The 57,671-nt window shown below is 35.9% G+C and carries 48 protein-coding genes (2 of these 48 running past the window's edge); 4 read left to right on the forward strand and 44 right to left on the reverse strand.

Features of this window, described 5'->3' with window-relative positions:
* The 30 genes from HYQ40_04795 to HYQ40_04940 all read right to left on the reverse strand — a co-directional run.
* Positions 1–1,544, reverse strand: the 5' portion of a protein-coding gene (locus HYQ40_04795; protein MBZ6527086.1) for a DUF4097 family beta strand repeat protein. It extends 76 nt beyond the left edge of the window; only the first 1,544 of its 1,620 coding nucleotides appear in the window; the start codon lies at positions 1,542–1,544; the stop codon falls past the left edge of the window.
* Between the two features lie 128 nt (positions 1,545–1,672).
* Positions 1,673–1,924, reverse strand: coding sequence for a PspC domain-containing protein (locus HYQ40_04800; protein MBZ6527087.1), 252 nt, complete (start codon positions 1,922–1,924; stop codon positions 1,673–1,675).
* A gap of 160 nt (positions 1,925–2,084) precedes the next feature.
* Positions 2,085–2,792, reverse strand: a complete 708-nt coding sequence (locus tag HYQ40_04805) for an aquaporin family protein (protein MBZ6527088.1) — start codon at positions 2,790–2,792, stop codon at positions 2,085–2,087.
* 32 nt (positions 2,793–2,824) lie between these two features.
* Positions 2,825–4,660 (reverse strand): type 1 glycerol-3-phosphate oxidase, encoded by a 1,836-nt coding sequence (glpO, locus tag HYQ40_04810; GenBank protein MBZ6527089.1) that lies wholly within the window; start codon positions 4,658–4,660, stop codon positions 2,825–2,827.
* Positions 4,661–4,668: 8 nt separating this feature from the next.
* Positions 4,669–6,204: a glycerol kinase GlpK gene (gene glpK / locus HYQ40_04815; protein MBZ6527090.1), complete on the reverse strand. Its 1,536-nt coding sequence runs from the start codon at positions 6,202–6,204 to the stop codon at positions 4,669–4,671.
* Between the two features lie 202 nt (positions 6,205–6,406).
* A complete protein-coding gene (locus tag HYQ40_04820; protein MBZ6527091.1) occupies positions 6,407–7,864 on the reverse strand; it encodes a helix-turn-helix domain-containing protein in 1,458 nt (485 codons plus the stop codon).
* Positions 7,854–9,209 (reverse strand): NAD(P)/FAD-dependent oxidoreductase, encoded by a 1,356-nt coding sequence (locus HYQ40_04825; GenBank protein MBZ6527092.1) that lies wholly within the window; start codon positions 9,207–9,209, stop codon positions 7,854–7,856. Before HYQ40_04825 ends, HYQ40_04820 begins: the two co-directional genes overlap by 11 nt.
* Positions 9,210–9,715: 506 nt before the next feature.
* A complete protein-coding gene (gene uvrA / locus HYQ40_04830) occupies positions 9,716–12,544 on the reverse strand; it encodes an excinuclease ABC subunit UvrA (protein ID MBZ6527093.1) in 2,829 nt (942 codons plus the stop codon).
* 147 nt (positions 12,545–12,691) lie between these two features.
* Complete coding sequence (locus tag HYQ40_04835) at positions 12,692–13,756, reverse strand: extracellular solute-binding protein (GenBank protein ID MBZ6527094.1); 1,065 nt, start codon at positions 13,754–13,756, stop codon at positions 12,692–12,694.
* Between the two features lie 231 nt (positions 13,757–13,987).
* Positions 13,988–14,644, reverse strand: a complete 657-nt coding sequence (gene phoU / locus HYQ40_04840; GenBank protein MBZ6527095.1) for a phosphate signaling complex protein PhoU — start codon at positions 14,642–14,644, stop codon at positions 13,988–13,990.
* A gap of 42 nt (positions 14,645–14,686) precedes the next feature.
* Positions 14,687–15,448: a phosphate ABC transporter ATP-binding protein gene (gene pstB, locus HYQ40_04845; GenBank protein MBZ6527096.1), complete on the reverse strand. Its 762-nt coding sequence runs from the start codon at positions 15,446–15,448 to the stop codon at positions 14,687–14,689.
* A 6-nt stretch (positions 15,449–15,454) separates the two neighbouring features.
* On the reverse strand, positions 15,455–16,276 hold the full coding sequence (pstA, locus tag HYQ40_04850) for a phosphate ABC transporter permease PstA (protein ID MBZ6527097.1): 822 nt from the start codon (positions 16,274–16,276) through the stop codon (positions 15,455–15,457).
* Entirely contained in the window at positions 16,276–17,139 is an 864-nt protein-coding gene (pstC, locus tag HYQ40_04855; GenBank protein ID MBZ6527098.1) for a phosphate ABC transporter permease subunit PstC, read from the reverse strand. The genes pstA and pstC overlap by 1 nt, the downstream gene beginning before the upstream one ends.
* A 477-nt stretch (positions 17,140–17,616) precedes the next feature.
* Positions 17,617–19,347, reverse strand: a complete 1,731-nt coding sequence (locus tag HYQ40_04860; protein ID MBZ6527099.1) for a GHKL domain-containing protein — start codon at positions 19,345–19,347, stop codon at positions 17,617–17,619.
* Positions 19,344–20,147, reverse strand: a complete 804-nt coding sequence (locus HYQ40_04865) for a response regulator transcription factor (protein MBZ6527100.1) — start codon at positions 20,145–20,147, stop codon at positions 19,344–19,346. Before HYQ40_04865 ends, HYQ40_04860 begins: the two co-directional genes overlap by 4 nt.
* 429 nt (positions 20,148–20,576) lie before the next feature.
* Positions 20,577–21,467, reverse strand: coding sequence for an ABC transporter permease (locus HYQ40_04870; protein ID MBZ6527101.1), 891 nt, complete (start codon positions 21,465–21,467; stop codon positions 20,577–20,579).
* Entirely contained in the window at positions 21,454–22,140 is a 687-nt protein-coding gene (gene ftsE, locus HYQ40_04875; GenBank protein MBZ6527102.1) for a cell division ATP-binding protein FtsE, read from the reverse strand. The genes HYQ40_04870 and ftsE overlap by 14 nt, the downstream gene beginning before the upstream one ends.
* Before the next feature lie 84 nt (positions 22,141–22,224).
* Positions 22,225–23,301: a peptide chain release factor 2 gene (prfB, locus tag HYQ40_04880; protein ID MBZ6527103.1), complete on the reverse strand. Its 1,077-nt coding sequence runs from the start codon at positions 23,299–23,301 to the stop codon at positions 22,225–22,227.
* 142 nt (positions 23,302–23,443) lie between these two features.
* Positions 23,444–25,843, reverse strand: a complete 2,400-nt coding sequence (gene secA / locus HYQ40_04885; protein MBZ6527104.1) for a preprotein translocase subunit SecA — start codon at positions 25,841–25,843, stop codon at positions 23,444–23,446.
* 322 nt (positions 25,844–26,165) lie between these two features.
* A complete protein-coding gene (gene raiA, locus HYQ40_04890) occupies positions 26,166–26,726 on the reverse strand; it encodes a ribosome-associated translation inhibitor RaiA (GenBank protein ID MBZ6527105.1) in 561 nt (186 codons plus the stop codon).
* Positions 26,727–26,949: 223 nt separating this feature from the next.
* Positions 26,950–27,609: a TrkA family potassium uptake protein gene (locus HYQ40_04895; GenBank protein ID MBZ6527106.1), complete on the reverse strand. Its 660-nt coding sequence runs from the start codon at positions 27,607–27,609 to the stop codon at positions 26,950–26,952.
* A gap of 11 nt (positions 27,610–27,620) precedes the next feature.
* Entirely contained in the window at positions 27,621–28,958 is a 1,338-nt protein-coding gene (locus HYQ40_04900) for a Trk family potassium uptake protein (GenBank protein MBZ6527107.1), read from the reverse strand.
* A 13-nt stretch (positions 28,959–28,971) separates the two neighbouring features.
* Positions 28,972–29,298 (reverse strand): hypothetical protein, encoded by a 327-nt coding sequence (locus HYQ40_04905; protein MBZ6527108.1) that lies wholly within the window; start codon positions 29,296–29,298, stop codon positions 28,972–28,974.
* A gap of 92 nt (positions 29,299–29,390) precedes the next feature.
* Positions 29,391–29,990 (reverse strand): ComF family protein, encoded by a 600-nt coding sequence (locus HYQ40_04910; protein MBZ6527109.1) that lies wholly within the window; start codon positions 29,988–29,990, stop codon positions 29,391–29,393.
* Between the two features lie 160 nt (positions 29,991–30,150).
* Positions 30,151–31,581 carry a DEAD/DEAH box helicase gene (locus HYQ40_04915; GenBank protein MBZ6527110.1) on the reverse strand — a complete coding sequence of 477 codons (1,431 nt, stop codon included), beginning with the start codon at positions 31,579–31,581 and terminating at the stop codon, positions 30,151–30,153.
* 144 nt (positions 31,582–31,725) lie between these two features.
* On the reverse strand, positions 31,726–32,340 hold the full coding sequence (locus HYQ40_04920) for a DsbA family protein (GenBank protein MBZ6527111.1): 615 nt from the start codon (positions 32,338–32,340) through the stop codon (positions 31,726–31,728).
* A 12-nt stretch (positions 32,341–32,352) separates the two neighbouring features.
* A complete protein-coding gene (locus tag HYQ40_04925; GenBank protein ID MBZ6527112.1) occupies positions 32,353–32,922 on the reverse strand; it encodes an NAD(P)H-dependent oxidoreductase in 570 nt (189 codons plus the stop codon).
* A gap of 14 nt (positions 32,923–32,936) precedes the next feature.
* On the reverse strand, positions 32,937–34,013 hold the full coding sequence (locus HYQ40_04930; protein ID MBZ6527113.1) for an LLM class flavin-dependent oxidoreductase: 1,077 nt from the start codon (positions 34,011–34,013) through the stop codon (positions 32,937–32,939).
* Between the two features lie 13 nt (positions 34,014–34,026).
* Complete coding sequence (locus tag HYQ40_04935) at positions 34,027–35,100, reverse strand: LLM class flavin-dependent oxidoreductase (GenBank protein MBZ6527114.1); 1,074 nt, start codon at positions 35,098–35,100, stop codon at positions 34,027–34,029.
* Between the two features lie 150 nt (positions 35,101–35,250).
* Entirely contained in the window at positions 35,251–36,117 is an 867-nt protein-coding gene (locus HYQ40_04940) for a DegV family protein (protein MBZ6527115.1), read from the reverse strand.
* A gap of 321 nt (positions 36,118–36,438) precedes the next feature.
* Here HYQ40_04940 and HYQ40_04945 point away from each other — a divergent pair, with 321 nt between their 5' ends.
* Complete coding sequence (locus HYQ40_04945) at positions 36,439–37,092, forward strand: YigZ family protein (GenBank protein MBZ6527116.1); 654 nt, start codon at positions 36,439–36,441, stop codon at positions 37,090–37,092.
* Between the two features lie 54 nt (positions 37,093–37,146).
* On the opposite strand, the gene HYQ40_04950 is transcribed toward HYQ40_04945, so the two are convergent.
* The 4 genes from HYQ40_04950 to HYQ40_04965 all read right to left on the reverse strand — a co-directional run bounded on the left by HYQ40_04950 (position 37,147) and on the right by HYQ40_04965 (position 41,506).
* A complete protein-coding gene (locus HYQ40_04950; protein ID MBZ6527117.1) occupies positions 37,147–38,010 on the reverse strand; it encodes a DegV family protein in 864 nt (287 codons plus the stop codon).
* Positions 38,011–38,142: 132 nt separating this feature from the next.
* Positions 38,143–39,144, reverse strand: a complete 1,002-nt coding sequence (locus tag HYQ40_04955; protein ID MBZ6527118.1) for an undecaprenyl/decaprenyl-phosphate alpha-N-acetylglucosaminyl 1-phosphate transferase — start codon at positions 39,142–39,144, stop codon at positions 38,143–38,145.
* 31 nt (positions 39,145–39,175) lie between these two features.
* Positions 39,176–40,003, reverse strand: coding sequence for an ammonia-dependent NAD(+) synthetase (gene nadE, locus HYQ40_04960; protein MBZ6527119.1), 828 nt, complete (start codon positions 40,001–40,003; stop codon positions 39,176–39,178).
* A 3-nt stretch (positions 40,004–40,006) separates the two neighbouring features.
* Positions 40,007–41,506 (reverse strand): nicotinate phosphoribosyltransferase, encoded by a 1,500-nt coding sequence (locus tag HYQ40_04965; protein MBZ6527120.1) that lies wholly within the window; start codon positions 41,504–41,506, stop codon positions 40,007–40,009.
* A 742-nt stretch (positions 41,507–42,248) separates the two neighbouring features.
* Here HYQ40_04965 and HYQ40_04970 point away from each other — a divergent pair.
* Positions 42,249–42,920 (forward strand): YdhK family protein, encoded by a 672-nt coding sequence (locus tag HYQ40_04970; GenBank protein ID MBZ6527121.1) that lies wholly within the window; start codon positions 42,249–42,251, stop codon positions 42,918–42,920.
* 249 nt (positions 42,921–43,169) lie between these two features.
* Here HYQ40_04970 and HYQ40_04975 read toward each other — a convergent pair whose 3' ends face one another.
* The 5 genes from HYQ40_04975 to purR form a co-directional block, all read right to left on the reverse strand.
* A complete protein-coding gene (locus HYQ40_04975; GenBank protein ID MBZ6527122.1) occupies positions 43,170–44,276 on the reverse strand; it encodes a hypothetical protein in 1,107 nt (368 codons plus the stop codon).
* Positions 44,277–44,540: 264 nt separating this feature from the next.
* Entirely contained in the window at positions 44,541–45,941 is a 1,401-nt protein-coding gene (locus HYQ40_04980) for a sugar transferase (protein ID MBZ6527123.1), read from the reverse strand.
* A 219-nt stretch (positions 45,942–46,160) separates the two neighbouring features.
* Complete coding sequence (locus tag HYQ40_04985) at positions 46,161–47,144, reverse strand: ribose-phosphate diphosphokinase (protein ID MBZ6527124.1); 984 nt, start codon at positions 47,142–47,144, stop codon at positions 46,161–46,163.
* A 2-nt stretch (positions 47,145–47,146) separates the two neighbouring features.
* The gene (glmU, locus tag HYQ40_04990; protein ID MBZ6527125.1) at positions 47,147–48,532 is read right to left on the reverse strand and encodes a bifunctional UDP-N-acetylglucosamine diphosphorylase/glucosamine-1-phosphate N-acetyltransferase GlmU; all 1,386 of its coding nucleotides are present in this window, start codon (positions 48,530–48,532) and stop codon (positions 47,147–47,149) included.
* A gap of 110 nt (positions 48,533–48,642) precedes the next feature.
* Positions 48,643–49,497: a pur operon repressor gene (gene purR / locus HYQ40_04995; GenBank protein MBZ6527126.1), complete on the reverse strand. Its 855-nt coding sequence runs from the start codon at positions 49,495–49,497 to the stop codon at positions 48,643–48,645.
* An 825-nt stretch (positions 49,498–50,322) separates the two neighbouring features.
* On the opposite strand from purR, the gene HYQ40_05000 reads away from it, so the two are divergent.
* Complete coding sequence (locus HYQ40_05000; protein MBZ6527127.1) at positions 50,323–50,718, forward strand: hypothetical protein; 396 nt, start codon at positions 50,323–50,325, stop codon at positions 50,716–50,718.
* A complete protein-coding gene (locus HYQ40_05005; protein MBZ6527128.1) occupies positions 50,708–51,085 on the forward strand; it encodes a hypothetical protein in 378 nt (125 codons plus the stop codon). The genes HYQ40_05000 and HYQ40_05005 overlap by 11 nt, the downstream gene beginning before the upstream one ends.
* 213 nt (positions 51,086–51,298) lie before the next feature.
* Here the strand turns inward: HYQ40_05005 and HYQ40_05010 are convergent, their stop codons facing one another.
* The 5 genes from HYQ40_05010 to HYQ40_05030 form a co-directional block, all read right to left on the reverse strand.
* Positions 51,299–52,447 (reverse strand): mannitol-1-phosphate 5-dehydrogenase, encoded by a 1,149-nt coding sequence (locus tag HYQ40_05010; GenBank protein MBZ6527129.1) that lies wholly within the window; start codon positions 52,445–52,447, stop codon positions 51,299–51,301.
* Positions 52,447–52,890, reverse strand: coding sequence for a PTS sugar transporter subunit IIA (locus HYQ40_05015; protein ID MBZ6527130.1), 444 nt, complete (start codon positions 52,888–52,890; stop codon positions 52,447–52,449). The genes HYQ40_05010 and HYQ40_05015 overlap by 1 nt, the downstream gene beginning before the upstream one ends.
* 13 nt (positions 52,891–52,903) lie before the next feature.
* Complete coding sequence (locus HYQ40_05020; protein ID MBZ6527131.1) at positions 52,904–54,958, reverse strand: BglG family transcription antiterminator; 2,055 nt, start codon at positions 54,956–54,958, stop codon at positions 52,904–52,906.
* Positions 54,959–54,984: 26 nt separating this feature from the next.
* Entirely contained in the window at positions 54,985–56,688 is a 1,704-nt protein-coding gene (locus HYQ40_05025) for a PTS mannitol transporter subunit IICBA (GenBank protein MBZ6527132.1), read from the reverse strand.
* A 499-nt stretch (positions 56,689–57,187) separates the two neighbouring features.
* Positions 57,188–57,671, reverse strand: the 3' portion of a protein-coding gene (locus tag HYQ40_05030) for a metal ABC transporter permease (protein MBZ6527133.1). Its footprint extends 350 nt past the window's final position; only the last 484 of its 834 coding nucleotides appear in the window; its start codon lies off the right edge, out of view — the gene reads right to left on this strand; its stop codon occupies positions 57,188–57,190.

The following is a 57,671-nucleotide window of genomic DNA, read 5'->3' on the forward strand; positions in this document are numbered from 1 at the left end:
TCACCAGATACTATACGGTGATAATGTGCTTTATGTTTTGATGGATGTTCATCGATACTCTCAAGGTTAGACAGACGACTTTTCACTTCGCCGTTTGTTGTCTTACTATCAATTGTTAGATTGATTTGGCTTGGTAGTGATAATTTAACGTCACCACTCACAGTCTTTATCTTCACATTCGCATCATTCATATCTAATTTTGTTAAGTAGAAATCACTGTTCAATGTTTCAGCAGATAAGTTACGAATATAACCATTAACCCGCACATCACCATTTAAATCACTCACGACCAATGTATCAATCGGTGAATTTACGATATCAATATCGCCGTTCAATAAATCCAATGATACTTCGTGTGATGTCACTTCTTTTAAGTTCACATCGCCGTTTTTATCTTTGATTCGGATCTCATTACTTGTAAGTTTCCCTAAATTTACATCTCCATTTAACAAATTGATATGTAATTTGTCATAATCACGTTGTGGTATTTTAATTACGCCATCTAATGAAAATTTAGGTGATGTCACTTTTAATACAAAACGGTTATCAATGATACCAATCGTATTCACCGATTCAAAATGCTCTTTGGAAGTATCTTCGTGGTTACCGTGGAAACGGACATTTGCTTCAATGACAATATCTTCACCTTCGTAGCTCACTAAATCAACTGAACCATTATATAATTCGATATCTAATTGGTTAATCTCTTCAACTGAAAATACGAAATCATATTTTTGAGCAGTTGTTTTAATCCATGGTACTTGGAATGACACATTAATGTCTTTCAAATTGAAGTTTTCTAAGAACGTTTTAGACTGACCTGAGAAATATGATCCCCATTTCTTCCCTTCACGTGACGCTTCTTTACTAAAGTGTGTTGCTGCTTCTGTGAATTTCTCTGAGTGGTTATTGAAAAACTCCTTAAAATCTTGCTTGCTTGATGATTGAGTCCAACCTAAATCTTCTTTTTCGTTGATTAAGTTGTCGATTTCACCTTGTAAATCATCTAACTTATCTTGAATTTGGTCTTTCTTATCGTTTAATTTTTCTTTTTGCTCAACCATTTCTGGAGTTAAATCATCTAATTCTTCGAATATTTCGATTTCACGTAAACGTTGGTTACAAATAATTAACGCTTCATTGCGTTTATCAAATTCTTCATTCAATGCTTGAATTTCTTTATCAATTTCTACAAATCGAGCATGGTTGTGTTTTTGTTGTTCAACATCTTCATTGTTATCTTCTTCTCTAAATTCGGTCCAGTTTTCATAGTCACCTGGTTTTTCGGGTTCGTGATTGAAGTATCCTCCGACATTTTTTGCAATGTCTTTACTTTGATTAATAACATCTTCAAACACTTGGTTAAGTTTTGCTTCTGATGGTTTTTTAGCTTCTTCTGTCGCTTGAGTGGGTTCTTCGTTTATATTTGTTGTTGTCTTTGATGATGTATCGTTATTTGATGCTGCTTCTAATAGATCAAGTGCTTCTTCCATTGAAATAACATTTTGTTTAACTAATTCAATTATACGTTCTTTTTCATTCATATCATTTACCTCCAATGATTTTTATCTATTTGCTTCTCTACACCTATTATTATGCCATCATTTGTAAAGTTCTTCATAGGACTAGAGTCCTATCTTTATCTAGTGCTTTAGACTGATATAGATACTACTTAGAAGGCATCCCAATTATCATCATGTTCTTTTGGCGTTTCTTTATGATTATTCTTTACTTCATAATCGTTTGGTAATACACCTAATATAAGATAAATCCAGAGGCCAGAAGAACCAAATATGAATAAGAATACAAATATAATTCGGATTATCGATGAATCAATATTAATATATTCGGCTATGCCCCCACATATACCTAATATTTTCTTGTCTGTGGTTGATTTATACAATCGCTTAGGCTTGTTTGATATGGAAATTCCTCTTTTCTTTTTTGTTCTGTCTTACTATACTTATATTATGTCATCTTCTGTCATTCATTTCATTGGACCATAGCCTCATATTTACGAATATAACAAAAAAGCTAAAGACATCCGTTATAGATGTCCTTAGCTTTTCATAATACCTTTTTATTTAGTTAATCATACCGAAGACAACTGCCGCTAATGCTGCGCCTGCAATCGGTGCAAGAACTGGAATCCAAGAGTAACCCCAGTCCGAGTGACCTTTTTGTTTGATTGGTAAGATCGCATGAGCGATACGTGGACCTAAGTCACGCGCTGGGTTGATTGCATACCCTGTTGTACCACCTAATGAAAGACCGATACCAATAATTAAAATACCTACACAAATTGTTGATAAACCTGGTGCGATATCATATTGTGAGAAACTTAAGATACCAAACATTAATACAAACGTCCCAAGTAATTCACCAATAAAGTTAGAAACTGTATTGTAAATTTCTGGACCTGTAGCAAATGTTCCTAAAATTGCACCTTGATCTTCTGTAATATCATAATGCGGTTTGTACTGTACCCAAACTAAGATAGCACCTAAGAATGCTCCAAGCATTTGTGCAATTGTATAAGGCAACACTGAACTCCAAGGTGTGCTTCCTTCAATCGCAAAAGCAATTGTTACCGCAGGGTTTAAATGCGCTGGGCTCATGTAACCAGATGCAAATGCACCTAAAGTTACCGCAATCCCCCAACCAATCGTAATTGATAACCAACCGGCGCCATTACTTTTAGTTGATTTCAATAAGTTCCCTGCAACAATTCCATCACCTAATAAAACTAAAATCAATGTTCCAATAAATTCTCCAACTAATTCAATTCCCATTTGTTTCTCCTCTATTGTATCTATTTTTTATATTATTTTGCGTTTGCTTTTAATTCTCTTAAATCACTTTCAGCTAATACAGCATCTAAATGGTCTAGATGTGCTTGCTTCTCTTCTTCTGACCAGCCGTAGTATTTCGCCATTTCATTCGTAATTGGAAGTGTTAATTCGTCTAATGTTTCACGCATGAATAATAAGTGATTCGTTCTTCTTAAGAAGTAATCTACCGGTGTTAAGGCCATTTCTTCACGCATTGTATAATGTAATACAAGTGTGTCACGTAGGCTTAAACCTTCTGCTACTTCCAACTTGTTAATTAAGTTGAATACTCGAGGTGCATTTGATCCAAACACATTCGCAATATAGCGTGCATCACTCATATCTAATCCGCGTTTAACACCTAATTGTGCAAAAACTTCTAATTCTGAATCAACATTCGCTGGGTTCAATTCTCCACCTGATACTGGGTATGTTTTCGAATTAACTAAAGCGAATTGACGTTGGTAGTTCGTTGAAAGTGTCTCGATGATTTCTTTCATTGCTCCTTCAGCCATCTTACGGTAGTCGGTAATTTTCCCACCGGCTAAAGTAATTAAACCATTATCGTCGATATCTAGTGAACTTCCACGTGATACCGCAGATGGATCATCTGCTTTTTCAGATGTGCTTGTTTCAATTTGTCCAATGGCTGCTTCAACATCATCACGCGATGCTTCTTTGTTTAAGTAAGAACTCACTGCAGAAATTAAATTATCAAAACTATCTTCTGAGATCGATCCGTTATTTCCACCATTATAATCTGATGCTTTATTACCTGAAATTAAAGGACGTAATCCTGCCCAGCTACTTTCAACATCATGAATCGTAATATTCGTTTCTGGGAATCGGTTGTTAACAACACCTAATAAATAGTCCACATCTTCTTGTGTTACTGTTGGATGTGCTAAGTCACCAGTATAGTCTGTATCCGTTGTTCCAAAATACGTTTTATCCTCACGTGGAATAACAAAAACCATACGACCATCTCCAAGACCTGTATCAAAGTATGTTGGTTGTGGTACTTTAATTTTGCTATTATCTACAACTAAGTGAACCCCTTTAGTTGGGCGCATTTGTTCGATTTTGTCTTCAGACTTGTCTAAATTACGAACAAGGTCACTCCATGGACCACTTGTATTAATAACAACGCGTGCGTTAATCTCAAATGTTTTTCCAGATAACATATCTTTAGCAACAACACCTGTAATTTTTCCTTCTTCATCGTATAAAAACGATTCTGCTTTAACACGGCTAGCGATTAGCGCACCGTCTTGATTAGCTCGCTTGATGTTTTCGATAACTAAACGTGAATCGTTGTTGTTGTAATCTAAATATTGTCCAGCACCTAATAAACCTTCTGCTTTAATCTGTGGTTCGCGATCAAGTACTTCTTCTTTAGACAATGTCTTATTAGCTAGCGGTGTATTGCTTACACCAGCTAGTAAATCATATAAATCCATTGCGACTTTCAAGCGGAACATGTTGAATGTTGCATTTGGTTCATCATAAACTGGTAATAGCATTGGGTCTGCTTTAGGAATATGCGGCGCAATTTGTTGTACGACAGCACGTTCTTTAACTGTGTCTGATACGACCTCAACATCAAATTGTTTCAAGTAGCGAATTCCACCGTGAACAAGCTTCGTTGAACGACTACTCGTCCCTTCAGCGAAATCTTGCATCTCGATTAATCCAGTTTCTAAACCACTTGCAGCCGATTGAATCGCAACACCAGCACCAGTGATTCCTCCACCAATAATTAATAAATCAAGTGTACGATCTTGGAGTTTCTCAATGGCAAGTTGGCGTGTATCTTTAGAAAATCTCATCATAATTATTACTCTCCTTCTTCTAAGTCAAATGTGTCATCAGCTTCATCTTGTGCAAATACACGTGTTGCATGAACTGCTTTTTTCCAGCCTTTATACAATTGCTCTTTACGTGCATTGTTCATTGATGGTGTAAAGGTCTCTGCCGTTTCATTTAATTTCTTAATCTCATCTAAGTCTTTCCAGAAACCAACAGCTAGTCCAGCTAAGAAAGCTGCACCTAAAGCAGTTGTCTCTAAATTCTTCGCTCTAGCAATTTCAGTTCCGATAATATCTGATTGGAATTGCATTAAGTAGTTGTTCATTGCTGCTCCACCATCTACTTTTAATAAAGGAATCTTGATTCCTGTATCTAATTGCATTGTATCAATAACATCACGAACTTGGTAAGCAATTGATTGTAGCGTCGCTTTAACAAAGTCTTCTTTAGTTGTACCACGTGTTAAACCAAAAACTGATCCAGTCGCATTTGAATCCCAGTAAGGTGCTCCTAATCCAGTAAAGGCAGGCACAACATACACTTCATCATTATTATTTGAATTACGTGCTAATTCTTCTGATTCAGCTGAATCATTAAACATACGCATTCCATCGCGTAGCCATTGTACAGCACTTCCGGCAATGAAGATTGATCCTTCTAATGCATAATAGATTTTACCATTAATTCCGTAACCGATCGTAGTCAGTAAGTTATTCTGAGACAATTGGAATTCTTCCCCTGTGTTCATAATAATAAATGAACCCGTTCCATATGTATTTTTAACCATTCCCGGTTCAAATGCTAATTGCCCGAATAAAGCAGCTTGTTGGTCTCCGGCCATTCCACTGATTGGAACTTCTCCACCATAGAAATGGAAAGGTTTCGTTGTTCCATAAACTTCTGAATTTGATTTTACTTCTGGTAACATTTCGTGAGGGATGTTTAGTAATTCTAAAATTTCATCATCCCACTCTAAATCTTTAATATTGTATAACATTGTTCTAGATGCATTAGAATAGTCTGTCACGTGAGTTTCGCCATTTGTTAGCTTCCATACTAACCATGTATCAATCGTTCCAAATAATAATTCACCTTTTTCAGCACGCTCCTGAGCTCCTTCAACGTGATCTAGAATCCAACGGATTTTTGTTGCTGAGAAATATGCATCTACAACTAAACCAGTCTTTTGATGAATCATATCTGCGTGACCATCTTGCTTTAATTGATCAGCAATGTCAGCTGTTTGACGAGATTGCCATACAATTGCGTTGTAGATAGGTAAACCAGTCTTTTTATCCCATACAACAGTTGTTTCACGTTGATTTGTAATACCAATCGCACTAATTTCTGAAGGTTTTATACCGCTTTCAATAAATGCTCCAGCAATAACAGATTGAACTGAGTTCCAAATTTCATTGGCATTATGTTCAACCCAACCAGCTTTAGGGAAAATTTGAGTAAACTCTTTTTGGTAACTAGCTACTTTTCCACCTTGTTTGTTAATAATAATCGCTCGTGAACTCGTTGTTCCTTGATCAATCGATAAAATGTATTTTTCTTGCATCTTAATCCTCCTAAATATAATTCCAGCTATATGTTATAAGCAATAAAACTCAGTAATCGCTTTCTTTTGTGAATACATTGTATACTTTAAAACTGCTAAGTAACTATCGCATTTTTTTTAATTGTCTAAAAAAATGAGAGCGTTATAAAAAAATAAATAAGCACTAGCTTCATATAACAGAAACTAGTGCCTAATGAGTTAATCAATTTACTTCGTAAAGTAATTCATGAATGATCGCATCCAATTGTCTAATATCAAAGTGATTGGGTAATCCTTTTAAAAAATAATACGGCTCCGAATACTTTCTGTCGTAAACATTGGATACAATCAGATCAAACCTCTTTTTATTATTATATAATTCAACAATAACTAATCGATTTACTTCCAATCGCTGCCTCATGACAGAAAGAATGGGTAATTTCTCCGTTTCATCCCCAATTATGTCGAGACCAATAATCACAGTTTTAGGGGTCTGATATACGACATAAGACAATACTTCGGTTAAAGTCCATTGTGCTTTCTTATAAACATCTCCTAATTCGCTCTTTTGATAATGATAGATATTTTCAATTACATCATCAATGAGAGGTGTGGCTAAGTCAGCATTCTCAAGATTCATCCCATTCTTGATGAGCGATAAGTCCAAATTATAATCAAAAGACCGTTCAAGAATAAGGCCTTTATAGAAGTATAGTTGTCCCAGAACTTGGTTCAATGTATACATACCTTGTTCATTTAAGTTTTCCTGACGAGACACAGTCGATCGAATGTATTGCAATCCAGTCGTCGTTGCCTCGCTCACTGGTCCACCATAACCTAAACTTCTCTCCATAGCATAAGGTGGTAATATCGACATGGTTGTTAAAAACATAAACTGGCACATCGCTTCTTCTTCTTCACTTTCTAGTGCATAACGGCTTAAAAATAATAGTGTATTTTGTCGAACTTGTTGATAAAACCGATGCGAGTGATACGGCTTCATAAGTTCTTTTAAAGGTTCAAAATTTTTCTTTTTTACACTCATACGTTGACGCGTTATCCTCATCCATAATCCAAACTTTGCTTCATTATTAGCTAAAGTCTCATTCCCCCAATATTGATGGAAGGAATGAATAATTTGTTGAATTTGTTGCGATTGCGCTAATTTGGCCAATTCAGCTCTAGATTCCGCTAACCAGAAAAGTGTAAAGTAGAAGTAACGAATCTGATGCTCGGCTCCTCTTATTCGCCCACTTCGAATAACTAAATCAAATTCTTCCAATAATAAATTTAATGACACTAATTGACGGTGAAAGGTTGCTTCGCTAATCAGCAATTCTTGAGACAATTTCTGGACAGTATATTCTTCAACTTTGAACAAGTAAGTGAGTATTTGATACTTTAATGAATATGGTAAAAATAATTGCAAAATATCTTGCTTAGTTACATGATGCCCAAGATTTAACACTAAACGTTCATTTACTAGATGAATACTTAATGGAAAGTCGATTGATTCAGTTAATTCATTCAAATCTTCAACATACTTTAATAAAGTCACCTTCGATAAATCCGTTTGAACCATCGCATCTTTAAGTGCTAGATCATCAGTATGATTGATTAAAGTCTTGAGTAAAACCCATTGGCCCCGTTCTCTTTTCTCAAACAAATCTTCAAGTAACATCTAGCATCACCTCTTTCAGACGTTTTTGATAACTCTTTAAAGCCACTTCATATAAACATGCATTCACAGAAAATTCGCCATCATAATAAAGACGGTCTTGAAAAGCAAGTGCTTCATCAGTCATTTGCGTGTTGATAGAAATAGCAAGTAAGTCTGCAAGTGAAAGAATATCTCTGTCAGAATAAATTTGAGCACCTACGAGTTGACCCGTTTCTTTTTTTGTCATTATTTTGATGGATACCTTTGCGGATGCTTCTGTTGAAAAACTTTGTTCCAAAAATGTTGTCTGTATTGGATAGTATAACATCGCCTCTTGCTCGGTTAGCCCGACACTTGTCATATACAATCCAAACAGCTGACTTCCAACGACCCGCAATGATTGAGGTGCGGGAGTTGTTTTGCGGTATAAATTAATCGCAGCAACTTTCCCGCTTATATACGCATTATTAACAAACGGCAAATAGTAATCACTCTCCGTATATGCATATGGTACTCGAATTAAATCTCCTACAGCAAAAACATCAGGCTGACTCGTTTCTAGATATGGATCCACAATGATGGTTTTGTCTAAATGACATTCAACAAAGCTTTCTACTAATCTTGTATTTGGACGAAAGTTGACTGCCAACATAACATTGTCAGTTATTAATTCTAAGTCTTGAGACAAACCGACTTTCAACTGTCCTTCGAACGGTTGAATATTTTTAACATAACGACCTTTGTGCAACTCAATCCCACTTTGAAGCATACGCTCTTCCAATTGCTGGGTCATATCTGAGTCAAAATATTTGAACGCTAAACTATCAAATGCCTCCACTAATGTGACTTTTTTATTCGCTTTAGTTAATGCTTCGGCTGCTTCCAGTCCAATTTGTCCCCCACCAGCAATTAGAATCCGCTCTGACTTCTCAACTTTCTTCAAAGTATTGATACTCGCTTCTAATGTTTTTGTTGTCAGAACTTGCTTGTGGTTTGAGCCCGAGATACGTTCTGAAGCAGAACTTGAGCCCATTGCTAAAATAAGCCTGTCATACTGATATATCTCTTCAATTGTGCCAGATTTAACTGAAAGGGTCTTCGCCATTGAATGGATATCTGTCACTTCTTTATTCAGTAATAGTTCCACTCCGCTTTCTTTCAGTGTGTCTTCATTGATAAAGGTCTTTTCAGATAATTCATTAATTTGTTGTTTTAGTAACATATTCAAACTACTTGGAATATGCCCAATCGTTGATTCTTTTTCAATAAGCAAAATATGTTTGTTTGGATATAATTGCTTTGCCATTAGTGCACATGATATTCCTGCGAATGATGAGCCAATAATTATTATTTCCGAGTGCTTCAAATCATACAACCCCTTTTATATATAAACCGTTTACAAACTATCCGTTACTCATAGTATACCAAAGCGACTAACTTCAGTCACTTAACCGGAAAAAGGTATTACTGAGTAAATAAAGTTTACAAGCGCATAATCACGTGTCTGCGGAGCATTCCAATATGCTTTAAGAGATTCAATCATTTAATTAGTAAATCAATTCAACTTTAAATTGTATTAAAATACTAGATATAAAATTTATAAAAAATGTCGCAGCTTATGAAAGTGAGTATGAGGAGGTACTGTAATATCAGCCAACTGTGAGTATATGAAATATTAGGAACGAACAGCGACGTATGGTTTCAGTAACATATCGAGAAGCAAGCACAATCCCTTGGCGACAGCCAATGTGATTAGCTGAAAGCATTCCACTACAGTTACCTAAACGGTCTCGCTGGAACAAGCGCTTTATCTCGCTATTTTAAACGAAAAAAGCCTTGTATGTTAAGGTACAAGGCTCATTCGATCTATGATTATTTATTGCTATTCAATAAGTCTTTCAAGTATGTCCCAGTGAAACTACCTTTAACTTTAGCGACTTCTTCAGGTGTACCCGTAGCAATGACCTCACCACCACGAATTCCACCTTCTGGTCCCATGTCAATAATATAATCTGCTGTCTTAATGACATCCAGATTATGTTCAATAACTACTACAGTATTACCTGCGTCTACTAAACGATTTAGTACGATTAGTAATTTCTTGATATCATGGGCATGAAGTCCCGTTGTCGGCTCATCTAAGATATAGAATGTATCGCCAGTTGATACTCGCTGTAATTCAGCAGCAAGCTTCATGCGTTGCGCTTCACCACCAGATAAGGTAGTTGCTGATTGCCCTAAACGGACATAACCTAAACCTACATCAACTAAGGTTTGAATTTTACGTTTAATTTTTGGAATAGCATCAAAATATACTAACGCTTCATCAATCGTCATGTCTAAAACATCAGAAATTGATTTACCTTTATATTTGATTTCAAGGGTTTCAGAATTATATCGCGTTCCATTACACACTTCACACGGAACATACACATCAGGTAAGAAGTGCATTTCAATTTGTTTAATTCCGCCACCTTTACATGCTTCACATCGGCCACCTTTGACGTTAAAACTGAATCGACCTTTGTCATATCCGCGAATTTTCGCTTCGTTTGTTTGAGCAAATAACCCTCTGATATCATCAAAGACACTTGTATAGGTTGCTGGGTTACTACGAGGTGTACGCCCGATTGGACTTTGGTCGATATCAATCACCTTTTCAAGCCCTTCAAAACCTTCAATCGATTTGAATTTACCCGCTTTTTCTTTTGTACTTGTTAAGCGTTTAGCCAAGGCAATTTTTACAATTCGATTCACTAAACTACTTTTACCTGAACCCGAAACACCTGTTACACACGTAAAGCGACCGATTGGGAAAGAAGCGTCAACATTTTGTAGATTATTCTCCTCTGCACCTTTAACAGTCACCCATCCTAAATCGTCATTTCGACGTGTTTTAGGTACTTCAATTCTTTCCTTGCCAGATAAGTACTTACCTGTTAATGAGTTTTCATCTTCTTTTACTTCATCAGGCGTTCCAATCGAGACAATCTGTCCACCTAGCTCACCAGCACCTGGACCGATATCAATTAAATAATCAGCAGCCATCATTGTTTCTTCATCATGTTCTACAACAACAAGTGTATTACCTAAATCACGCATACGTTGTAAAGACTGGATAAGACGAGCATTATCGCGTTGGTGTAACCCAATTGATGGCTCATCCAAAATATATAAGACTCCACTTAAGTTTGATCCAATTTGAGTCGCGAGACGAATACGTTGCGATTCCCCCCCTGAAAGTGATCCAGCAACACGACTCATTGTTAAATAATCCAACCCAACTTCATTTAAGAAAGTTAGTCGATCATCGATTTCTTTAATTATCGGATTCGCAATCATTGTATTAGATACTGAAAATTTAACACCTTCAAAATGTTTCTTCGCGTCTCCAATAGACATATCAGTAACTTCTGAAATGTTTTTTTCCGCCACTCTTACTGATAATGCTTCTTCATTTAACCTTGCACCTTTACATGTTGGACAAGTTAACTCGTGCATGTATTCACGCATCACATCACGTGTATAGTCTGAATTTGTATCATTATAACGTCTTTGTACGTTGTTATAAATACCTTCAAAGATATTATCAGTGGTTTTTGTTTCTCCGCGCATTGTTTGGAATGTAAATGAAAATTTTGCATCAGGAGAACCATATTTTAATACGTCTTGTTGTTCTGTCTTCAGATCCTTGTAAGGAATATCCGTTGGAATATTATGCTGCTTGGCAAACTGGTCCAACATAGACGGATAATAGTTTGAACTAATTGGATTCCAAGGTGCAAACACACCCTCTTCAATAGTTAAATTGTCATCTGGAATCACTAATTCCTCATCAACTGTTAAACGAGATCCTAATCCATCACAACTTGGGCAAGCACCAAACGGTGCATTAAATGAAAACAATCTTGGTTCCAATTGATCAATTGAAAAGTCACAAAATGGACAAGCAAAGTGCTCGTTGAAATACATTTCTTCTTCTCCAATTACATCAATAACCATGTAACCCTCAGAGAAAATTAGTGCTTGTTCAACAGAATCAAAGAGACGTGATCTTACGCCTTCTTTAATCGCAATTCGATCAACGACTACTTCGATAGTATGTTTTAAATTTTTTTCTAATTCAGGCACTTCGGCTACATCATAGATTTCACCGTCAACGCGCACACGAACATATCCATCTTTACTAATTTTTTGAAGTAGCTTTTTATGCTGTCCGCGTTTACCTCGTACAGCTGGGGATAGTATTTGAATACGCGTTTTCTCTGGTAATTCTAGAATACGATCTACCATCTGTTCGGGACTTTGACGTTCAATCGGAATATTATGATTAGGACAATAAGGTGTCCCTACGCGTGCATAAAGTAAACGTAAGTAATCATTTATTTCAGTTGCTGTTCCTACTGTCGAACGAGGATTTTTACTCGTTGTTTTTTGGTCAATAGAAATAGCGGGGCTCAAACCTTCGATTGAATCTACATCTGGCTTATCCATCTGCCCCAGGAATTGTCGGGCATATGCAGACAGACTTTCTACATATCTTCTTTGGCCTTCAGCATATAAGGTATCGAAAGCAAGTGAGCTTTTTCCTGAACCTGACAAACCTGTCATTACTACTAATTTATCACGAGGAATTTCTACATCGATATTTTTTAAGTTATGTGTTCTTGCGCCTTTTACAATTATTTTATTTTGAGCCATATATAACTTTCTCTCCTCAATAAGTTTGTATTTATCACGAATTAGTATAACACAAAAATCAAACATTTGTTCGTAAAAAGCTTTTTCAACGAAAAAAAACACACCTCAAGTGAGGTGTGTTTAAAATTTATCATGATGGTTTGAAGATTATTGTGCAGCTTCTTCCCATTCAGTAATTTCACCTAAGAAAATTGAACGAATTGTATCTAATGATAAGTCTTCTACTGTACTTTCAGTATTAACTACAACAGCAATTCCATCTAAAGCGATGTTAGCTTGGTTTAATTCTCCAGCTTCTTCTTCTGTTAATTCACGTGAAGACATACCTAAGTCTGCAGCTCCACCAATCGCTGCTTCCATACCAGCAGACGAACCATTTGATGTGATGTTAACAGTTACATCTGGGTTTAATGCCATGTACTCTTCAGCTAACACTTCAATAACTGGTGTTACTGAAGTTGAGCCTACAATTTCAATAGATCCTTCTAGGCCAGCAGCTTCATATGAAGGTAATGATGCAACTACAGAGTCAGATGCTTCTTCAGATGACTCTTCTTCTGTTGTTTCTTCTTCTGTTGATTCTTCCTCTGTTGTTTCTTCTTCTGAAGCTGCTTCCTCAGCACCAGCAGACTCTTCGCCTTCAGCTGGCTCTTCTGTTGTTTCTTCAGTTGCTGATTCTTCTTCTGTTGTTTCTTCTGAAGCTGCTTCTTCACCTTCGGCAGATGCAGATGCATCTACTGCGATGTATCCTTCTTCTTCAACAATTGTTTGCCCTTCTTGCGAGTGGATGAATGTTAAGAAGTCAGCAGTAACATCTGATTGCTCTTCTCCCCATGCCACAACAAACGGACGAGCGATTGGGTAATCACCTGAGTTAATTGCTTCTGGAGTAGCTTCTGCTCCATCAACAGTAACAGCTTTAACTGTGTCATCTAATGAACCTAATGAAATATAACCGATTGAATTAGGGTCTCCAGCAACAGTTTGGATAACTCCGTTTGTACCGTTTTGGATAACAGCAGAAGTAGTTGTCATGTCATCGTCGTTTTCGTCTACAACGCCAACGATTTCAACAAATGCTCCACGTGTTCCTGATCCGTCCTCACGAGAAACAACGTTAATCATGCCCTCTTGTGCGAATGCTGGTACAACTGATGATAATACTAATCCTGCAGTTGCTAATAATGGTAAAGCCTTTAATGATTTTTTCATTAATGTACATCTCCTTTTGGTTTCTAAATGTTTTCAACGACATCTAATCACTCGTCTGATGGTCAAACCCATCAGTACATAATTTATTATAACAAGTGATTGTAAATTTTATGTAAATCTATTGTAAATTTAATGTTAAGACGTATGTTTTTTCTTAATGTTTTCTTAAGTATAAATAAAATCCCACATTCCATCGAACAATGCTCGACGAAATGTGAGATTAGTTTCTTATTAATTTAACTCCACGATATCTCCAGAGTTAAGGTATACAATACGCTCACAAATATTTGTGACATAATCACCAATACGTTCTAAATTATTAGCAACTCCGATATAATTTATTCCGCCGATAATCACTTCTGCATCACTCTCCATACTGCGAGAAGCGATTCCATAAATTTGTTGTTGGAACTCATCTAATTCACTATCACGTTCAGCAATTTTACGTGCTTGTTTTACATCACCGTTTACAAAAGCTTGAATAACGTCTGTAATCATCTCTTGAGTAATTTCACCCATTTGCTTAACAATATCATCTAGGCGTTCAATTTTTTCTTCGTCCGGATTACGTCGTATAACTGTTCGGGCGATAGATGTTGCATGGTCAGCGATACGCTCAACATCAGAGTTTGCTGAAAACACTGTAAAGATTTTTCTCAAGTCTCCCGTAACTGGTTGTTGTAACACAATTAAACGGTAAGCATCTCTTTCAATCTCAACACTTAGGGCGTTAATTCTTAAGTCATCTGTGATAACTTCGTGTGCTAATTCATTATCATCCTCCTCAAAAGCTTTCATTGCCTTATGTAATGATTCATTAGCAGAATTACTTAACATAATCAATTTATCTAAAAATTTCTCTAGTTCTTCCTGAAATGCTTCTCTCACTTTTTTTCCTCCTAGAAAATATAAGTTTTATATTAAATAATATTATCCAAAACGACCTGAAATATAGTCATCAGTACGTTGGTCTAATGGATTAGTGAAAATTGTTTCTGTGTCGTTAAACTCAATGACTTCTCCAGTTAAAAAGAATGCTGTTTTGTCTGAAATACGTGCAGCTTGTTGCATATTGTGTGTAACAATAACTACCGTATATTTTTGTTTTAATTCAGCAATTAACTCTTCAATTTTACCTGTAGAGATTGGGTCAAGTGCCGAAGTTGGCTCATCCATTAGTAATACTTCTGGATCATTTGCAATTGCGCGTGCAATACAAATACGTTGTTGTTGACCACCTGAAATTGCTGTAGCATTTTTGTCTAATTTGTCTTTAACTTCATCCCAAATTGCTGCGTCTCGTAAACTTTCTTCAACAATTTGATCAAGCTGTGTTTTATCTTTAATACCATGTGTTCTTGGTCCATAAGCTATGTTATCATAAATACTTTTTGGGAATGGATTTGGATGTTGAAAAACCATCCCAACCTTTTTTCGTAAAATATTTGCGTCATAACCTTTTTCATAAATGTCTTGACCATCCAAAGCGATTAAACCATCCACACGAGCGTATGATACTAAGTCTTGCATACGATTTAAAGTTTTGATAAATGTTGATTTACCACACCCTGATGGTCCGATAAATGCAGTAACTACCTTTTCTTTAATGTCCATGTTGATATTTTTTAAAGCTTGAAAGTCTCCATAATAGAAGTCTAAATCTTTAATTTGAAATTTAGTATTGTTAGTCATGTTTTTTTATTTCCCTCCAGCGCCTAGTCGTTTACCAACTAAGTTTGATAAACCGTTAATGAATAGAACAATTAATATGAGTACCGATGCGACAGCGTATGACTCATCAACATGGAATCCTTCTTGAGATAACATATACATGTGAACTGCAAGAGTACGTCCTGAATCTCCTAATGATGATAACATACTTGTAGATGATCCTAAGGTATAAATAAACGCTGCTGACTCACCAACGATACGTCCAATTGCCAAGATAATCCCAGATAGAATACCAGGCATTGCAACCGGTAGAACAACTGTAAAAATTGTTCTTAATCTTCCAGCTCCTAACCCATAACTACCCATTCTTAAAGAATCGTTAACAGAACGCAAAGCTTCTTCAGTTGATGAGATTATAATTGGAAGAATCATAATCGTCACCGTTAAAATACCAGCTAAGTGAGAATATCCCCAACCAAACTGATAAACGAATAATAACATACCGAATAGTCCGTAAACAATCGACGGAACTGCGGCTAGAGTATCAGTCGCTAAACGAATGATAGGTAAAAACTTATTTTTTTGATCTGCATATTCTACTAAGTAAAACCCAGTAAATATACCAACTGGTCCAGCGATTAATAATGACAGTCCAATTATAGTTAATGTCGAAATAATTGAAGGCATCATTGATACGTTACTTGTAGTGTAATCCCATTCGAACATTGACAGTGTTAAATGTGGAAGTCCATTAAAAAAGATATATCCAACAATAAACAATAGCATTCCCAATGTGAAAAGTCCCGCAGACCAAACTAAAATTTTAACTAAGCTTATTCCTTTACTCATTAGTTTTTACCTCCTCTGTTTTTTACAAACATGAAAGTAGTATTTAAAATAATAATAAAGATAAATAATACTACAGCAGTAGCAATAAGTGCTTCTCTATGTCGACCACTTGCGTATCCCATCTCTAAAACAATGTTAGTTGTTAAAGTACGTACACCTTGGTTTAAAGCCCTTGGAACAGCTGGTTGGTTACCTGTTACTAAGATAACGGCCATTGTCTCACCAATTGCACGACCAATTCCTAAGATAATCGCAGAAAAGATACCTGATTTTGCAGCAGGTAATATAACTCTCATAACCGAACGATCATGATCTGCTCCTAATCCTACACTGGCAGAGTAATATTCTTTCGGTACTGCTCGTAATGACGCTTCTGATAATCCTATGATTGTTGGTAAAATCATAATACCTAATAATGCAGATGCGGTTACGATATTCATACCTGTTCCACCCATTAAATCTCGGAAGAATGGTACAAATAGTCTTAAAGCAAAATAACCATATACTATAGATGGAATAGATGCCATCAAGTTGATTGCTGGTTTTGCAAATTTATATAACCAGTTTGGACAATAGAATGCCATGAAAATTGACGTTAGTACACCAATCGGTACCCCGATGATGATAGCTCCCGCTGTAACAACAAGCGAGCCCACAATCATTGGTAAAATACCAAATGATGGGTTAGAAGCAGTTGGACGCCATACATCATTAAAAATGAAGTCTCCAATTCCTTCTTCTATAATAAAAGGTACTCCACCTTCAAATATAAAGTAAAAAATTAAAGCAATCGATAGAATCGATAATGACGCACATAAAATGAAAACATATTTCATAAATGTTTCAGTAAAATTTGACTGCATACAGAATCTCCTTTAAAAAATTAAATACATTACGCTTGAATTCGATAAAACGATACTTGCTTATCTATTTTACAACTCAATTGTAAATTTTGTGTAAATTTTGTGTAAATTTTTATGAAGCGTTTTATTAAGGTAATCGTAAAGATCGTGATGGGGCTAAGTTGCTACAAGAAAAAACAATATATTTTTTGAATCATTGTTACAATTGGATTACATAGGATAATTATTATATATATATCTACACGCATAAAAATAATTCACTTTGATATAAAAAATCTATATAGTTCTAGTGTCAATTTCGGCTTTTTTATGAAGATATTTAACGTTTGTTACAGGTTTATTACAACCAATTGTAAAGATATTCCTTATTTTAATTCTTTTTGAACCATTAGAGACCATCCATATATTTTTACAAAAAAATGGTATCATGAGAAAAACATTTTTTGTTTATTCGCATAACACCATTTATGACTTTAATTATTTGAGCGGTAATTCGATATGGAAAGTAGTTCCTTGTCCTACTTCACTATCAATATAAATTGATCCGTTCATGTTACGTATTAAGTTTCGTACTATTGATAAACCAAGTCCCGTTCCTCCAGAGTTACGGCTTCGACCCTTATCTACTCGGTAGAAGCGTTCGAAAATACGTTCTTGATCTGCTTTTGGAATACCAATTCCTTTATCGGATACAGAGAAGTGGACATATTCATCGACTTGGTCTATTTTAATCTTAATTTCACTATCCACATCGGAATAGTTAATTGCATTATCAATTAAGTTTGTAAAGATTTGCTCAATTCGGTGTTGATCTGTCACCATCTTTACAGGCCTATCAGCTTCTACTGTTATACTAATTTGTTTTTCATCTGCTCGTTTATAGAAGTAATGAATTAAATTGTTAACAACCTCTACAACTTCAAATGGTTTAACCATCATAGGCTCGCTTTTCTTCTCAACTCGAGACAACTCTAGAATATCTTTAATAATTACCTCGAGACGATTACTTTCATTCGCGATAATCGTAATAAACTTCTCGGCTAATTCTTGTTGTGCTAGAGCTCCGTCTAGTAAAGTCTCTGCAAAACCTTTAATCGCAGTAACCGGTGTTCTTAATTCATGCGAAGCATTTGAAACGAATTCAGTTCGAACTGTTTCTAATCGCCTAATTTGAGATATATCATATAGAAGTACTAATATAGATTCAATTTCATCAGGTGATTTTCCATAAGGAATAATATTCACATCAATATACTTTGATGACGGAACATACATTTCAATGTGATTACTGAGCGATTGATGCGTTCTAAGTGCGTCACTTATCATATCGACTAGAACAAAACTCTTAATAACAGCTTGATAAGACCTTTGAGTTGGTTCTATATCAATATTCAATAATTGCATCGCTTCAGAGTTTATTAATTCGATTTTCCCGGAATTGCTAATCAAAACAACACCTAAATTTAAATGTCCCATTAATAACGTCAGGCGTTGCTCACTAGAGTTTAAAACTCCTCGCTTAGCTTTCATCTTTTGTTTCAATACGACAATACTTGTACCTAATTCATCAACCACTGGCAAATTACCAGATATATATTCATATTGATAATCGTCGTCTTCCAAATTGACGATTGCAGATTTAATGGTTTCTATCGGTTTAGTTATGTAACGAACCATATGTCTATAAATTAAGGTTATCGTTAATAAAATAAATAGAATAATCATGGCCATCCACATGTAAAAGACATTTAAGTCATTTTGGAATAAAGACCGTTTATAATATTTCACTAATTGATATGGACCGTTCTCTGATTCAATCGGTGTATAAACAATGTAACCATTTAAGTACACCTTACTCATAACTTGATTTTGTGGAAAATTATTCATCAGTTGACGAATAGACTGTAATCGAGCACTTTCGGTAAAATTACTCCATATTACCTCACCATTTTTCAATAAAACAGACTCTGCACCATCCGTCTGGCTAAATGGTTCAATATTTAGCTCTACTTCAGAATAATTTTCAGAGTTCATGCCTAAGTACTCCAGAAACTTCGCTTGAATCTCAGTTCTAATCTCTAATGGTTCTAGTATCGAACGATGAATTTGGCGTCTGACAAAATACCCAGAGATGCCAATTGCGATAATAACGCAAACGATCAAAATCATTCGGTAATTGCGTTGATGTAATCTCTGGTTAAAAATCATTCTTCAGGCACCACAAATTTGTAGCCAAAGCCTCGAACTGTTTTTATATATTCAGGAATTTTTGTATTCTTTTCAATTTTTTCACGTAAGTGACTAATATGAACATCTACAATACGGGTCTCTCCCGCATAATCAAATCGCCATATACTATTCAATAATTGTTCTCGGCTTAAGATACGCCCTTTACGAACAGCCATATATACCAGTAATTCAAATTCTTTAGGCGTCACTTCAATTTTTTTTCCATGGGCCACCACTTCATAACGATCAGCATAGATTTCAATTTCTCCAAGTTTTATTACAGAATCTGCCTCATCTTCAAGTAAGAAACGGTCTTCTTCGTAATCATTATAATTATCTTCTAACTCACGTAGTTCAGCATCCACTGCTTCTTGATGAGCCTGTTCACTCTCTTTTTCTGACATATATTTTGCTTCTGTTCGTCTCAAGATAGCTTTTATTCTAGCAGTTACTTCTCGAGGGCTGAATGGTTTTGTCATATAATCGTCTGCACCTAGCTCTAAGCCGATTACCTTGTCATACTCATCAGCTTTTGCTGTTAGCATTAAGATTGGTGTATCAATATCCTCTTGCCTAACACGGCGACATATATCCATTCCATCCATACCTGGTAACATAACATCTAAGATAATAAAGTCATAATCATTTGTCTTTATCATCTTATAACCACTTTCACCGTTGTTGGCTGTATCTACAGTGTAGCCGGCTTCCTTTAAGTTGTATTCTAATAATGTCAAGATTGCAATCTCGTCATCTACAACAAGAATATGTTTCATAATTAACCTCCAGTTCATACCTATATACTTTAAATAGCTCACGTGTTCTATCTTATCAAAGACTTATATAATATTATATAGGAAACTCTTCATCGTTTTCTATTATAGCATGATTTTTACAATCATTCTTTGTATACGTTTTACCTTGAAAATTAAACAACAAGTAAAGTATATGTATGTAAAAATGATGGGGCACCATCGTATTCGTACGACGGTGTGTACATAAAAGAGTAGGAGCGTTTGCGTCGTAATATTTCAGTAGTACAGTGAAATCCATGCTCACTCACTCGGTGACAGTCGAGTGATTAACTGAAGGCGTACCACTACGGTGACCGAACCGTTCTTACTGGAATAAGCAAATCACTTTCAATCAAAAAAACTCAATGATTACCTAAGCAAGTGCTTGTATAATCTTTGAGTTTTTATTTGGCCTTAGAATTTTAAAAAGCGTTTTATCGAACGTCTCGCGCCGATAACGCCTAAAATAATACCAATAAGCATTAATCCAGCAGCAATATAATAGATAAAAGGTGTTGTTGGCGTAAATGCAATGACTTGTACTCCCGTAATTTCAACGGTAGCACTTTGCATCCCCTCGTATGCACCGTACAGTAATATACTGGCAAAAATCGAACTAATTAATCCAATAAATGCTCCTTCATAAGTAAACGGCGCTCGAATATAACTGTTTTGTGCTCCCACTAAACGCATTATCTCAATCTCTGTTTGACGTGCATAAATTGTTAACTTAATAGTGTTAGATATTAATGCAACAGCAATTACGACAAGAACTGCAGCTATTAAGGCAAAAACGACTCGAACAATCTCAAGTGTACTTAGTAAATTTTGCGTATCGATTTCACCATAAGTGACATCGACTGCATATGGTAATTCACTAATTTGATTAGTAACAGTGTCTAGATATTGAGTATCTTCAACCGATACGACAAAAACATTGAAAAGTGGATTCGCATCATCACTAAATAAGGCGAATTCTTCACCGACACTACTTATTAAATCTTCCAACTCTTCCTCTTTTGTACGGTACGTAATATCAGACACATACTCTAATTCTTCGATTGACTGACGTAAAGTCTCTTCGTCCTGTTCATCAGCAGCTAAATCAATATGTGCTCGGATTTGCACGCCTTCTTCTATATCTCGAGTAATGTTATCCACATTACTTAATAACATTACTAATCCACCAACCATTAGTAACGTTACCGTCATCGTTAGAATTGATGCAGCAGTCATCCAACCATTACGGAATAAGTTCCGGAACCCATTACGGAGTTGACGGAAGAAATTTCTAATGACTCTCATTGTAATCCCCCTCATATTCATCTCGAATGAGCTTACCTTTTTCTAAACGGATTACACGGTGTTTGAATTCATTCACGAGTTGATCATTATGTGTACCCATAAGAACTGTCGTTCCATTGCGGTTAATATGTTCAAGTAATTTGAATATTTCAATGGCATTTTCTGGGTCTAAGTTACCGGTCGGCTCATCCGCAACGAGGATACGTGGATGATTTACAATCGCACGCGCAATTGATACACGTTGTTGTTCTCCTCCGGATAGCTCGTTAGGATATTGATTCTCTTTCGTTCTTAAACCTACGAGGCTCATAACTTCTTTCACACGTTTTTTTATTTCTTTACGACTCTTCCCCGTCACCTCCATCGCATAAGCAACATTCTCGTAAGCAGTCAGAGATGGGAGAAGTTTAAAGTCTTGGAAGATAACTCCAACTTGTCGTCTTAATAAAGGTACTTGTTTTGGTTTTAAAGTATTCAAATGAAACTTACCTACGACAATTTTACCTTTTGATGGTGCTTCTTCACGGTAGAGTAATTTCATTAAAGTTGATTTACCCGATCCACTCGGTCCAACGAGGTAGGCGAATTCGCCTTGTTCGATTCGTAAATTAATGTCGTCTAAAGCAACAACACCATTTTCGTATCGTTTTGATACATTTGTTAATTGAATCATGTCGTTTTCCTCACTTTCAACGTATTCTGTGTTATTGTACGCAACGAATGTATCAACGCAATAACAATATTATAACTTTTTTGCTTATTCAATTGCCCATTTTAAATAAGCATCTATAAATCCATCCAAATCGCCATCCATTACTTTATCAGTATTTCCTACTTCATAGTTTGTTCGGTGATCTTTAACCATAGAATAAGGATGGAATACATAAGATCTAATTTGAGATCCCCATGCGATTTCTTTTTGATCCCCTTTAATGTCAGCTAATTCTTGTGCTTTTTGTTCAACCTCAAGTTGATGGAGTTTTGATTTCAACAGGTTCATCGCTTGTTCCTTATTTTGAAGTTGCGATCTTTGGGCCTGACTTTGTGTTACTACTCCGGTTGGAATATGTGTAATCCGTACGGCTGAGTCTGTCTTGTTAACGTGTTGCCCTCCGGCTCCACTTGCGCGGTAAGTATCAATTCGTAAGTCATCTGAATTAATCTCAATCTCCACTGATTGATCAAGTAAAGGTGTCACTTCAATGGAAGCAAACGAAGTGTGGCGCCTTGCATTCGAGTCGAATGGTGAGATACGAACTAGACGATGTACCCCTTTTTCTGACTTGAGTAAACCGTAGGCATTGTGACCTTTAACCTCTAAAACAACACTTTTAATTCCTGCTTCATCCCCTGCTTGGTAATCAATGACTTCTACACTGAAGTTTTTGTTGTCCGCATATCTTTGGTACATACGTAACAGCATACTTCCCCAATCTTGTGACTCTGTTCCCCCAGCGCCTGGATGAATTTCGAGAATGGCATCATTTTTATCGTATTCGCCAGATAAAAGAAGCATTGTTTCATAGCTATCAATTGCTTTAGTTAAAGCATGAGTTAGATCTTTTGCTTCTTGATAGATTTCTTCATCTTTTGTTTCATTATATAGTTCGATTGCCATCGTTAATTCTTCAACTTGATCTTGCAGTGTACTAATTGTCTGATATGTATCTTTCTTGCTATTTAATTCTTGAATCACAACTTGAGCTGCTTCGTTATCGTTCCAAAAATCTGGTTGACTCATTTGATTTTCAAAATCAGCAATATCTGCTTCTAATGCCTCTAAGTCAAAGAGACCCCCTAAAACTGTCCATCTTCTCTTGAGCGACTTGGGCAAATTGTGTCATTTCATAAAGTTCCATTTGTATATTCACTCCATCTATTTAAATTCCATTGTAGTATAGCACCATTATAATCGTTCGTAAAAGAAAAACCGGCAGTGAGATTTCCTACTGCCGGCTAACTTTATTCAGTAAAATTTAGTTTGTTGCACCTGGTCTATTAACTTGCTCACGTTCAACGTTTTGTCTAACTTGAGCTTTCATAATAAAGCGAGTGACATCATATTCAATCGCAGCAACCATTTCTTCAAAGCGGTCAAATCCTTCTGTTTGGTATTCAGTTAATGGATTTGTTTGAGCATATGCTCGTAAGCCTACACCTTGACGTAAATGATCCATCATATCAATGTGATCAGTCCATTTAGAATCAACAACACGCAAGATAATCACTTTTTCGAACTCAGCAATTTGCTCTGGCCCATTCAATTGAGAAATCTTGTCATTGTATACTTCTTCAGCTTTCGCGAATAGGAAGTCAACTAATTCTTTCTTATTCTTACCTTGTAAATCAGATAACACTAAAGTCTCTGGATTTACAATCGCAGCATGCGCGAAGTCTAATAATGGCTCTAACTTCCAATCTTTTTTGTCACCTTCAGTTGCATAAGCAACTTGGCGTTCGATTGTACGTTTGATAATTGCTTTAATGTAGTCAGTTAACGGTTCACTAGCATCAATGACTTGATGACGTTGTCCGTAAATAACTTCACGTTGCTCACGCATTACTTCATCATATTCAAGAACGTTTTTACGTGTATCGTAGTTGTTACCTTCAACACGTTTTTGAGCTGATTCAACTTGGCGAGTTAACATACGACTTTGGATTGCAACATCGTTATCTTCATCGTCGTCGTTTAATTTTTCCCAAAGTCCTTTAATACGGTCTGAACCGAAACGACGCATTAAGTCATCTTCTAAAGATAAGTAGAATTGTGAAGCTCCTGGATCTCCTTGACGACCTGAACGACCACGTAATTGATCATCAATACGTCGAGATTCGTGACGTTCAGTACCAATAACACATAAACCACCTAGCTCTTTTACTCCACTACCTAGTTTAATATCGGTACCACGACCAGCCATGTTTGTTGCAATAGTTACCGCACCACGTTGACCAGCTTGCATAATAATTTCTGCTTCTTTAAAGTGATTTTTTGCATTCAATACTTCGTGCGGTACACCTTTTTTAGTTAATAATGTTGATAAGTATTCAGATGTTTCAACAGCAACAGTACCGACAAGGATTGGTTGTCCTTTTTCATGGCGACGAATAATCTCATCTGCTACCGCATTAAATTTCGAACGAAGATTCGGGAATAATAAATCCGCCGCATCGTCACGAATTACTGGACGGTTTGTTGGAATTTGAATCACGTTCATTCCATAAATTTCACGGAACTCATCTTCTTCAGTTTTCGCTGTACCTGTCATTCCTGCTAGCTTGTTATACATACGGAAGTAGTTTTGGAATGTAACAGTCGCCATTGTTTTAGACTCATCTTCAATTGCTACGCCTTCTTTGGCTTCAATTGCTTGATGTAGCCCATCTGAGTAACGACGTCCATCCATAATACGTCCTGTAAAGCCGTCAACAATCTTAACTTTACCTTCGTCAATAACGTAGTCAATATCTACTAACATAATATAGTTAGCTCGTAATGCTTGATCAATATGGTGAACAAGCGCTGTATTATCAACATTATATAAGTTTTCTAAACGGAATACTTTCTCTGCTTTATCAACACCAACATCTGTTAAGTTGATTGATTTAGATGTTAGATCAATTGTATAATCTTCATCTTCTTTAAGCCCTTTAACAAAGTAATCAGCTCGTGTATATAAGGCAGTTGATTTACCTGCTTGACCAGAGATGATTAATGGCGTTCTTGCCTCATCAATTAAGATTGAGTCAACCTCATCGACAATCGCATAGTAAAGCGGTCTTTGAACCATTTGGTGTTTGTAAACAACCATGTTATCACGTAAGTAGTCAAAACCTAATTCGTTATTCGTGCTATACGTTACATCTGAATTATAAGCTTCACGTTTTTCTGTTGGATTCATTGAGTTTAAGTTCAATCCTACTGTTAAACCTAGGAAACGGTATACTTCTCCCATTTCTTTCGAGTCACGTGTTGCTAAATAGTCGTTCACTGTTACAACGTGAACACCTTTTCCAGCTAATGCGTTTAAGTAAACAGGCATTGTTTCTGTTAACGTCTTACCTTCACCGGTCTTCATCTCAGCAATATTACCTTCATGTAGAATAATTCCACCTTGGATTTGAACCTTGTATGGGAATAATCCAAGTACACGGCGTGATGCTTCTCTTACAACAGCAAAAGCCTCTGGTAAAATATCTTCTAATGTCTCTTTATTAGCAAGACGGTTTTTAAATTCAGTAGTCATGTTACGGAGTTGTTCATCAGTCATTTCACGGTAAGTTGGCTCCATAGCCATAACTTCATCAGCGATTTTACTTGTTTTTCGTAATTCGCCTTTATCATTTTCAATTAAATTTTTAAGAAAATTAGCCATTAATACTGCTCCTTTTATTCGTTATCTATGTCATGTAAGACCGTGATTCAATCCGAACCGGCCAATAGTAAAACACACTTCCTTATTCTAACATGAATAGATTAAAATTAAAATATCAATTAGCATTAGTAAGCACTCTTATCTCGATTTATTCAGTTTATTCTCATAATTTTTAAAGTATTTTCTCATTTTTGGGGATTAATTATGATTTCTTAGTCTGTGAAAACGAAATTATTATTGAAATAAACAAGAGTTTTTTCATTTCTATACAACAAAAAAGCAAAGGACTCAATGCCCTTTGCTCTATTATATGTTTTAATAATTAAAGTGTTGCTGTCTCAAGCAAACCATAACGCCCGTCTTTACGACGATATACAATAGAAATTTCCATTGTCTCAGCATCTGTATAGATAAAGAAGTCGTGACCTAACATGTTCATTTGTAGTACAGCTTCTTCGCTATCCATTGGTTTTAAGTCAACACGTTTAGAACGAACAATTTCTAATTCTGGCTCTTCAGTCGTAGTTTCTTCTGGAGCAGATGTATCTGGATGTTGAGTTAAACCATCAAAACCACGTTCTCTTGATTTACGGTTAATTTTAGTTTTGTACTTTCTAACTTGTCGTTCTAATTTATCAACGACAAAGTCAATACTTTTATATAGGTCTTCACTTGTTTCTTCTGCACGAAGAACTAAGAATGATAATGGAATTGTTACTTCTGCTTTCGCTGTTTTATCAGAATACACTTTTAAATTCACATAAGCTGTTGCATCTGGTACATCTGTAAAGAAACGTTCTAATTTTCGAACTTTTTTCTCTGCATAATCGCGAATCGCTTGTGTAACCTCGATATTTTCTCCACGTACATTATAATCAAACATACTAATCCCTCTTTTCCAATATTTTCTAATACTATGAATAAATTAAACTCAAAGTTAATATGGAATAAAAGTAAGCCTCTACATTTACTCAACTTTACCTTTCACTTAACATTTGATTCTAAAGAATAAATAGTGATTAGGAAAAAAGTAGTTATCTACCACTTTTATTTATTATATCACAGATTAGTCACATTGAAAACGCAAACACCCTTTCGATTTCTTTTTAATCTTGAAACTGTTGACGTAAAGTATCTCCAGTCGAAATACCTAAAAATTCATCCTCTTTTTTAATAATATAATCGCCTGTAAATTCAATATGGAACTGATCACTGTCTTCTTTTCGAATAGCGATAATATTTGTACCATATTTTTCACGGAAATTCATTTGATTAATAGTTTTCCCTACCCAATTATTTTTAGCAGGAAAGATACTAATATTATTGCGGTGATCTAAGCCCATTAATTCATGAACCGTTGGATTACTTAATTCTCGAGCGATACGCACACCCATCTCAACTTCAGGTAAAATAACGCGGTCTGCCCCTACTTTGAGTAATACATCTCGGTAATCTGCGTTTTTTGACTTAACAATAATTTTGTTTATTCCTAATTTTTGTAGATGCAAGATAGCTAAGATAGTATCTTCTAATCGTTGTGACGTTGCAACGACAGCAATATCGCTATCCCCAACACCAGCATCTTTCAGCTGCTCTATTTTAGTGAAGTCACCTTGTAAGCATTGATCCACTTCATCGATTACTTCTTCTACATGGTCCATGTTCTTATCCATAACAATAACATCGTGGCCTTCTTTAGCCAATGTACGAGCGAGTGACGTTCCAAATAAGCCTAATCCCAATACAGCAATTGTTTTTCTTTTCATGTCTTCTCCTTTTAACCTACCATTATACTCATGTCTGGATAATGTACTTTTGATTCCGTCTTATGTCTTCCAAGTGACCAAAAGAAAGTCATTAACCCGACACGCCCAACAAACATTAATAACATTAGAACAAATTTACCTGTAACAGTTAAATCAGGTGTCAGACCTAAAGTTAAACCAACCGTCCCAAAGCACGACAAGACTTCCATTAAGACATATTCCATACCAAAGCCTTGAGGTATCTCTTCAGTGATGAATAAAATCATTGTGCTTGAGATGACCATAATAATCCCGACGAAAACAATAAAGAAAGCACGTCTCACGTTTTCATATGGTATATGTCTTGAAAAGACATTAATTTCTTCCCCTTTAAACATCCGGTACATAAACATCACGACCAGCCCTATTGTCGATACCTTTACACCTCCTGCAGTTGATCCAGAAGACCCCCCGATAAACATCAGAAGGAAGGTCATGAAAAGCCCTGCATGAGATACATCCACATAATCGATATTTGCGTAACCTGCTGTTCTTGGGGTAACTGCCATAAAAATAATGTTAGCGAGTTGATCTCCAAATGATAAGTGACTAAAAGTCCCCCAACGCCATTCTGAAAGACCAATAAATAAAATACTGACCACTAAGACGATACCCGTCATAATTAGAGTGAACTTTGAATATCGTGTTAACTTTTTATTCTTCGGAAAAGATAGGATATCCATCCAAATAATAAAACCTAACCCACCTGAAAAGATTAAACTAGCTATCGTTAAAAGAACAAATGAATTATCTTGAAACCCAATCAAACTATCTCCAAATAAATCAAAACCTGCATTATTAAAGGCTGAAATACTATGAAAGATTGAATAAAAGAATCCAGTTTTTAAGCCTAGTTTTGGTATTAGCACAAAACTCAATGCTAAAGCACCCAATGCTTGTATTGATAAAGTCACTTTAACAATATTTTTTACGACATCTGTCATACCATAACTCGAAGATAAGTTCAGTGTTTCAAGTACAACATTTCGTTGTTTGAGATTTATCTTTGCTCCACGAATTGTGAAAAACAACATCCAAATTGTAAGGAAACCGAGTCCGCCTATTTGAATCAATGTAATGATAATGGTTTGTCCAATGACACTCCAATGTTCTGCTGTATTCAATGTTACTTGTCCTGTTACACAAATAGCTGACGTTGCTGTAAACATAGCATCAATAAAATTTGTCCACGTGCCTGATTTCGAAGACATCGGTAATGAGAGTAAAAATCCCCCAAATAATATTAATGACATATAAATACTAACAACAATTTGAGGAATAGTTAACTTATCTAATATTCGATTTTTCATCTTTTCTTACTACTTACTCCTTTTTACTTTGACTTAATCTCTCTATCGACCGCATAATATAATCAACAATATAAGCTACTAGAACGAGTACAGGGTGAATCCATTTTTGTATCATAAAAGAAAGATAGATTGTACCGACAGCAATAGCAAATGATAATACTGTATAAAGTATGAACAGACCAATATTGAATGTTTTTTCATTTGATACATAATTTAAATACTTATACCTCAGTTGTCTTCGAATAAGAATGAAAAGCCAACCGTATAACCAACCTAATCCGTAAGACGGTTCAATCAAGTATAATATTGCCGTTATTATTATAACACTAATGTTAATCATTTGCTTACTCAATCAGCACTCACTTCTTTCTTTTTATATATTGTGCTCATGCTAGCACACCCCTATATAAAACTCAATTGAAATCACCGGAATCACTTGTTTAACTGGTTTCTAGCTACACTCACGCTTATCAATTGGATTATTCTATCACGCTCTTTAAAGAAATGATACAACATTTTTTTGGCATGATTTATCGTTGCGCCAGTTGTATAAATATCGTCAAAAATTAACCACTTTTCTTTTGACAAGTTGACTTCATTATCTTTGATTTTAAATGTATTTGTTAAATCCAGTCTCTCTTTTTTTATTTTTTTAGCTTGTTTCACTCCATCTCCTATATATTCATGAATGACTTGATAAGGAATTTCAGCTACATCAAGTAAATAACCAGTTGGATGGAATTTTCTAGTCTCTAAACTTTCTGGTGAACTTGGTAAGACAACCCATTGATACTCTTTGTACAGTTTATAGATATCTTTTAAATAAGGTGCAATGACTAATGCCATTCGTACATCCCCACTGTATTTGTAACTTACAATCCAGTCTTGAAGTGTTTGGTTGTAATCAAACAATGCATAATGACTAATTAATTCACTTGGTGTATTCTTAAACCAATGAGCACAGTCAAGGCAATAGGTTTGCCCAGATATTATAAGCGGTTTTAAAAACACATCATCTGACTCTTCATCCAAATGCCTACTACAGCCTTTGCAATCACTCTCCGATGGCTTCAATACATTGAATCTGTCGGTGCAACTGGTACAGACAACAGGAAAGCTTAATGGTTTAAACGAAAATAAGTGTTTTACAGTCAAGGAATGATTGAGGTATTCATTACATACTAAACAGACTTCACTTTGAGGTATAGCCATCGATTAGTCCCCTTTCCATTGCTAACTGATTCATTTCTTTAATTTGGGTGCGTGCTTGAATCATCGCTAAATTCTTTCCCCCATGCGCATAAATTAACTCACCACTAGGATACTCCGGCTTGCGACCAACCCGCCCACTCATTTGGACTAAAGCCGAGGTTGAATATAATTTACTTTCGGAGCCTACAATACAAACGTGGCAATGTGTAAATGTTACCCCTCTTTCTAAGATGGTCGTGGATATTAGCGCATCATAAACGCCATCCCGCAGTCCTTGTACCTTCTCTTTACGTTGTGGATCTTTTGAATGTACAACAGCCAACCTCAATGTCGGCCAAACCTTAATTAACCAGTCATATAAACTTTCTGCTAAACGGATATTCGGCATAAAGACTAATTTGACTCCTTTTAATTCTAAAAAACTGCTTAATAATGAAAATAATCGGCGTTTACGACGCTTTTCTATTTGTTGTCGCCAATCCCCAATCCAATTAAATTTTGGCTCTGGTAAGGGATGACGATGATACCTTGCTGGGAGAATCGTTGATGTCATAACTTCACTGTCTACTTGTTGAGTTAATTGTTGATCAGGCGTCGCCGTTAAATAAACTAACTTCCCGTTTGGTTTCTTAACAGCTCGTTCTGTCGCATAATGTAAACTCGCATCGTTAACATAAGGAAAGGCATCAACCTCATCGACAATCAACAAATCAAATGCTTCTTTAAACCTCAACAACTGATGAGTTGTGCATACAACAATCGGAGTATATCCATAAACATCTTCGCTCCCTCCGTATAACAACGATATATCTACACTTTGAAATGCTTGTTTTAGTCGTGGATGTAATTCTATACACACATCAATTCGCGGAGATGCCACACAGACTCTTCCCTTATGACGCACAACATCGTCAATCACAGGAAAAATCATCTCCGTTTTCCCTGCTCCAGTCACAGCATGAACCATATGAGTGCGTTCACTATCTCTTAAACTATTAATCAAATCAATCGATGCTCTCGATTGCTCAGGTGATAGCGTTCCTTCCCAGGTTAGTTTACTTTGGGAAGGTGAGGATAAATATAATTGTCTATCCTTTAAATAATATAATGATTCTCCTTGTATGACTCTTCCCATCTGAATACAATTCAAACAATATACTCTTTCAGTCTTTAACTTGAAAGTTTCTTGAATCGGCAATGATGCAAATAATTTCAAGTTTTTGTTATGACACCGTACACAACAATATCCACTGTGAGTGACTTCGATTGCTGGTTGTCTCTCAAACTGTTCAAGCAATTCTTCCATGCTTATCTCACCATTCATTTCATTAAGTTGTTTTTTAACTTCTTCAATCGTTAAAAGTCTCCCCCACAAATTAGTCAAAATCTTTTTTTGATTATTTTGAATCATAAGATTACCCAACCTCTCATATAGTTTAGAACTGTAAAAGTCCCTATATATAAGTACGTTTTTTTTAGCCGTTTCCATTATTAAGTTTTCATAAAAAAATACCCTCCCCAGCATCTACTGAAGGACGGTATCCACTCTTACTTATTAGTTAATTTCTTTTAATTTCTCTTTAACCAGTTGCGGGCGTAAAGCCCCTTTAATTATCTTCTCACCATTCACTACTAAGGCTGGAATGTAGTCTAAACCATAAGATTCAGCTAGTGCAAAGTCTGCGTTAATCTCCTCGTCTAAAGTTGTATCTTCAAAAGCTTTTCGCCACTCAAAAAGGTTAATACCTAATTGAGTAACAATGCGTTCTAATACAGCGATATCTGAAATATCTTCTAAGTCTTCAAAGTAAGCTTGTTGGATTGCGTCAGAGAATTCCCATTGCGCTGTCTCATCACTGACTTTACTTGTTGCCTTGATTGCTCTTTCAGCAAGGTATGATGTTGGTTTGACAAAATCATCTCCAGCTTCTAAAGCTTCAACATTAAACCGCTTCTCTTCATCAACACGATTCGCACGCTTCCACTTCGAGATAGTATCTTCTCGTTCACTAACGGTGACAAGTTTTTTGGGGTGATTGTTTTTAACATTTAAAGGAAAAGATCGATGGATTACTTTTGCTTCCGGAAACTCTTTTAATATTTTCTGAAGTCGTCTTGATTGAATATAGCAATGGGAACACACTGAATTATGAAAAAACTCTATTTCCATTATAACTCCTATCTAAAAGCCAAACATATCGTCTTGTTTATTCCATACTTCGGTATACGTTTCTGAGATCGAAATTGTATCATCAAGTAGGGTTTGTAATCGCAACTCAATCTCATCGCTCACTGAGCCATCAGTTTTAAAATCGGTATCAATCACATAGACATATTTGGGTATAATTACGCCATGCATATAGTGAATAATTGGTTTGATTTGTGTCTCAGCGACTAAGTAATGACGTGGTGACCCACCAGTGATAATAAGTCCAACGACTTTCCTGTCAAAGGCTCGGATGGGTAACAAGTCAAAAAGATTCTTCAGCGAAGCGGGTATTGATGCTTGAAATATTGGTGCACCAAACATAATAACATCACTTTGCATAATTGCTGTTGCCACTTCGAATGTATCTCCAGTATAGTCTAGATAATTTCGACCATCACTGAAAACCATTGATTTATCTTGCAGGTTAATGTAGTTAATCTCATGTTCTGTGTCGTAAGATTCTTTCATCATGTCATAAAAGGCTGTCGTTACTTTCTTTGTCTTTGTTCCACCTGTTGATGCGGATAATATTAATATTTTCAAACCATTACTCCTAGCTATTTCTTAGTATGCTTTTTAACTTCTGGGATAACTTTAGTAGCCAACAAATCAATCGTACGTTTGATATCATCGGTAGATACGCCACCTATATCGATTTGCCCCACATAACGGTCCATTCCAAAGACTTCATGTTGATACAATAACTTTTCAATGATTAGACTAGGGTCTCCGACGTTAATAACATTTCTTGGATCCATCCCTTGAGCAAATTGTTGTTTAGGAAATGATTGACCATTAGAATGAATCATACCAGCGTTAACATGTGGGTAAAATTCTTGGTATGCTTTTTGACTATCTTCACGCACATATAAGTGACTAGCCGTCGCTACTGGTAAGCTATTTACATCATGCCCTTCATGATTAGCTGTTTCACGATACGTATCTGTTAGATGTCTAAACGCTTCTGCCGGTCCACCCAGATAAGCTAAGTAAAGTGGTACCGCAGCAATTGCCGCATTTTTTGCCGAACTAAGCGATCCACCCACAGCACGCCAAATAGGTAAACTTCCTGATGCGTTATCTGGTCTTGGTAAAACAAGGGCATCTGTTAAAGGCGCACGGAATTCCCCTTCCCAAGTCACTCGCTTATTACGGTTAATTTTCAGTAGTAGGTTAAGTTTTTCTTCAAACAAATTCTCATAATCGTCTAGTTTGTAACCTAATAAATCGAAAATCCCTATACGAGATGCTCTCCCGGCAACCAGTTCAAAGCGGCCATCTGAGATAAGGTCAATCGTTGCTGCATCTTCAAATACACGAACTGGATCAGATGTACTTATAATCGATGCACCTGAAGTGATTTTAATATCTTTTGTCGCTTGAGCAATCGCTGCTAAAATAATCATGTGCGCTTGAGATACAAAGTGTTCCTGATGTGATTCACCGACTTGAAAAACATCCATACCTGCTTGTTCAGCTAAAAGACCCATCTCGATAATTTGATCAATACGCTCTTTTTCAGTCATTCGCACACCAGTGTGCGGGTTTGTTACAAGATCTCCTAAGGTATAGAGTCCAAATTCAATCCCATTTGATGTATCAATATTTGGTAAAGTATTTTTTTGAGTTTGCATAGTATTTTCCTTTCTATGACTTCGTATATTTTTTTACATTTGGTATAACTTTATCAGCTAATAAGTATAGTGTCTTTTTCACTTCATCAAATTCCATTCCTGCAAAGTCAATTTGAGCACTAAATCGTTGTTGTTTGAATGCTTCATGTTGGTAAAGAAGCTTTTCAGTAATTAATGACGGATCACCAATATTCACAACACTTTTCACACTTTTTCCTTGGGCTAAGGCTCGTTTAGGGAATGATTCACCGTTCGTTAACTTAAAACCTTCATTAATATAAGGATAAACTTGTCGGTAAGCCTCTTTTGTATTCTCACGAATAAAGGTCCAACCGCCTGTTCCAACTGGTATGTTATCTACATCATGACCTGCATCTCTTGCAGCACTTCTAAAGTTGTTGATGCGATTAGCATAAGTCATTACAGCACCGGCTAATGTCGCTTGGAAAATTGGCACCCCTAATTCACCAGCCCGAATTGCTGAGGTCATCGTATTACCTAATCCTCGCCAAATGGGTAGATGATTATTCAATGGTCTTGGTAATATGAATGCATCATTTAAAGGCGCTCTAAATTTCCCTTCCCAAGTAACTTGTTTCTCCCTATTAAGTTGTAACAATAATTCAAATTTCTCTTCAAATAGTTCCTTATAATCAATATCATTATAACCCAATAACTCAAATGAACCAAACCTTGATGCACGTCCCGCAATAAGTTCCATTCGACCATTTGATATCAAGTCTAAAGTCGCTGCGTCTTCATAAACTCTTACTGGATCGAGCACACCAATTGTTGTAACTGCTGAAGATAAGCGAATATGTTTTGTTGCTTGTGCAATCGCTGTCAATATAACTAAATGCGACTGCGATAAAAAATATTCTTGATGCGATTCACCGACTTGAAAAATGTCGAAACCCGCATCTTCTGCTAATCTCGCTAGTTCTATTATCTCTTTAATCCGTTGTGTAGCCGATATTCGTTTGTTGGTATGTGGATTAGGTAAATGATCACCTAATGTGTAGAGCCCAAATTCCATTCCATTAGATGTATCAATCTTAGGACTATGGATTAAACTAGTTTCATGCATAGTATCCTCACTTTCTTCAAAATTATCTATACTTATTTTACTATGTTTCTCCTCTAGTATAAACCATCTTTGACCATTCTTGATAAAATCAGCTCAAAAAAAAACAAGCCGAATCCGGCTTGCTAAATAATTATAATAAAATGATTGCTATTAATTTATAAGTGGGATAATTAACATACCTTTTGCACCCATCCCAGTGTGGGTTGCAACAACTGGTCCTAGACCATTAATTCGATAATTAATGTTCGGGAATTTTTCTTGCATGTTCTTAGCGATTTGTTCAATTTCTTCCTGAACTAACACGTGAGCAAAGCGCACTTCAATTCCATTCGGATAATCTTCAATGGCTTTTTCTACTAATTCATTCCAACGCTGATACACTCGACGATTCGTACGAATTTTCTCAAATAATACGATTTTACCTTCTTTATCAAAATATAATAAAGGCCGAATTTTAAATAAATTCCCCAAAACAGCACTCGTTGTACTCAAACGTCCTCCCTTAGCTAAATTATCTAACTGTTCTACCATTAAATAAATATTAAGGTGTTCTGCTTGCCAAGTTGCTCGATTATATATGTCTTCAGCTTCGATACCTTCAAGACACCATTTGATAACATTCTCAATCATCGCTTCCATCGCAACAGATGCTGCTAGTGAATCGATACAGTAAGTATCAATTTGATCTGTATATTCTTCTAGTACCATTTTGGCACTTTGATACGTCCCACTAATTCCACTTGATAGATGAATGGCAAAGATTGTATCATATCCGTCTTTTATAATTTGGTCAACGGTATCATAATACTGACCCACGGTCGGTTGGGACGTAGTAGGAAGTGTGGATTGGGATTCTAATCGTTTAAAGAACGCTACTTGCTCTTCTGGATTATTTGTATCTCTAGCGATGGTACCATCTTCAAATATAACATTTAAGTCTACTTGATAAACATGTGCTAGTTGACGAATTTCGTCAGATACATATGCTGTACTATCAATAATAATTGCTGGTTTCATTACTCTCTCCTTTCATTCTGTTCTAAAATGGTCATTTCACCATCTTGATTACACTATATTATGAAATTAGTGTAGTTATGTCAACTAGACATATAAATTAAGTAACTATTGAAAAATCTACAGAATCACTTTGTAAATGCGCAAGTAAATTGCATATTTCCGTGACGAGAGAAAATACATTGTGATGGGTATGGTCGCTTTTACATATCATGATTTTCTTTTTAAGAGTAAAAACTACTTCTGTGCCCTCACTTATTTGAGCTAGGTCTTTAAGCATGATAATATGAGGATACAATAATAACAAAGACAAGGAGCATCATTTTGGTTAATTACTATAGTATTAAAGAGCCAATTATTCATGAAATTGATATAAAAAAATCCCGATTTATTACTTACCTATACCCTATTCAAACAGAAAATGATTTCAATGAACATCTTGCTGCTATTCGCAAAGAACATTATAAAGCAACGCATCATTGCCAAGCCTTTATATTGAATGAAGATTCATCGATTCAACGTATGAGCGATGATGGTGAACCAAGTGGAACAGCTGGTGTTCCTATGTTAGAAGTTCTTAAACGAAATAACCTCACGTACATTATGGCAGTAACCGTGAGGTACTTTGGGGGAACAAAACTTGGTGCTGGTGGCTTAATCCGCGCTTACAGTACTGCTGTCAGCGAAACGTTGAATCACGCCACTTTGATTGCCAATGCAACTCAGATGGTCATTGAATTAACACTGGATTACAGTCAAATTGACACCTTTAATTATTACCTCCAACAAACTGATATTCCAATAACAGTCATGGACACTCAATACACAGACAAAGTTTCTCAGACATTAGCGCTATACCTTAACGATATCGATCAAGTCCATAATGATTTGACTGAACAATTCAGCGGTCAAGTTGATTGGGTTGAAATGGGTGAACAAACGGTTGATGTCCCGGTAATATCAACTCAAACTGATTAAATATATATATTGACTATCATTAAACTTTAAAGTTAATGATAGTCTTTTTTACTATTAAGGGAGATTAGGTAAAATACCTATTCCAAGAGAATTTTTACCGGCATGAGTTCCAAGTACAGGCGTTAAGTAACCGACTCTGAATTTCATTTGTGGGTACTTCCCCTCAATTAAGGCTTTTACTTTCAAGGCTTTAACCTCACAATCTCCATGTGCTAATGCCAATTCAATACCATTAGGATAGACTTTAACTGCTTCATCAACAAGCGTTAAATAGCGTTGATACACTTTTTTAGTTGTTCTTACCTTTTCGAACACTTCCACTTTACCTTCTTGATTAAAGTGTAAGATGGGACGTATTTTTAGCGTGCTTCCAATAAAAGCACTCATCGAATTGAGTCGTCCTCCCTTAACGATGGCATCCAAATCTTCGATGACAACATAAATTTTTGAGTTATCTGCAAACCAATTTAATTTTTCCTCAATTGTATCAATCGAAACATTGGCTTCATTTAACTCGATAGCATAATTTAACATGCGCTCCTCAATAAATGATGTTCCTCTTGAATCGATCATACGAATATCCAATCGTCGATTATAATGTTCGCTAATCATTTGAAATGTACTGAAAGTACCACTTATTGCTGAAGCAAGCGTAATTACAATCACTGTGTCATAACCTTTTAGTGTAATCTCTTCATAAGCTTCAATTAATTCCCCTTGTTTAGGTTGCGAAGTCTTAGGCAAATCTTTAGATGATACTAATCTGTTATAAAACTCCTTCATCACATCGATATCGGTTGTATCCGTATATGCTATGTCGCCCCATGTCACTTCAAGATTTTGCACATATACATCTGGATGATTTTGTAGATTGTCACTAAGACTAGCTGAACTATCAATTATATACGCGGTTTTCATAGCTTACTCCTTCATATTACGTCGTTGTTTTTTATCACCCCGAACTTTAACAACTTAACATTAACTAACTGTGAATTAGGAATAATATAAAATACAAAAAAAAGCATCGCCAGAGGGATGCTGTTAACTGATTTATTTCTTATCAAGACCTGACATAAAGAGAGTTAATAACAAGATGAGCCCTCCTGATAGAAATATAAAAAACCATCTTAATTGATGATATAACTGAGAAAAAATTGCAAACACTGAGAATACAATTGTTATAGCAATCATTAACAGTACAATTTCAGGCACAGTAAAACCTTGACGTAGTAATCGATGATGCAAATGGTCTTCATCTTTTTCGACCATTGATCGACCAGTTAAGAATCGCCGAATAATCGCGTAAGATGTATCAAACAAAGGCACTGCATAAAATAAAATAGGTACGATTAGAGAGAATACACTCACATTCTTCAGATTATATACCGTTAAGGTCGCGAACATGAAGCCAATAAAAAGTGCGCCAGTATCACCTAAATATATTTTTGCCGGATGCCAGTTGAATGGCAAAAAGCCTAGAATCGCTGCGGCTAATAAAACTAACATCATAATGAAAGTCAGCCGGATTGATAGACTAGATATGTAGGTCATAATAGTCAAAGTAATTAAACTCGTGGTCGAGACACTACTTACTAAGCCGTCTAAACCGTCTAATAAATTCATCGCATTCGTCACAAAGTAAATCCAACCAATCGTGAGGACATAGGCCAATGTATCAAACAACCACATTGGTACATCTGCGATTAATATGGATGAAAAGGCGACATCCGTATAAAAATAAATCACATTCGCTGCAATTAAAATCCCTAAAGTCTTTTGCCAAGGCTTTAATTCGAAGTAATCATCAATTATCCCGGTGATTAAAACGATTGTTGAAGCTAGAAAAATGTTCCATTGTGGACTTGTGAAGAGCAATACTGGGAACATAGTAAAAAAGCCAAGCCAAAAACTAGCAAATACTGCTATACCACCGTAATTGGGTGGTTTACCGTCTTTGCTAGGGAGTATTTTTGCTAGTATAAATGTAATACAAAAAGAAGCGATGAATGTTAGCAATATATTCCATCCGCCTACCGTAAGAACTGCCAACATTATCCCTCCTTTAAACCTCTGTTAGGTTAAATTATTTCCAAAAATCATCAAAGACTGTAATAGGCAAGTGACGTTTATGGCGTGATTTAACAAACCAGTCTTCAATCACTTCTGAATCTTTCTCTGATACATCTTCACCACGTAGATATGCATCGATGGATTCATAACTTACACCAAGTGCGTCCTCGTCAGCAAGTTGAGGACGTCCTTCTTCCAAGTCTGCTGTTGGAACTTTTTCATAAAGTTCTTTCACAGCCCCCAATTCTTTAAGCATATCAGCACCTTGGCTTTTATTCAAACGCCAAAGTGGCAATATGTCTGCTGCCCCGTCTCCAAATTTTGTGTAGAAACCTGTGACACTTTCAGCTGCATGGTCTGTACCAATAACAGCTCCTGACAATTGACCAGCAATTGTGAACTGTACAATCATACGTTGACGCGCTTTTATATTCCCTTTATGGTAGTCATTAATTTCAACGTTATTTAATTCCACTGCTTCAACCATAGCGTTGGTCGCTGCTTCAATGTTAACTGTCATGGTCTGGTCTGCTTGAATAAATTCAAGTGCCAACTGTGCATCATCTTCGTCAGCTTGAATACCATAAGGTAAACGAACCGCGATGAACTGATAACGTTCTTCTTTCGTCTCATGACGTAATTCTTCGATAGCTAACTGAGCAAGCTTGCCTGCTAAAGTTGAATCTTGTCCACCACTAATTCCAAGTACGTAGGTTGATAAACCTTGATGTTTCAACAGATACTCTTTTAGAAAATCAATTGATCGTCTTATCTCTTCTTTGGGGTTTATTTCTGGTAAAACCTTTAATTCATCAATAATTTCTCTTTGTAAGGGTCTCATTACTTATTCACCATCCTTTGACAATTCTTCTTCAATTTCAAGAACATGACTATCAACTTTATCACGAATTTCTTTAATACTACGCATCTTCTCGTCATATAATGCTTGAGATAGATCTACTGGGTATTGTTCAGGATTTAAGATTCGTTTGTATTCGTCCCATAGTGCAGAAACATTTTGCTCAGCATATGCGCGAATATCTTCCACTGCTGGGAAATTATAGACACATTCTCCGTCTTTCCATACTTCTAAAAGTAATGGACGTGCAGTGAAATCCACAACCGTTTTATTAATATATGTATGGACTGGATGGAACATGAAAAGTGATTCTTCTAAGTCAGGTCGCTCATTGATTAAAGCAACGTAATCCCCTTCAGATTTACCATCGCGATTGCGCGTAATGCGCCATACTTGCTTAATGCCTGGTGTAGAAATTTTAGCTGCATTACTTGATATTTTCATTGTAGGAACAAGTTCCCCTTTTGAATTCTCAATACTCACTAATTTGTAAACTGCACCGAGTGCTGGTTGATCATAAGCTGTAATTAACTTAGTCCCCACACCCCAGTCATTAATTTTAGCGCCTTGCATACGTAAGTTTAAAATTGTCTTCTCATCTAAATCATTTGATGCAATAATACGCGTATCTGGAAAACCTGCTTCATCAAGTTGTTCACGAATACGTTTCGATAGATAAGCCATATCACCCGAATCGATTCGAACACCAACAAAGTTAATCTTATCACCTTGTTCTTTTGCTACTTTAATCGCAGTCGGAACTCCAGAACGCAACGTATCATATGTATCAACTAAAAACACTACGTTTTTATGTGTTTGAGCATATGCAGTAAATGCTTGATATTCATCACGATAAGCTTGTACGAGTGAATGAGCATGTGTACCTGAAACTGGAATACCAAATAGTTTCCCCGCTCGAACATTACTTGTCGAGTCAAAACCACCAATAAATGCAGCTCTAGATCCCCAAATCGCTGCTGCTGTCTCTTGCGCACGTCTAGATCCAAATTCGGATAAAGTATCACTCTCATCTACAATTGACTTGATACGCGCTGCCTTAGTCGCAATAAGTGTTTGATAATTCAACATGTTCAATATAGCTGTCTCAACAAGTTGACACTGTCCTAATGGACCTTCAACTTGAATAAGTGGTTCATCAGCAAAGCATAATTCGCCTTCACGCATTGAACGGATTGTTAAATCGAACTCCATGTTTTTTAAATACTCTAAAAACTCTTCTGGATAGGTCTCCAAGCTTCTTAAATAATCCAAATCACTTTCACTGAATTTTAAGTTATTAATATAATTCAGAATACGTTCTAATCCTGCAAATATAGCAAAGCCATTCTCAAAGGGAATAGATCTAAAATATGATTCAAAGACTGCTTTACGTTGGTCCATCCCATTCTGCCAGTATGTTTGTAACATATTAATCTGATACAAATCCGTATGTAACATTAAACTATCATCTTCAAATTTATACATAAGCTTCCTCCATTACACCGTTTACTTCGTCTCTTGTATATTATATCACAATTTTAATAATGTATATTCTACGTCACCATTTAATTAGTCTGCTTTATTTAAATTATTTTCAATATAGCATAAAGAAGCTAAATTTCATATATATTACACTTTAAGCGACTTTAGAGTCATGATTTTAAACGTACAAAAACATAAATAATAAGGCATTTACTCCGACAATTCCATTCATCCTACAACCACCAACAATATGTTGTGCTAATCTATCGATTTGGACCAAGATGTGTACAAGGTCAAACTGATTAACATTGGCACAGGAACTCGTTTTATTATATTTAACGTACTACTTTTCCACTCCTTTTGTAAAAAATAAACCTGACATCATCTAGTTTAAAGTAGTTAATTAGCAATTCTAGAGTGTAAACATATCAATCGTATTTTTTGTAATCAATCATTTTTTGCATTATAGTAATATCTAAAGGAGATGTTATAAATGAAGAAACATATTAGTAAAAGTGCAATGGTGCTCTCAGCAATGTTATTATTTGGAGCATCCTCCGCACCAAGTTTAAATGGCGTATTCGCGCAAGATTCAGATGCAGTGGATGAAATCTCTGAATCGATTGGTGATACGGTTGACGATGCTTCTGAATCAGTTGGTGATACAGTTGATGACGCAGCTAGTGATATTAGCGATGCTGTAACAGGCGAAGAAAGTGAGTCAACAACTGAGGAACCCGGTGAGATGACACATGATGACGAAGGTCGCTTACCTGGTAACATTAAGATTGAACGTGAACCTACATATAAAGTAGGCGACGATGTTCAAATTAATGCGACACATATGCCAGGTATGGAAGGCGCTGAAGGTTCAGTGGTTGCTGCCTTTGATACAACTGCATACGAAATTTCTTATACACCAACAGATGACAGTGAACCGGTAGAAAATCACCGTTGGATTGTTCAAGAAGAAATTGCTGAAGCGGCAAATCAAGAAGACGTAGACGCACCGTTTGAAGTCGGCGATGAAGTGACAGTTGAGGCTTATCACATGCCAGGTATGGAAGGTGCAACAGCTACAATTGATGCCGTGAACGAAACAACTGTTTATTTAGTTGATTACATCGATACTGAAAGTGGCGAAGAAGTTATTAATCACAAATGGGTAACAGAAGATGAGTTAGCTACTTTAGATAGCGCAGAAGAAACTGCCCCAGGTACATCAGAATCAGCTCCAGAATCATCAGAAGATGAAAGTGAAAGCGAAGACTCATCATCAGGTGAAGAATCTGGATCAGAGTCCGAGTCTACTCCTGAAGAAAGTTCAGATGAGGAATCATCATCCGAAGAAGAATCAAGTGAAGAAAGTACACCTGAAGAATCTAGTTCGGAAGAAAGTGAAGATATAGTAGAATAACAATTACTATTGTTTATCCCCTCCAAAATAGGTGGGGATATTTTTTTGATTTTGACCCAATTATTATGTTTTCCAATATACGATGATATTTGTGTGAAAGATTAGGTTGTTTCCTCATAATTCATCAGTTTTCACTTTAATTCGTTGCTTCCTTTATATCAAACTTTGAACAAGAATGATGTGACTTTTACTCTTAAGTGAAAAAAAGACTTCAAAGGCAAACCTTTGAAGTCTTGTATGTTATTAGTTTTATTCTGAAACTTCTGAACTTTCTTCAGCAGATTCTTCTTCAGTTGTTTCTTCAGCTGGAACTGATTCTTCAGAAGTACTTTCTTCTAATGATTCAGAATCTTCTTCAGTTGCAGCATCTTCAGTAGCATCCGCATCATTAAATGTCGGTGCTCCTTCTGGTACTACAATGTTAAATACTTCACCATGATTAGTAAAGTTGAATTCCATAGAGAATGCAACATTAAAATCTTCTGGTAATGATTCAGTAGACTCTCCCATGTCAGCAGCAATTTGCTCCATATCAGCACTATCTAAACTGTAGTCCATTACTAAGTAAGTTAAGTAGTAAGTATCTTTAGAATAACGCATTTCCATATTATCAACTAATTGGAAAGCGATTTTCTTACCAGCTTCAAATGATTGATCCATTTGATCTTGTAACATTTGACGGTCTTCTTCAGTTAATTCCTCGCCAGCAGCTTCTGCTTGGGCAATAGCTTGATCAATACTTTCTTGTTTGATTTGCTCTAAGTCAACTTGGCTTTCAATATCTGCCCAGAATTCTTCTGAATCGATATCTTGTTTTAACGTCACAACATACTCAGTATCAGTTTCGCTTAAGTCAAAGTATTTTTGAGTTAAAGCAGGGTCATTAATTGTTTCTGCTTGCTCTTGTACTTGTGACATAATGCTCTCAAATTCAGCAGCAATTTGCTCTTCTTGAGCTGAGATATCTTCTACTGTCCAGCTTGCTCCATCAAATAAATAAGCAATACCTTCAATGATAGATGCTTCTCCAGAGAAATCTAAAGGCATAGTTGATGGGTTACCTTCAGCGTCAGTTGAAACTAATTCTCCTGTAATGTCTCCAGTTAATTCCATTGCAAAACGGTCTTCAGTATTATAACGGAAGTCAAAGTTTAAAGCAGCGTCAATAAATTGATCTGCAGAAACAGTAATGTTTCCGTCACCTTCCATAGAAACCATTTCTTGGTTTACCTCATTAACTTGAGTCAGGACTTCGTCCCAGTTAGTATCTTGAGCTGAAACAGATGGTGAAACAACACCGAATGCCATTGTTGCAGTTGCCAATAAACTAAATAATAATTTAACAGATTTTTTCATTTTTTCACAATCCTTTCTTTATTCATAATTATAGTATATTTATGGACAATAAGCCAAATTATATACCTTTCCTGATATGGATGCTAAAAAGTTTATCAATTAATTAATCGATATTATACCTTATATTTAAACAATTTATTACTAATTATTTCACTGATTCAACAATCAGAATAGTTTGTAATAAAGCATTTACTTAAAAATTTAAATAAACATGCTACTCAAAAGAGCAACATGTTTGTTCATACCAAATTTATAAAAAAAAAATTACTCAACAATGATAATTGTTTTTGCAAAGTCGGACCATTCATCTTGAGATGATAATTCTTCGTCAGCATCCACACCACGAGAACTCACTTTATCAAATAAAATTTTTGTTGTTTGAAATAGGAGTTTGAAGTCAAATGGAATTGAATAGTTTTTGATATAGAGTAAATCAAAATTAAGCTTGCTATTAAAATCTGTACTATACTTTCCATAAACTTGAGCGTAACCAGTAATTCCAGCTCTGACATGGTGTCTTAGAGTGTAATATGGATTTTGTTCTTTGTACTGCTCAACAAAGAATGGACGCTCTGGCCTTGGCCCAACGAGTGACATATCGCCTTTTAATACGTTTAATAATTGAGGCAGTTCATCAATTCGTGTACTGCGAATAAATTTCCCGACTTTTGTTACTCGTGCATCGTTCTTAGCTGCTAATACTGGTCCAGATTCAGCTTCTGCTGTTACTGACATTGACCGAAATTTTAATATATTAAAATGGCTTTCGCCTTTGGTTATACGCTCTTGCTTGTAGAAAATCGGTCCAGATGAATCTATCTTAATAGCAATCGCTGTTCCTAACATAATAGGTAACGTTAAGATTGTTAAGAATAAAGACACTAGAATATCAATACTACGCTTTAACATGGCATCTTCTGAAGGAATCTCGAAACTTGACACTTCAATAATACTTTCATCTTCGAAGTTCATAATGTTTGGATTCACCATCATTAAGTTTTCAAATTGAGTACTAATAAACAGCTTCTTATTGTTGCGCATTAAATATTCATAAATATCTAATCGCTGTTCCTCGGGAATATAACCTGTTAAGTACACAATATCCACATGATCTGCTAACTCTTCAATATGTCTCAAATAATTAGATAAAACGACGTGAGTGACTTGATGACGTTTATTTTTCATTAATGAAAAATTCCGTACCGCTTCAAGCGCTCGGTCAGACTCGCCAACAACTAGTATCTTCTTTTGCCCTCTAAATTGTTGATATAGTAAGTATACCGACACGTTAAAGATAAATAATATGAATGTTCCAACAAAAAAGTTTACAAGAAGTACAGATCTCGGAAATGTTAACCAACTTCCTGCAAAGGTTAAAGCCATAATGTAAACATTCAAAACAAGCTGGCTTAGCATTGTAAAGTAAAAAATATCTAACACACTCTTGTTATAGTAAACATAAGTACCAAAGAGAAAGTTAATGACAATATAGCCTAAAAATATCCATATATAACTTTCTTCAAAAGCACTGAAGTTTCTAGCAGGTATATCTCCTAAAAATTTAATGTAAAAGGATAAGTAAATACATCCTATCGCCACTATAGAGCCAAGTATGACTGCCCCAAAGCGTAACAAGTTATTCCATTCATAACGGTGATTATTCACGCAATAACTCCCTTTCTTTAATTATTCTATTTTCAAATAGTTCTTATATATATATAATGTTCATTTTTCTACCCTGTTTAATTCTATACAATATATATACGAATATCAAAGAATTATTGCATATCTAACGAAAACAATCAACAAAAATTATTCAGACATATTTTAAACACAAAAACACCAACAAGATTTCTCCTGCTGGCATTATGTATCTTTAAATTATTAGTCAATCATTTTGAATTGTTCTTCAAATAATGGACTAACTGAACGGTTTTCGTGGATACGCTTGATAGCTTCTCCGACTAATTGTGATACCGTTACTGTTTCAAGTTTGTCTAATTGTTTCGTATCTGGTAAAGAAATTGTATCAGTAATAATTACTTTCTTGATTGGTGACTTTTCTAATCGTTCAATCGCTGGTCCTGATAAGACTGGATGAGTACAACAAACATAAATGTCTTTTGCCCCTTTTTCAATCAATGCATCTGCTGCTAAAGTAATGGTTCCTGCTGTATCAATCATATCATCAATAATGACACACGTTTTCCCTTTTACTTCACCAACAATATTCATAATCTCTGCAACGTTTGCTTTTGGACGACGCTTGTCGATAATTGCAATCGGTGACTTTAAGAATTCAGCTAATTTACGTGCACGAGTTACTCCACCATGGTCAGGTGAAACAACAACAACATCGTCTCCTTCAAGTTGATTATCTATGAAGTAGTTTGCTAATAATGGCGCTCCTAATAAGTGGTCCATTGGGATATCGAAGAATCCTTGGATTTGAGCTGCATGCAAATCAAGTGTAACTAGACGGTCTACACCTGCATTTTCTAACATATTCGCTACTAGTTTCGCTGTGATTGGTTCACGTGGTTGTGCTTTACGGTCTTGACGGGCATAACCATAGTAAGGCATGACAACGTTTATTGTTTTTGCACTGGCACGGCGTAATGCATCGATAGTGATTAACAATTCCATTAAGTGATCATTAACCGGGTATGATGTTGATTGAATTAAATAAACATGATCTCCACGGATACTTTCGTCGATATTAACTTTAATCTCTCCATCGGCGAACTGAGATATATTAATATCTCCTAATTCTACTCCTACTTCACTCGCAATTTTTTCTGCTAGCGGTCGGTTAGAGCTTAATGCGAAAACTTTAAGTTTTGAATCAGAATATGGTTTCTCTATCATTATTAATCCTCCAGGTTTTGTTTGTTTTTGAAGTGTTTCCAGTAATTATCTTTGTTTTCTTGACGAGATCTCGCAATCGCAAGGGATTCGTTAGGTACATTTTTTGTTACCGTTGAACCTGCTGCAATCACTGCATTGTCACCAACTGTAATTGGTGCAATAAGGTTAGATCCTGAACCGATGAAAACATCATTCCCAATCGTTGAGCGGAATTTATTCTTTCCATCGTAATTTACAAATACGGTTCCACAACCAACATTCACATCAGATCCGATATCTGCGTCTCCAATGTATGTTAAATGACCTGATTTAGAATTTACTCCTACAACACTATTTTTAACTTCAACAAAGTTTCCAATGTGTGCTCCCTCTTTAAGAACTGACTTCGCTCTTAAATGTGCGAATGGTCCAACAGTGACTTTTTCTTCTACTTCTGAATACTCTAGCACTGATTGACGTATCTCAACGTGATCTGCAATGTTTGAAGAGATAATTTCTGAGTTTGAGCCGATGAAAGCATGAGATCCAATCTTCGTATTACCTTTAAGTGATACGCCTGATTCAATAACTGTATCTTGACCAATTTCAACATCAGCTTCTATATATGTAGATGTTGCGTTCACGAATGTTACCCCATTGCGCATATGGTTTTCATTGATGCGTTTAGTCATTAAGCGTGTTGCTTCTGCTAATGCTACGCGATCATTGACTCCAATTGCGTCATCAAAGTTATCCATCGTAAAGGCTTTAACAATTTCACCAGCTTCTTTCATAATACTGATAACATCTGGTAGATAATATTCGCCTTGAGCATTTTCATTGCCCACTTTATCTAATGCTTCAAATAATGCTTTATTGTTAAATACATAAGTACCTGTATTTATCTCTGTAATTGAGCGTTCTTCTTCACTAGCGTCTTTTTGTTCAACGATTCTAGAGACTTCTTTATCACCATGTCTTACAACACGCCCGTAACCTGTTGGGTCTTCTGCGATAGCTGTTAGAATAGTGCCTTTTGCATCTGATTCTTCATGGAATTCAAACAATTGATTTAATGTTTCTGCTGAAAGCAAAGGTGTGTCTCCACAAATTACAAGTGTGCTTCCTTCTTCATCTTTCAATAAATCTTTAGCTTGTAGCACTGCATGTCCTGTACCTAATTGCTCTGCTTGTAATGCAAATTCAGATTGATCAGCTAAAACTTCTCGCACTGTTTCTGCACCATGTCCAACAATTGTTACTGTACGTTCAACATTACTGTCTTGAACAGCACGTAATACATGTTCTACCATTGAGATGCCGTTTATCGTATGTAGCACTTTATATAAATCTGATTTCATACGTGTCCCTTTACCCGCTGCAAGTACAACGGCTAATCGCTTCTCCATATAAACACTCCTTATTTTAAACATTTTTACTCTTAATAATTATAGCGATTATAGGAGAAGATATCTACCGTTTAATTCCACAAACCTATGCGAATGCACAAAAAAACGTTTTACTCACTCTGTTCTTTAAATAAACTACCCGGTTGAACGTCAAGTTCATAGCGTCTGCCTTCATCGTTATAGACTAATTGAACACTTATCAATGAATCGATAGGTAATTTCAACTGATCCGTCTCGTGTGAACGGTTCTCTGCAAGTACACAAACTCCAACAGCGGTCGAATCGAATTCTTCTAATAAAGAGATCATTCCTTGAACCGTTCCACCGTTACGTAAGAAGTCATCAACAATCAGAACACGTTGATTTTTTTTCATACTATTCTTTTCTAGTTCCATTTTTTTAACTGTTTGATATGATCCGGATACATAATTAACTGATATAGTTGGGCCAATCGCATCGGTAGAGTCTCGTCTTGCGATAACATACGGAACATTTAGGTAACGGGCAACAATTGTCGCTAAACCAATTCCTTTGGACTCAACAGTCATAACGGCATTAATATTATTATGTATATAATGTGATGCAATTAATCTTCCTACTTTACTTAACATGTATGAATCTTGAAGAATATCACTCATATAGATGTAATTACCTTGTAAAATTCGTTTACCGTGAGTGAATTTATCAATTAATGTATTCAGTAATTCCTTTTGTTCGATTAAAGGCACTTTTGGATAGAAGATAATTCCTCCAGCAGCTCCAGGAAAAGTTTTTACCTCACCTAATTCATTAATCTCAAACACTTCCCTAACAAACTCAATATCTTCACTGATTGATGATTTAGCGGCATTCAAAAACTCCACAAAATACGACAAATTAATTAATTGACCTGGTCTATCTACTAAATAATGAGAAATATACAGCATGCGTTGGTTTCGTTTTGGTTTATAATTTTTATCAGTCATTATGAAAGTCACCTCTTAGCTAAATTATAGCAAAACACAAACGTTATATATATATGATTAAGTTTTGTTCGTGTTTTAGTTTTTTATTGTTCGTGTAATTGGTAGGGATGATAATATCGCATCATTAGCATCGGGATAACTCCCGAAAAAAAATCTTGTTTTAAGCATAAGACGAATTGCAATAATTATTGCAATTCGTCAATTAAAATTTTAACTATTAATTTATTGATTGAAATTATAAAAACTGAATACTAGCGTTCGAAAATTAGTATGGCTAAATATAATATTTAATTAAATATAAATGAGTTTTTTACCTAGTTAATTTGATGTCAAAAAAATACTTTATAATCTATTCAGTAGATTCTTATTTAATTTTGCTTAAACATAACTTTTCATTATAAAAAGAGCATGCTGAATGGAATTGTATTTCATTCGGCATGCCCTTTATTGACGGTACTAAATAACTACTTAAAAGTATTAATAGCTTTAAAAACTTCATAGAAATCCCTCTTGTTTTATTGATTATTTTTAATGCTTTAATTAGCCTTACATTGATGATGAAATCAATATCCATTTCTGATAACATTAATATACCCTATACAATATAATGTGCGCGATTATAACACTAAAAGCGGTGCCGTAAACATTAAATCTTCTTTTAGGAATTATGCTTTAGTTATATTTTTATATACTAAACCTTTTATATGTAGACTAACGGGGTGAATTTGGACTAATACAATTGCTTTGATCGAGATAATTATCTGCTTATTGGCCGATTTTTTATCCAAAGTTTTCGTTTACGGTTAGAGAAAGGAGAAATAGATAGTGATGATTAAACTTAAACGACGTACAGGCTGGGTTGGTATGGCAGTATCATTGAAGATAAGAGTGAATGGTGAAGTAGTAGATAAAATTGAACATCAACAAGAGCTTTCCCTTAATTTAGAACAATCGCCTTCTTCACTTCAAGTTACTCAAACAGGTTCAAAAAGTAACACGATTGATGTAACAAATGGTGATACCCTTGTCATCCGCTCTACTTTTATAGATAAATTATTTTTCAGTATCTTATTGATTTCTTTTATTACTAGTACTGTTTTCCATCAATATGACTTATTATGGTTAGTTTTAACACCTTGGTTGATTTACATTATTGTCCTTTTATTTGTCCCAGGGTCTCTTTATCGAATAGAGATAGGAGGTAGCGCTTATGACAATTAAAATTATTCGAGATACTGGCTGGATTGGTATGGGGTCAGGTTTAAGCATCAAAATGAATGGTGCTTCAGTTGGGAAAGTTGCTCATAAAAGTATTTTAAATATTGATGTACCTAGCGGTAACGTTCAATTACAAGCTTCTCAATTTGGAGCTCGGAGCAATAAAATTCATGCTTCAGATGGGGATACTGTGAAGTTAACCGCAACAACTTGGAGTAAGTATAGCTTAGTTGGAATCATACTGTTTATGCTACTCTCAAGTTCCATACCCTCAACTCATTGGCTCCGATTTATAGCTATTTTCGCCATGATTGGCTACGCGATTAGCCATTTGATTATCCCCGGTTTTCATTACCGGTTAAGCAAATAAATATTATAGCCACCAACACTAAAGTTTGGTGGTTTTTGTTTTGTCGTAAACTATACTTACATTAGCAGAAAACGTTCCACCACAATGACCAAACCTTTTCGATGGAATAAGTAATTCATTTCCTCTATGACACATCAAACTTCATTTCTCAACACCACTTCAATAAAAAAAGCACCTAGACTTATTGTCTGGTGCTTTTTTATTGAAATAATATTATTTACTTAAATTTGCTTCCACTGCCACAATACGGTTTAAGATAATCTCATCGTTAATTTCTGTAACAGTACGGGCTACTTGCTCAATCGACTGCTCTTTCAACATCGCTTGTAGATGTTCACTTTCTTTGTCCTCTGGATTATCGTAGTGAAAAATCATGCCGACAACATCAATTAAGTTTTGGTACTCTAAGTCACGTTCTTTTGCTTCGCGAATTGGACGAATGAATCGTTCATTAGGTCCTAATTTGCGGATAGGCGTTCTAGCCACACGTGTTACGTCATCTGAAATATGCGGATTTTCAAAACGTCCAACAATCTTTTGAGCATATTGTTCATGTTCTTTCGCATCGAAGTCCCATTTATTAATTAATAATGCACCTGTTTCTTTAAGTACATTTTGTAATAAGTTTAAAATGCGCTCATCACTAATTGCTTCGTCAATTGTTTTGTAACCATAGAAAGCCCCGGCATATGCAACCGTCGCATGCCCCGTATTAACAGAGAATAACTTACGTTCGATAAAGGGTTCTAAATCTTCAACGTAATGCACGCCTTCTAAACGGATACCTTTAGCTTTAGAAGCTGTCGTATCAATAACCCATTCTCTAAATGGCTCAACTGAAACAAATAATGGATCTTCATGGTGTTGATCAGGTACGATACGGTCAACTGCTGCATTAGGGAAACCAACGTATTTCTCAACATAAGCCGAATTATCTTCAGTTAAAAACGTTTCAACCTTCTCGCGTAAGAAGTCAGAGCCACCAATCATATTCTCGCACGCGATAATATCAATCCCTTCGGTAATATTTGCCGCTTGACGCGCTTGAATCCCTTGAGCGATCAATTCTGCGATATATGGTAAAACATTGGGTCCGATAGCTGTTGTTACTAGATTCGCTGAAGCGATCGCTTCGACGACTGCTTCAGGTTCTGTTCCGTTATTCAACCCATCAACGTTATCAATGTGAATTGTTTCTCCATCTTTGGCTGCGTATGCTATATCATACTCTTTACGCTCTTTTAAGGCATTGATGATTGATTCATTAATATCAACAAAATCAATGTGAAAACCATTTTTTGATAAGATTTCTCCGATAAAACCGCGGCCAATATTTCCTGCTCCAAAATGAACTGCTTTCATTAAACTTCTTCCTCCTCAAACATGGCGATAATTTCTTCAGCTGTATTAGCATTCGCAAGGCGAACAACATTTTCAACATCTGAACAGAATACGGCAATTTTAGATAGTACATCTAAATGTTCATTCCCAACGCCTGCAATACCGAAAATCATCATGGCCATTTTCTCTTCAGATTCACCGGGTGCAAAGTTTACCCCTTGAGGTACTTGTGCAATCGTAATGCTAGTTGCTTTAACAAATTCTTTTCCTTCGTCTGTTCCGTGTGGAATCGCCACAAAGTTCCCCATATGAGTTGTAACAACTTGTTCACGTGCCAACATTGAGTCGATATAACTTTCCTCAACTGAACCATCTTCAACTAATAGTTTTCCAACCGCTTTTATCGCGTCTTCTTTAGTTGAAAACGACTGATTTAATAATATATTTTTCGTTTTTAACTCCATGTTTATCTCTCCTTTAGTGTAAATGTTGCACTTCTCTAACAAAAAGTGAACTGATTAACTGGTATACCTCTTCTTCTGTACCCTGTTCATAAATAACTGTATTGATATCACTTTCAATAATAGATGAACTGATCAGCCCTAATAATTGTTGTTGATAGGCGCTCATCTTCTCCGGTGCAATCATTAATAGCATCCGTTTCAATTGAATTTCTTGACCATCCATCCCTATTAATGCGAAAGGCTGATCTAATTCATAAATACTAAAATAAGGCTGCTTGACCCACTGATTCGAACTATGGAACAACGCAACACTCGACTTGGGAATCCCAATCGGTGCTTTTAAATAGCGCTCATTCACCTCGCGGCATACACGGTTAGCATCTAAAATTATATTTTTATCAAGTGAGTTAATAATAAGTTCTAATGTTAATTCAACCGTTTCTTGTGATTCAATATGTAACACACTGATTTGATCTAATATTAATTTGGCGTCTTGTAAATAATCATACAACTGGTTGAACTCCACGTCTGTTTGGACCGCAACTTGCATATATTTAGACTCACTTTGTCGACTAATTGCTTGAATATCTTTTCGAATGCCTTCAATTTCTTTATCGGTTAAAAGCGGTGATATCACACGATAATCGCGTTCCATCCCAGATAAATAAATTGTTGATAAGATTAATTGATAATTAGAAAATTCAACATGTTGTAACCTAGATAATTGAATCACTGTCACAGAATTAATTTCGGGTAAGTAGCGTTTCAACCGACTTTCTAAAATCTTACCAGTCCCCACACCGCTTGAAGAAACGACAATCGCATTTACTTCACGCTGGATACTCGGATGTCTTTCAAGACTTGTCGCAAAGTGTATCACAATATAAGCTTTTTCATCATTGGTCAGCGTATGTCCATCGAACACTTCATCCCAAGCCATATCTAAAGCGACGGCTAAGTTTGGATATTCTTCATTGATACGTTTTAATACGGGAGTATCTAGTTTGTAATCCAGCAAAACTGGGCGCTTTAAAGTTGCCTGAATATGAGCAACTAAATCATAAAATAAACTATCATCATATCGGAAATCATTCCCAGTGTGCTCTGTAACAACTCTTATGAGCTCTTTGACTTGATAAGTCAACTGCGAGTCAAAGGTTTCAAAAAAGATACTTTGACTTGTCTTATAATTCAACCCCTCAAGTTGCAAAGCAATAAAGTGTCGTTCATCCAAATCAATCGCAAGTGCGATTTTTGATGATATATAACCTAAAATCTCATGCGCTAAATAGATAATCTCTTGGGAGATAGCTTTAGCTGGAATAGGTTCGTTGATTAAATGCCCCGCTTGAATCCGATCAATCGTCATCGCAATCATGATAATCACATGTTGTAATTGATTATCTGTCACCTTACTAAATTGGTGGCTTGAATCATGATTAATTGACTCATTCGCATAATATAATGAGTCTGGTGAGAGTATTGATAGAAAATAATCATTAAATTTACTATCTCGGTCTTCTTTTAAACTGTTTAGATATTTAAAAAAATCATAATCTTCAACACTTCCATAAATAAGTCGACTGGCTATCTCACGACGCTTGCGCTCGGTCGCTAAAACGGTTATACCTTGGAACTTTATTCGGTCAATGTATACATCAAATCGCTCAAGTTCTTCTTCAACATCGGCTAAGTCACTTTGAATCGTGCTTTGACTAACCATTAATTCATCTGCCAAAGCTTCCATTGTCAACTCTTGGCTCAATAAAAGTCTTAATGATACAGCCCGTTGACGTTCTTGAATCGACATCTCGCTTGGATGTTTGTCTTCAACTTGAAGCCTCAGTGAATGAATATTGTCTTGTTCGCCTTCTAATTGATAACCGATTCCCCTCTGATTAATAATAGAAACGTTAGAATGGGCTAAAGTTTCTTCCAGAGTCGATAATTCACGATACACAGTCCGACGGCTTACATCTAGTAAGTCCGTCAATTCCCTTACCTTTACACCGCTTGGTGCATCCAGCAAAATTGACAATATGTGTCTTTCTCGATCTGTTAAGAACATTTCACCCCTCCTAACGTTAGTGTTTTTTAATTAAAATATTCAATTAACTGGTTGTAATGACTCTCATCTAATAGTTTATCATAAGACTCAACCATGACGTTAGCATATTGCTGACGAACTTTCTCTCCAACTTCCGGTGTTGCGATTACAAGTATTGACGCATCATTCGTTAATGCTGTAATATCTTTCGCTTCAACTGGAATTGTGATTCCTTTTTTCGTGAAGTGATTACGTAATTGTGACGCTGCCATTGTACTCGCTCCAACTTTACCGTCGTAAGCGACAACAACTTGTTTCACTGCACTGTAATCAGCTACTACTGGAGCCGGAGCCACTTTTTCAGGCTCATTTGTTGCCACAGACTCGTCTGATTTTTTATACATGTCATTTAAAATCTCATCATAACGGTCTCCATCTAAGAAGTTCTCAACTGATAAATGAGTCGATGATGGTGATTGTTTACGCGCACGATTCGTTAACTCTTCTTGAGTAATGACTAATGTATTGGAATCGTTTGTTAAGTTATTAATCGCTGAATTCGTTACTTTAATATCAATCCCTTGCGATTTCACTTTCTTACGAAGTAATGATGCTCCCATTGCACTCGATCCCATTCCGGCATCACATGCAAAGATAATTTGATCAATATCTTCAAAAGATGGTGCCGAATCTGATAATTCCTCAGCGTCTGTTGTTAGGCCTTTTGAAGAAGCTTTTGCTGCTTGAGTTGCTGCAACTTGCTCATCAAATGTATCATCTACACCGGCTTTGCGGTCGGATTTAATAATAATCCCTGCAATTAAGAATGACACAATGGTCGATGCTAACACACCAGCATATACACCTAAGTGACTACCTTGAGCTGTCATTGCTGTAATAGCAACAATCGAACCTGGTGACGCTGCACCTGTAAGTCCTACATCAAATAAAGAGAATACGAATGTACCTGTCATCCCACCAGCAATCGCTGCTAAGAATAATAGAGGTTTCATCATAACGTATGGGAAGTAAATCTCATGTATACCACCTAAGAAGTGAATGATTGCTGCACCAGGTGCAGATCCTTTTGCTGACCCTTTACCAAAGAACATGAAGGCTAGTAATACACCAAGTCCTGGCCCAGGGTTTGTTTCTAATAAGTATAGAATTGACTTACCAGCTTCAGCTACTTGCTCAGAACCTAGTGGTGTAAAGATACCGTGGTTAAGCGCGTTGTTTAAGAATAATACTTTCGCTGGTTCAATTAGTATATTTGCTAATGGTAATAAGCCTGCTTCAACTAAGGTTTCAACCCCAACCCCAATAATTGACGTTAAGCTTGCGACAACTGGCCCTACAATAACGAATGCCAATAGTGCTAAGGCAAATCCGATTAACCCAGATGAGAAGTTGTTAACTAACATCTCGAATCCTGATGGAATCTTATCTTGGAATTTCTCATCGAATTTCTTGATTAGCCAACCACCAAGTGGCCCCATCATCATTGCACCAATAAACATTGTGACATCTGATCCGACAATTGCACCAATCGTTGCAATCGCACCTACAACCGCTCCACGTTCACCATGCACCATCTTACCACCTGTATAACCAATTAAGATTGGTAGTAAGTAAGTTAACATCGGCCCTACAATGCCTGCAAAATCTTCATTTGGAAAATACCCATCTGGAATGAATAGGGCAGTAAGAACCCCCCACGCAATAAATGCCCCAATATTAGGCATAACCATACTACTTAAGTAACTACCTAGTTTCTGGACTTTTGCTTTCAGTCCTACATTATTTTTTGTATTATCCACAACGACGCCTCCTCTTTTTTATTTATATTCTATTATCATCATATAGTGTTTTTGGTAACGCTTCAATAGTTGGCAATCAGTAAGTTTGGCACACTTCTTTGTGACAGTGCCACCGCAATAACACTGAAAGTATTATAGGGTGCATGTAAATAGTTTGTGAATGTTTAATTCAGTAATGGTAGGTTGATCGAATTACTTTATGCAGATGGGGTGATAATCTTTGGAAGATGATTTATTGATAGATTACAGGTCGTCATAATTCCCACAATAACCCGTAGAGGAACCTAGTCACCATACCATTTTCCATATGACTGGTACCCTTCATACATGCTTTTCGCAGTCAGATTCACAACAATCCAATGAGTCATTTATTCGCACGATACAATCATCCATAAAAAAACCAAACTCCAAAGAGTTTGGTTTAATCGTGTTAATCTTGATTATATTGTTTTCGTTTGCGTAATGTCATAAAGTAAGTTGCTAATGATACGATAGTAAATATGAAGATAAAAGCTAATGTAATCGACGCACCAGGAGGTGTGTCGTACTCGTAGCTAGCAAAGATTCCGGCAAAGATTCCGATTAGATTGATAATAATTCCAATAACAATTGTTTTTCCAAAGCTATTGGATATTTTAATTGCTGTAGCAGATGGGATAACAACTAGAGCAGATACGAGTAACGCTCCGACGATTGGCATCATGATGCTAATTGCAACCCCAGTGAATACTGAAAAGACAATTGAAATAAATCGCACTGGTAAACCACTCGTATAAGCAGTCGCCTCATCATAACTCATGACATACAATGTCCGTCTGAATATTAAATAAAGTAAGACAATTACGATGGATAATATAACTAAAATAGTCACTTCGCGAGGTGATATTAATAGAATTGAACCAAATAAATATTGA

It is taken from the genome of Aerococcaceae bacterium DSM 111021 (assembly GCA_020112395.1).
Taxonomy (GTDB): domain Bacteria; phylum Bacillota; class Bacilli; order Lactobacillales; family Aerococcaceae; genus Ruoffia.

Coding starts and splice junctions, on each gene's coding strand:
- HYQ40_05015 (MBZ6527130.1), bottom strand. CDS start 52,890: ATGGAGTTAAAAACGAAAAATATATTATTAAATCAGTCGTTTTCAACT.
- pstA (MBZ6527097.1), bottom strand. CDS start 16,276: ATGAGTAAAGGAATAAGCTTAGTTAAAATTTTAGTTTGGTCTGCGGGA.
- HYQ40_05010 (MBZ6527129.1), bottom strand. CDS start 52,447: ATGAAAGCAGTTCATTTTGGAGCAGGAAATATTGGCCGCGGTTTTATC.
- pstB (MBZ6527096.1), bottom strand. CDS start 15,448: ATGACTAACAATACTAAATTTCAAATTAAAGATTTAGACTTCTATTAT.
- HYQ40_04965 (MBZ6527120.1), bottom strand. CDS start 41,506: ATGTATAAATTTGAAGATGATAGTTTAATGTTACATACGGATTTGTAT.
- purR (MBZ6527126.1), bottom strand. CDS start 49,497: ATGACTGATAAAAATTATAAACCAAAACGAAACCAACGCATGCTGTAT.
- HYQ40_04950 (MBZ6527117.1), bottom strand. CDS start 38,010: ATGAAAACCGCGTATATAATTGATAGTTCAGCTAGTCTTAGTGACAAT.
- nadE (MBZ6527119.1), bottom strand. CDS start 40,003: ATGAGACCCTTACAAAGAGAAATTATTGATGAATTAAAGGTTTTACCA.
- HYQ40_04935 (MBZ6527114.1), bottom strand. CDS start 35,100: ATGCATGAAACTAGTTTAATCCATAGTCCTAAGATTGATACATCTAAT.
- HYQ40_04860 (MBZ6527099.1), bottom strand. CDS start 19,347: ATGATTTTTAACCAGAGATTACATCAACGCAATTACCGAATGATTTTG.
- HYQ40_05020 (MBZ6527131.1), bottom strand. CDS start 54,958: ATGTTCTTAACAGATCGAGAAAGACACATATTGTCAATTTTGCTGGAT.
- HYQ40_04970 (MBZ6527121.1), top strand. CDS start 42,249: ATGACACATGATGACGAAGGTCGCTTACCTGGTAACATTAAGATTGAA.
- HYQ40_04870 (MBZ6527101.1), bottom strand. CDS start 21,467: ATGAGAGTCATTAGAAATTTCTTCCGTCAACTCCGTAATGGGTTCCGG.
- pstC (MBZ6527098.1), bottom strand. CDS start 17,139: ATGCAGTCAAATTTTACTGAAACATTTATGAAATATGTTTTCATTTTA.
- HYQ40_04805 (MBZ6527088.1), bottom strand. CDS start 2,792: ATGGGAATTGAATTAGTTGGAGAATTTATTGGAACATTGATTTTAGTT.
- glpK (MBZ6527090.1), bottom strand. CDS start 6,204: ATGCAAGAAAAATACATTTTATCGATTGATCAAGGAACAACGAGTTCA.
- HYQ40_04975 (MBZ6527122.1), bottom strand. CDS start 44,276: ATGAAAAAATCTGTTAAATTATTATTTAGTTTATTGGCAACTGCAACA.
- HYQ40_04985 (MBZ6527124.1), bottom strand. CDS start 47,144: ATGATAGAGAAACCATATTCTGATTCAAAACTTAAAGTTTTCGCATTA.
- HYQ40_04940 (MBZ6527115.1), bottom strand. CDS start 36,117: ATGAAACCAGCAATTATTATTGATAGTACAGCATATGTATCTGACGAA.
- HYQ40_04905 (MBZ6527108.1), bottom strand. CDS start 29,298: ATGATTAACATTAGTGTTATAATAATAACGGCAATATTATACTTGATT.
- HYQ40_04920 (MBZ6527111.1), bottom strand. CDS start 32,340: ATGGAAATAGAGTTTTTTCATAATTCAGTGTGTTCCCATTGCTATATT.
- ftsE (MBZ6527102.1), bottom strand. CDS start 22,140: ATGATTCAATTAACAAATGTATCAAAACGATACGAAAATGGTGTTGTT.
- HYQ40_04900 (MBZ6527107.1), bottom strand. CDS start 28,958: ATGAAAAATCGAATATTAGATAAGTTAACTATTCCTCAAATTGTTGTT.
- HYQ40_04955 (MBZ6527118.1), bottom strand. CDS start 39,144: ATGTTGGCAGTTCTTACGGTAGGCGGATGGAATATATTGCTAACATTC.
- uvrA (MBZ6527093.1), bottom strand. CDS start 12,544: ATGGCTCAAAATAAAATAATTGTAAAAGGCGCAAGAACACATAACTTA.
- HYQ40_05025 (MBZ6527132.1), bottom strand. CDS start 56,688: ATGGTTATGCCTAATATTGGGGCATTTATTGCGTGGGGGGTTCTTACT.
- HYQ40_04930 (MBZ6527113.1), bottom strand. CDS start 34,013: ATGCAAACTCAAAAAAATACTTTACCAAATATTGATACATCAAATGGG.
- glpO (MBZ6527089.1), bottom strand. CDS start 4,660: ATGAGATTTTCTAAAGATACACGCCAACTTGCCATTGAGAAACTCCAA.
- glmU (MBZ6527125.1), bottom strand. CDS start 48,532: ATGGAGAAGCGATTAGCCGTTGTACTTGCAGCGGGTAAAGGGACACGT.
- HYQ40_04820 (MBZ6527091.1), bottom strand. CDS start 7,864: ATGTTACTTGAAGATTTGTTTGAGAAAAGAGAACGGGGCCAATGGGTT.
- HYQ40_04835 (MBZ6527094.1), bottom strand. CDS start 13,756: ATGAAAAAATCATTAAAGGCTTTACCATTATTAGCAACTGCAGGATTA.
- HYQ40_04915 (MBZ6527110.1), bottom strand. CDS start 31,581: ATGATTCAAAATAATCAAAAAAAGATTTTGACTAATTTGTGGGGGAGA.
- HYQ40_04895 (MBZ6527106.1), bottom strand. CDS start 27,609: ATGAAAAGAAAAACAATTGCTGTATTGGGATTAGGCTTATTTGGAACG.
- HYQ40_05005 (MBZ6527128.1), top strand. CDS start 50,708: ATGACAATTAAAATTATTCGAGATACTGGCTGGATTGGTATGGGGTCA.
- secA (MBZ6527104.1), bottom strand. CDS start 25,843: ATGGCTAATTTTCTTAAAAATTTAATTGAAAATGATAAAGGCGAATTA.
- raiA (MBZ6527105.1), bottom strand. CDS start 26,726: ATGTTTGATTATAATGTACGTGGAGAAAATATCGAGGTTACACAAGCG.